69 protein-coding genes and 2 tRNA genes (2 of these 71 cut by a window edge) are annotated in these 52,359 nt (G+C 59.2%); 34 read left to right on the top strand and 37 right to left on the bottom strand.

Annotation, left to right across the window (positions count from 1 at the left end; all coding sequences use genetic code 11):
- On the top strand, positions 1-448 hold the 3' portion of the coding sequence (locus DXY03_RS01565; RefSeq protein ID WP_114988340.1) for a phosphate-starvation-inducible PsiE family protein. It extends 47 nt beyond the left edge of the window; the window shows 448 of its 495 coding nt (coding positions 48-495); its start codon lies off the left edge, out of view; the stop codon is at positions 446-448.
- 483 nt (positions 449-931) lie between these two features.
- On the opposite strand, the gene DXY03_RS01555 is transcribed toward DXY03_RS01565, so the two are convergent.
- Positions 932-1,453, bottom strand: coding sequence for a Nif11 domain/cupin domain-containing protein (locus DXY03_RS01555; RefSeq protein WP_115009243.1), 522 nt, complete (start codon positions 1,451-1,453; stop codon positions 932-934).
- Between the two features lie 90 nt (positions 1,454-1,543).
- On the opposite strand from DXY03_RS01555, the gene DXY03_RS01550 reads away from it, so the two are divergent.
- Positions 1,544-1,777 (top strand): DUF3136 domain-containing protein, encoded by a 234-nt coding sequence (locus DXY03_RS01550; RefSeq protein WP_115009242.1) that lies wholly within the window; start codon positions 1,544-1,546, stop codon positions 1,775-1,777.
- A 19-nt stretch (positions 1,778-1,796) separates the two neighbouring features.
- Positions 1,797-2,153, top strand: a complete 357-nt coding sequence (locus tag DXY03_RS01545) for a c-type cytochrome (RefSeq protein WP_115008829.1) — start codon at positions 1,797-1,799, stop codon at positions 2,151-2,153.
- Here DXY03_RS01545 and DXY03_RS01540 read toward each other — a convergent pair.
- Positions 2,129-2,398, bottom strand: a complete 270-nt coding sequence (locus tag DXY03_RS01540) for a YciI family protein (protein WP_115008828.1) — start codon at positions 2,396-2,398, stop codon at positions 2,129-2,131. The genes DXY03_RS01545 and DXY03_RS01540 overlap by 25 nt on opposite strands.
- Positions 2,399-2,496: 98 nt before the next feature.
- Between DXY03_RS01540 and DXY03_RS01535 the strand changes: the two genes are divergently transcribed.
- Complete coding sequence (locus tag DXY03_RS01535; RefSeq protein WP_115008827.1) at positions 2,497-2,868, top strand: AbrB family transcriptional regulator; 372 nt, start codon at positions 2,497-2,499, stop codon at positions 2,866-2,868.
- A gap of 73 nt (positions 2,869-2,941) precedes the next feature.
- On the opposite strand, the gene trpA is transcribed toward DXY03_RS01535, so the two are convergent.
- From trpA to DXY03_RS01520, 3 genes are read right to left on the bottom strand one after another with little or no spacing between them, the layout of a single operon-like run.
- A complete protein-coding gene (trpA, locus tag DXY03_RS01530) occupies positions 2,942-3,757 on the bottom strand; it encodes a tryptophan synthase subunit alpha (protein WP_115008826.1) in 816 nt (271 codons plus the stop codon).
- A 34-nt stretch (positions 3,758-3,791) separates the two neighbouring features.
- Positions 3,792-4,148, bottom strand: a complete 357-nt coding sequence (locus DXY03_RS01525) for a DUF3007 family protein (RefSeq protein ID WP_115008825.1) — start codon at positions 4,146-4,148, stop codon at positions 3,792-3,794.
- A 1-nt stretch (position 4,149) separates the two neighbouring features.
- A complete protein-coding gene (locus DXY03_RS01520) occupies positions 4,150-4,401 on the bottom strand; it encodes an NAD(P)H-quinone oxidoreductase subunit L (RefSeq protein ID WP_115008824.1) in 252 nt (83 codons plus the stop codon).
- A gap of 39 nt (positions 4,402-4,440) precedes the next feature.
- Here DXY03_RS01520 and DXY03_RS01515 point away from each other — a divergent pair.
- Positions 4,441-4,529 (top strand) — tRNA-Leu (locus DXY03_RS01515).
- 7 nt (positions 4,530-4,536) lie between these two features.
- Here DXY03_RS01515 and DXY03_RS01510 read toward each other — a convergent pair.
- From DXY03_RS01510 to DXY03_RS01500, 3 genes are read right to left on the bottom strand one after another with little or no spacing between them, the layout of a single operon-like run.
- On the bottom strand, positions 4,537-4,839 hold the full coding sequence (locus DXY03_RS01510) for a thioredoxin family protein (protein WP_025362365.1): 303 nt from the start codon (positions 4,837-4,839) through the stop codon (positions 4,537-4,539).
- Entirely contained in the window at positions 4,814-5,860 is a 1,047-nt protein-coding gene (gene pyrC / locus DXY03_RS01505; protein ID WP_115008823.1) for a dihydroorotase, read from the bottom strand. Before pyrC ends, DXY03_RS01510 begins: the two co-directional genes overlap by 26 nt.
- Positions 5,853-7,502, bottom strand: a complete 1,650-nt coding sequence (locus tag DXY03_RS01500) for a SulP family inorganic anion transporter (protein WP_115008822.1) — start codon at positions 7,500-7,502, stop codon at positions 5,853-5,855. Before DXY03_RS01500 ends, pyrC begins: the two co-directional genes overlap by 8 nt.
- Before the next feature lie 81 nt (positions 7,503-7,583).
- Between DXY03_RS01500 and DXY03_RS01495 the strand changes: the two genes are divergently transcribed.
- Positions 7,584-8,684, top strand: coding sequence for a calcium/sodium antiporter (locus tag DXY03_RS01495; protein ID WP_115008821.1), 1,101 nt, complete (start codon positions 7,584-7,586; stop codon positions 8,682-8,684).
- Positions 8,685-8,692: 8 nt separating this feature from the next.
- On the opposite strand, the gene DXY03_RS01490 is transcribed toward DXY03_RS01495, so the two are convergent.
- A complete protein-coding gene (locus tag DXY03_RS01490) occupies positions 8,693-9,316 on the bottom strand; it encodes an alternative oxidase (RefSeq protein WP_170951931.1) in 624 nt (207 codons plus the stop codon).
- Positions 9,317-9,415: 99 nt separating this feature from the next.
- Complete coding sequence (gorA, locus tag DXY03_RS01485; RefSeq protein ID WP_115008819.1) at positions 9,416-10,774, bottom strand: glutathione-disulfide reductase; 1,359 nt, start codon at positions 10,772-10,774, stop codon at positions 9,416-9,418.
- 115 nt (positions 10,775-10,889) lie between these two features.
- On the opposite strand from gorA, the gene DXY03_RS01480 reads away from it, so the two are divergent.
- From DXY03_RS01480 to DXY03_RS01470, 3 genes are read left to right on the top strand one after another with little or no spacing between them, the layout of a single operon-like run.
- Positions 10,890-11,135 carry a hypothetical protein gene (locus DXY03_RS01480; protein ID WP_115008818.1) on the top strand — a complete coding sequence of 82 codons (246 nt, stop codon included), beginning with the start codon at positions 10,890-10,892 and terminating at the stop codon, positions 11,133-11,135.
- Entirely contained in the window at positions 11,110-12,342 is a 1,233-nt protein-coding gene (locus DXY03_RS01475) for a glutathione S-transferase family protein (protein ID WP_115008817.1), read from the top strand. Before DXY03_RS01480 ends, DXY03_RS01475 begins: the two co-directional genes overlap by 26 nt.
- A gap of 23 nt (positions 12,343-12,365) precedes the next feature.
- The gene (locus DXY03_RS01470; RefSeq protein ID WP_115008816.1) at positions 12,366-13,034 is read left to right on the top strand and encodes a ParB-like protein; all 669 of its coding nucleotides are present in this window, start codon (positions 12,366-12,368) and stop codon (positions 13,032-13,034) included.
- Here DXY03_RS01470 and dnaA read toward each other — a convergent pair whose 3' ends face one another.
- A complete protein-coding gene (dnaA, locus tag DXY03_RS01465) occupies positions 13,035-14,432 on the bottom strand; it encodes a chromosomal replication initiator protein DnaA (RefSeq protein WP_115009241.1) in 1,398 nt (465 codons plus the stop codon).
- Between the two features lie 83 nt (positions 14,433-14,515).
- On the opposite strand from dnaA, the gene DXY03_RS01460 reads away from it, so the two are divergent.
- The 3 genes from DXY03_RS01460 to DXY03_RS01450 are packed head-to-tail and all read left to right on the top strand — an operon-like array spanning position 14,516 to position 16,963.
- Positions 14,516-15,643 (top strand): trypsin-like peptidase domain-containing protein, encoded by a 1,128-nt coding sequence (locus DXY03_RS01460; RefSeq protein WP_244272284.1) that lies wholly within the window; start codon positions 14,516-14,518, stop codon positions 15,641-15,643.
- A gap of 1 nt (position 15,644) precedes the next feature.
- Positions 15,645-16,286 carry a TIGR04282 family arsenosugar biosynthesis glycosyltransferase gene (locus tag DXY03_RS01455; RefSeq protein WP_115008814.1) on the top strand — a complete coding sequence of 214 codons (642 nt, stop codon included), beginning with the start codon at positions 15,645-15,647 and terminating at the stop codon, positions 16,284-16,286.
- Positions 16,274-16,963 carry a TIGR04283 family arsenosugar biosynthesis glycosyltransferase gene (locus DXY03_RS01450; RefSeq protein ID WP_115008813.1) on the top strand — a complete coding sequence of 230 codons (690 nt, stop codon included), beginning with the start codon at positions 16,274-16,276 and terminating at the stop codon, positions 16,961-16,963. Before DXY03_RS01455 ends, DXY03_RS01450 begins: the two co-directional genes overlap by 13 nt.
- A 9-nt stretch (positions 16,964-16,972) precedes the next feature.
- Here DXY03_RS01450 and DXY03_RS01445 read toward each other — a convergent pair whose 3' ends face one another.
- Genes DXY03_RS01445 through hisG form a run of 3 tightly spaced genes read right to left on the bottom strand, consistent with a single transcriptional unit; the run spans position 16,973 to position 19,901 of the window.
- On the bottom strand, positions 16,973-17,458 hold the full coding sequence (locus tag DXY03_RS01445; protein ID WP_115009240.1) for a GNAT family N-acetyltransferase: 486 nt from the start codon (positions 17,456-17,458) through the stop codon (positions 16,973-16,975).
- A 14-nt stretch (positions 17,459-17,472) separates the two neighbouring features.
- A complete protein-coding gene (locus DXY03_RS01440; protein ID WP_115008812.1) occupies positions 17,473-19,251 on the bottom strand; it encodes an ABC transporter ATP-binding protein in 1,779 nt (592 codons plus the stop codon).
- Positions 19,251-19,901 (bottom strand): ATP phosphoribosyltransferase, encoded by a 651-nt coding sequence (gene hisG / locus DXY03_RS01435; protein ID WP_115008811.1) that lies wholly within the window; start codon positions 19,899-19,901, stop codon positions 19,251-19,253. Before hisG ends, DXY03_RS01440 begins: the two co-directional genes overlap by 1 nt.
- Before the next feature lie 40 nt (positions 19,902-19,941).
- On the opposite strand from hisG, the gene gloB reads away from it, so the two are divergent.
- The 5 genes from gloB to DXY03_RS01415 all read left to right on the top strand — a co-directional run bounded on the left by gloB (position 19,942) and on the right by DXY03_RS01415 (position 22,163).
- A complete protein-coding gene (gene gloB, locus DXY03_RS01430; RefSeq protein ID WP_115008810.1) occupies positions 19,942-20,691 on the top strand; it encodes a hydroxyacylglutathione hydrolase in 750 nt (249 codons plus the stop codon).
- 64 nt (positions 20,692-20,755) lie between these two features.
- The gene (locus DXY03_RS01425; RefSeq protein ID WP_115009239.1) at positions 20,756-21,148 is read left to right on the top strand and encodes a RidA family protein; all 393 of its coding nucleotides are present in this window, start codon (positions 20,756-20,758) and stop codon (positions 21,146-21,148) included.
- A 45-nt stretch (positions 21,149-21,193) separates the two neighbouring features.
- Positions 21,194-21,421, top strand: a complete 228-nt coding sequence (locus tag DXY03_RS01420; RefSeq protein WP_006850228.1) for a DUF3136 domain-containing protein — start codon at positions 21,194-21,196, stop codon at positions 21,419-21,421.
- Positions 21,422-21,695: 274 nt separating this feature from the next.
- Positions 21,696-21,869 carry a hypothetical protein gene (locus DXY03_RS12000; protein WP_170951930.1) on the top strand — a complete coding sequence of 58 codons (174 nt, stop codon included), beginning with the start codon at positions 21,696-21,698 and terminating at the stop codon, positions 21,867-21,869.
- Between the two features lie 51 nt (positions 21,870-21,920).
- Positions 21,921-22,163, top strand: coding sequence for a hypothetical protein (locus DXY03_RS01415; protein WP_115008809.1), 243 nt, complete (start codon positions 21,921-21,923; stop codon positions 22,161-22,163).
- 361 nt (positions 22,164-22,524) lie between these two features.
- Here DXY03_RS01415 and DXY03_RS01410 read toward each other — a convergent pair whose 3' ends face one another.
- Positions 22,525-22,707, bottom strand: a complete 183-nt coding sequence (locus tag DXY03_RS01410; RefSeq protein WP_115008808.1) for a hypothetical protein — start codon at positions 22,705-22,707, stop codon at positions 22,525-22,527.
- Positions 22,708-23,095: 388 nt separating this feature from the next.
- Here DXY03_RS01410 and DXY03_RS01405 point away from each other — a divergent pair, with 388 nt between their 5' ends.
- The 3 genes from DXY03_RS01405 to DXY03_RS01400 all read left to right on the top strand — a co-directional run bounded on the left by DXY03_RS01405 (position 23,096) and on the right by DXY03_RS01400 (position 24,900).
- Positions 23,096-24,376 carry a tyrosine-type recombinase/integrase gene (locus tag DXY03_RS01405; protein ID WP_136987612.1) on the top strand — a complete coding sequence of 427 codons (1,281 nt, stop codon included), beginning with the start codon at positions 23,096-23,098 and terminating at the stop codon, positions 24,374-24,376.
- Positions 24,377-24,459: 83 nt separating this feature from the next.
- Entirely contained in the window at positions 24,460-24,693 is a 234-nt protein-coding gene (locus tag DXY03_RS11780; protein ID WP_136987611.1) for a hypothetical protein, read from the top strand.
- A gap of 3 nt (positions 24,694-24,696) precedes the next feature.
- Complete coding sequence (locus DXY03_RS01400) at positions 24,697-24,900, top strand: hypothetical protein (protein WP_115008806.1); 204 nt, start codon at positions 24,697-24,699, stop codon at positions 24,898-24,900.
- A gap of 106 nt (positions 24,901-25,006) precedes the next feature.
- On the opposite strand, the gene DXY03_RS01390 is transcribed toward DXY03_RS01400, so the two are convergent.
- Positions 25,007-25,492, bottom strand: a complete 486-nt coding sequence (locus DXY03_RS01390; protein ID WP_115008805.1) for a hypothetical protein — start codon at positions 25,490-25,492, stop codon at positions 25,007-25,009.
- 593 nt (positions 25,493-26,085) lie between these two features.
- On the opposite strand from DXY03_RS01390, the gene DXY03_RS12670 reads away from it, so the two are divergent.
- Positions 26,086-26,220, top strand: a complete 135-nt coding sequence (locus DXY03_RS12670) for a hypothetical protein (protein WP_256377224.1) — start codon at positions 26,086-26,088, stop codon at positions 26,218-26,220.
- 94 nt (positions 26,221-26,314) lie between these two features.
- Here DXY03_RS12670 and DXY03_RS12535 read toward each other — a convergent pair whose 3' ends face one another.
- Positions 26,315-26,560, bottom strand: a complete 246-nt coding sequence (locus tag DXY03_RS12535; protein ID WP_115008804.1) for a hypothetical protein — start codon at positions 26,558-26,560, stop codon at positions 26,315-26,317.
- Between the two features lie 1,189 nt (positions 26,561-27,749).
- Between DXY03_RS12535 and DXY03_RS01375 the strand changes: the two genes are divergently transcribed.
- Together DXY03_RS01375 and DXY03_RS01360 are read left to right on the top strand one after the other, a co-directional pair.
- On the top strand, positions 27,750-27,851 hold the full coding sequence (locus DXY03_RS01375; protein ID WP_115008803.1) for a DUF4278 domain-containing protein: 102 nt from the start codon (positions 27,750-27,752) through the stop codon (positions 27,849-27,851).
- Between the two features lie 1,929 nt (positions 27,852-29,780).
- Positions 29,781-30,131, top strand: a complete 351-nt coding sequence (locus DXY03_RS01360; RefSeq protein ID WP_244272185.1) for a hypothetical protein — start codon at positions 29,781-29,783, stop codon at positions 30,129-30,131.
- A gap of 757 nt (positions 30,132-30,888) precedes the next feature.
- On the opposite strand, the gene DXY03_RS01350 is transcribed toward DXY03_RS01360, so the two are convergent.
- Entirely contained in the window at positions 30,889-31,206 is a 318-nt protein-coding gene (locus tag DXY03_RS01350) for a DUF3303 domain-containing protein (protein WP_011364204.1), read from the bottom strand.
- A gap of 113 nt (positions 31,207-31,319) precedes the next feature.
- Here DXY03_RS01350 and DXY03_RS11995 point away from each other — a divergent pair, with 113 nt between their 5' ends.
- Complete coding sequence (locus DXY03_RS11995) at positions 31,320-31,466, top strand: hypothetical protein (RefSeq protein ID WP_170951910.1); 147 nt, start codon at positions 31,320-31,322, stop codon at positions 31,464-31,466.
- 2 nt (positions 31,467-31,468) lie between these two features.
- Here the strand turns inward: DXY03_RS11995 and DXY03_RS01345 are convergent, their stop codons facing one another.
- Positions 31,469-31,807, bottom strand: coding sequence for a hypothetical protein (locus DXY03_RS01345; protein WP_136987610.1), 339 nt, complete (start codon positions 31,805-31,807; stop codon positions 31,469-31,471).
- Positions 31,808-31,947: 140 nt separating this feature from the next.
- The gene (locus tag DXY03_RS12435) at positions 31,948-32,190 is read right to left on the bottom strand and encodes a hypothetical protein (RefSeq protein ID WP_206749711.1); all 243 of its coding nucleotides are present in this window, start codon (positions 32,188-32,190) and stop codon (positions 31,948-31,950) included.
- Between the two features lie 114 nt (positions 32,191-32,304).
- Here DXY03_RS12435 and DXY03_RS01340 point away from each other — a divergent pair, with 114 nt between their 5' ends.
- Positions 32,305-32,661 (top strand): hypothetical protein, encoded by a 357-nt coding sequence (locus tag DXY03_RS01340; protein WP_115008799.1) that lies wholly within the window; start codon positions 32,305-32,307, stop codon positions 32,659-32,661.
- A 1,018-nt stretch (positions 32,662-33,679) separates the two neighbouring features.
- A complete protein-coding gene (locus DXY03_RS01325; protein WP_371637626.1) occupies positions 33,680-33,967 on the top strand; it encodes a DUF1651 domain-containing protein in 288 nt (95 codons plus the stop codon).
- 1,484 nt (positions 33,968-35,451) lie between these two features.
- Here the strand turns inward: DXY03_RS01325 and DXY03_RS01315 are convergent.
- Complete coding sequence (locus DXY03_RS01315) at positions 35,452-35,901, bottom strand: hypothetical protein (RefSeq protein WP_115008795.1); 450 nt, start codon at positions 35,899-35,901, stop codon at positions 35,452-35,454.
- 20 nt (positions 35,902-35,921) lie between these two features.
- Between DXY03_RS01315 and DXY03_RS01310 the strand changes: the two genes are divergently transcribed.
- Positions 35,922-36,122 carry a hypothetical protein gene (locus tag DXY03_RS01310; protein WP_115008794.1) on the top strand — a complete coding sequence of 67 codons (201 nt, stop codon included), beginning with the start codon at positions 35,922-35,924 and terminating at the stop codon, positions 36,120-36,122.
- A gap of 2 nt (positions 36,123-36,124) precedes the next feature.
- Here DXY03_RS01310 and DXY03_RS11990 read toward each other — a convergent pair whose 3' ends face one another.
- Entirely contained in the window at positions 36,125-36,301 is a 177-nt protein-coding gene (locus DXY03_RS11990; RefSeq protein WP_170951929.1) for a hypothetical protein, read from the bottom strand.
- Positions 36,302-36,331: 30 nt separating this feature from the next.
- On the opposite strand from DXY03_RS11990, the gene DXY03_RS11775 reads away from it, so the two are divergent.
- Positions 36,332-36,688 carry a hypothetical protein gene (locus DXY03_RS11775; protein ID WP_136987609.1) on the top strand — a complete coding sequence of 119 codons (357 nt, stop codon included), beginning with the start codon at positions 36,332-36,334 and terminating at the stop codon, positions 36,686-36,688.
- On the opposite strand, the gene DXY03_RS11770 is transcribed toward DXY03_RS11775, so the two are convergent.
- Complete coding sequence (locus tag DXY03_RS11770) at positions 36,689-37,537, bottom strand: hypothetical protein (RefSeq protein WP_136987608.1); 849 nt, start codon at positions 37,535-37,537, stop codon at positions 36,689-36,691.
- 352 nt (positions 37,538-37,889) lie between these two features.
- Between DXY03_RS11770 and DXY03_RS01300 the strand changes: the two genes are divergently transcribed.
- Together DXY03_RS01300 and DXY03_RS01295 are read left to right on the top strand one after the other, a co-directional pair.
- Complete coding sequence (locus DXY03_RS01300) at positions 37,890-38,393, top strand: hypothetical protein (RefSeq protein WP_136987607.1); 504 nt, start codon at positions 37,890-37,892, stop codon at positions 38,391-38,393.
- A 19-nt stretch (positions 38,394-38,412) separates the two neighbouring features.
- On the top strand, positions 38,413-38,916 hold the full coding sequence (locus tag DXY03_RS01295) for a hypothetical protein (protein WP_115008791.1): 504 nt from the start codon (positions 38,413-38,415) through the stop codon (positions 38,914-38,916).
- A 320-nt stretch (positions 38,917-39,236) separates the two neighbouring features.
- Here DXY03_RS01295 and DXY03_RS01290 read toward each other — a convergent pair whose 3' ends face one another.
- From DXY03_RS01290 to ftsH, 11 genes are all read right to left on the bottom strand, one after another.
- Positions 39,237-40,667 carry a DUF3987 domain-containing protein gene (locus tag DXY03_RS01290; RefSeq protein ID WP_170951928.1) on the bottom strand — a complete coding sequence of 477 codons (1,431 nt, stop codon included), beginning with the start codon at positions 40,665-40,667 and terminating at the stop codon, positions 39,237-39,239.
- Positions 40,660-41,730, bottom strand: coding sequence for a hypothetical protein (locus DXY03_RS11985; RefSeq protein ID WP_170951927.1), 1,071 nt, complete (start codon positions 41,728-41,730; stop codon positions 40,660-40,662). The genes DXY03_RS01290 and DXY03_RS11985 overlap by 8 nt, the downstream gene beginning before the upstream one ends.
- 2 nt (positions 41,731-41,732) lie before the next feature.
- Positions 41,733-41,981 carry a hypothetical protein gene (locus DXY03_RS01280; protein ID WP_115008788.1) on the bottom strand — a complete coding sequence of 83 codons (249 nt, stop codon included), beginning with the start codon at positions 41,979-41,981 and terminating at the stop codon, positions 41,733-41,735.
- Entirely contained in the window at positions 41,981-42,229 is a 249-nt protein-coding gene (locus DXY03_RS01275; RefSeq protein ID WP_115008787.1) for a hypothetical protein, read from the bottom strand. Before DXY03_RS01275 ends, DXY03_RS01280 begins: the two co-directional genes overlap by 1 nt.
- Before the next feature lie 256 nt (positions 42,230-42,485).
- Positions 42,486-43,820, bottom strand: a complete 1,335-nt coding sequence (locus tag DXY03_RS01270) for a hypothetical protein (RefSeq protein ID WP_115008786.1) — start codon at positions 43,818-43,820, stop codon at positions 42,486-42,488.
- 146 nt (positions 43,821-43,966) lie between these two features.
- Positions 43,967-44,039, bottom strand: a tRNA-Ala gene (locus DXY03_RS01265).
- 60 nt (positions 44,040-44,099) lie between these two features.
- Positions 44,100-44,723 carry a transcriptional repressor LexA gene (lexA, locus tag DXY03_RS01260; protein ID WP_115009236.1) on the bottom strand — a complete coding sequence of 208 codons (624 nt, stop codon included), beginning with the start codon at positions 44,721-44,723 and terminating at the stop codon, positions 44,100-44,102.
- A gap of 67 nt (positions 44,724-44,790) precedes the next feature.
- On the bottom strand, positions 44,791-45,015 hold the full coding sequence (locus tag DXY03_RS01255; RefSeq protein WP_011363914.1) for a hypothetical protein: 225 nt from the start codon (positions 45,013-45,015) through the stop codon (positions 44,791-44,793).
- An 11-nt stretch (positions 45,016-45,026) separates the two neighbouring features.
- Positions 45,027-45,350, bottom strand: coding sequence for a hypothetical protein (locus DXY03_RS01250; RefSeq protein ID WP_115008785.1), 324 nt, complete (start codon positions 45,348-45,350; stop codon positions 45,027-45,029).
- On the bottom strand, positions 45,347-46,303 hold the full coding sequence (gene argF, locus DXY03_RS01245; RefSeq protein ID WP_115008784.1) for an ornithine carbamoyltransferase: 957 nt from the start codon (positions 46,301-46,303) through the stop codon (positions 45,347-45,349). Before argF ends, DXY03_RS01250 begins: the two co-directional genes overlap by 4 nt.
- A gap of 45 nt (positions 46,304-46,348) precedes the next feature.
- Positions 46,349-48,223: an ATP-dependent zinc metalloprotease FtsH gene (gene ftsH, locus DXY03_RS01240; protein ID WP_006851758.1), complete on the bottom strand. Its 1,875-nt coding sequence runs from the start codon at positions 48,221-48,223 to the stop codon at positions 46,349-46,351.
- 84 nt (positions 48,224-48,307) lie between these two features.
- Between ftsH and DXY03_RS01235 the strand changes: the two genes are divergently transcribed.
- A complete protein-coding gene (locus DXY03_RS01235; protein ID WP_115008783.1) occupies positions 48,308-48,964 on the top strand; it encodes an SOS response-associated peptidase in 657 nt (218 codons plus the stop codon).
- A gap of 48 nt (positions 48,965-49,012) precedes the next feature.
- Entirely contained in the window at positions 49,013-49,741 is a 729-nt protein-coding gene (locus DXY03_RS01230; protein ID WP_115008782.1) for a potassium channel family protein, read from the top strand.
- Positions 49,742-49,743: 2 nt separating this feature from the next.
- Here DXY03_RS01230 and ribD read toward each other — a convergent pair whose 3' ends face one another.
- Together ribD and DXY03_RS01220 are read right to left on the bottom strand one after the other, a co-directional pair.
- Complete coding sequence (ribD, locus tag DXY03_RS01225) at positions 49,744-50,808, bottom strand: bifunctional diaminohydroxyphosphoribosylaminopyrimidine deaminase/5-amino-6-(5-phosphoribosylamino)uracil reductase RibD (RefSeq protein WP_115008781.1); 1,065 nt, start codon at positions 50,806-50,808, stop codon at positions 49,744-49,746.
- Complete coding sequence (locus tag DXY03_RS01220; RefSeq protein ID WP_115008780.1) at positions 50,808-51,296, bottom strand: DUF3122 domain-containing protein; 489 nt, start codon at positions 51,294-51,296, stop codon at positions 50,808-50,810. Before DXY03_RS01220 ends, ribD begins: the two co-directional genes overlap by 1 nt.
- A 71-nt stretch (positions 51,297-51,367) precedes the next feature.
- Here DXY03_RS01220 and DXY03_RS01215 point away from each other — a divergent pair, with 71 nt between their 5' ends.
- A complete protein-coding gene (locus DXY03_RS01215) occupies positions 51,368-51,769 on the top strand; it encodes a hypothetical protein (protein WP_136987606.1) in 402 nt (133 codons plus the stop codon).
- Positions 51,766-52,347, top strand: coding sequence for a helix-turn-helix transcriptional regulator (locus DXY03_RS01210; protein WP_115008778.1), 582 nt, complete (start codon positions 51,766-51,768; stop codon positions 52,345-52,347). The genes DXY03_RS01215 and DXY03_RS01210 overlap by 4 nt, the downstream gene beginning before the upstream one ends.
- Here the strand turns inward: DXY03_RS01210 and DXY03_RS01205 are convergent.
- A protein-coding gene (locus tag DXY03_RS01205; protein ID WP_115008777.1) for a GH116 family glycosyl hydrolase crosses the window boundary here: on the bottom strand, positions 52,266-52,359 show its end. The gene runs 2,405 nt beyond the window's last position; 94 of the gene's 2,499 nt are visible here — the last part of the coding sequence; its start codon lies off the right edge, out of view; its stop codon occupies positions 52,266-52,268. The genes DXY03_RS01210 and DXY03_RS01205 overlap by 82 nt on opposite strands.

Below are 52,359 nucleotides of genomic sequence, written 5' to 3'. Positions count from 1 at the left end.
TGCAGGTGAGCGCGAGGTCGCCCGACTGCTCACCCTGATCACGGCCGTGGTGATCAGCGCCGCCATCATCCAGCTGATTGTTTCCTTGGGCTCCAAGTTGCTGACTGGGTCAGCGGCGACATGGTTGGGCGATGACCTGATCAAGATCCTTGGCGATCTGCTCACCGTGTTGATCGCGTTGGAGGTGCTGCAGAACATCACCAGTTACCTGAGGCGCCACGTGGTGCAGATCGAACTGGTTCTGGTCACCGCGCTGACGGCTGTGGCTCGAAAGGTGATCGTGCTGCCCTCCGGTGCTGAAAACAAACCCCAGCTGCTGGTGGGCCTCGGGATCGCAGTCGTCTCACTTTCAGCGGCTTACTGGTTGGTGAAGCGTGCGAATGCCACGCCCTCCCGCAAACGACTGGGCCGCGGAGGATCAGCCAACAAGCTTGATTTCCAGGACTGAGGCTTCACGAACAAAAGGAAGGCCGCCCTTCCCGATGGAAAGACGGCCTAACTCGCTCGTTTGCGCATGGCAATCGACCTCAACTTCAGTGTCTGATGCCTTGGAAAATCTCCTCCAGCAATGGAACTGAGACAGGAAGGTCGAAGCGTCTGGCTCAAGGCACCCTGGGGCCATCGGGTCCAGGTGTGAAGCGGCTCTCCTGCGGGGCACCTACGAACGATGCAGAGGGGAGTCGACTGGCTTGACGCTCTTCGTTGTCGCGCCAGACGAATCGCTTACGAATGGGTGGAAACTGTTGGAGCAGGGGCCAGAAAGTCAGTCTGCTTCTGGGGTTTGCTCAGGTGGAGTGTCGGCCGTCATGGGCTCCTCCGATCTCGATGCACTCACTCTCGTCAGCGATGCCACCGACGGCAATCAGCTGTCGTGCTCATTGCCTTTTGGGGGCTGCACGACCCATCGTGGAGGTGGCGTGCCTCGCCGGGCTTAAGCAGCATCCCAGTGCAAGGCGAGCCACAGGGTTCCTGGATCGGGATCAGTGCGCTCCACCCGGTGGCGTTGATGGGGCGAAAGCAGCAGATGATCCCCTGGACTGAGATCCACAATCCGATCGGGGTTTTGCAGCGCAACACAGGCACTCCCGCGCAACACAAGCACCCACTCGTGATCGGACTGATCCATCCATTCGTCACGGGGGGGGCTGAAGCCGTTGGAGGCGATCAACAGCAGTCTCCATGTTTCGGCAGACGCCACCACCTGGGTTGATTCCTCACCCGGTGGAGGGCACGGGGTCGCCAACAGGTTGGCCTCTCCCCCCGGCCGATGGTCACGCTCACCCCAGCGCCGACCGATGTCGAACCCCCAGGATCGGGCCAACTGAACAACCTGGTTGTGGTTCGCACAAGCCGCCAGCTGTTCGCGGCTGCTGGAGTCGTTCCGCACACGCTCCGCAAGGGCCTGAAGTTGGGAGATCTTGCTGAGGAAACGGATCAGATCCTGTTCCGCCACGGAGACCACCGCACAGCTTCAACAGTGATCCTGACAACAGACCAATCAGGGGATAAACGCAAAAGTCAGAAGATCCTGACCTTCTGTTTCATGTCGTCTGCAACCAAGGCACTCACCATCGGAGATCTGGAGGCTGGATTCTCGACCTACTGCCAGGCCCTGCGTCGCCTTGTGGCCGATGGACGCGACCTCAACGCCATTCGCCGGACGGTCTGCTGGGACTACCTCAACCGATTGCACACCTCGCTTCCGAAGGATTACCGCTCTCCCGATGAACTGATCCAGCGGTTCCAGAAGGAGGCATCGCCTGCTCAAGCAGACTGATCCAAGCCACATCATCCCTGTGCTGAGCCACCTCCTGCGCTGCTGCATTGGTGCGTTTCTTGTTCTGCTGCTGAGCCTTGGTTCAGCCGGCGCTTCGCTGGCTGCCGGGTCTGACGCCAGCCACGGCGCCCTGTTGTTCGAACAGCACTGCGCGGGATGCCACATCAACGGTGGCAACATCATTCGCCGGGGCAAAAACCTGAAGCTGAAGACCCTCGAGCGTGAGCAGATCGCAACGGTGGACGCCATCGCAGCCATCGCCCGGGAAGGGCGAGGCCAGATGAGTGGTTACGCCGATGTTCTCGGGAGCGATGGAGATCAGCTCGTGGCTGAATGGGTGCTCACGCAGGCTCAGAACGCCTGGACCCAGGGATAAACCTCGAGCGCCGTCCAGATCCCCTGCTTCCAATAGATGTCGTCCTCAACCAGCCTGCGGACGTCGTCGATGCTGTCGGCCTCGAAGATCCCGAAAACATGGGTGCTTCCCTCGGTGGGTCCGAGCGTGACCAGCGTTCCCTGCTCTTTCAGACTTTGGAGACGAGCAAGGTGCTCATCCCGATAGGGAGCACGCTTCTGAAGAGCATCCGCGCAGTAAGTGCCCCACAAAACGAAACGTGCCATAGCGAAGGATGAAATAACAGCGAACTTTTCAGTAGAAAATGATGGCATAGCCGCTTGAACCATGGCTATGTTGTAAAGGTTGATATCTCTCGAAAGCGATGCTCACTGGGAGCGAACTTCTCAATAAAGTCAAAGACCTGGGTGACATCAGCAAGTCTGACCTTGTTCGTGCCTGTGGCTATGTCTCCATGAAAAAAGATGGTGGTGAACGTCTGAATTTCACCGCTTTTTATGAAGCACTGCTGGAGGCCAAAGGCGTCAGTCTTGGCGTGGGTGGAGTTGGCGGCGTGGGCAAAGGCGGCCGCAAACTCAGCTATGTGGCCACTGTGCAAGGCAACGGCAATCTTCTCATCGGCAAGGCCTATACAGCGCTGCTCGACCTGAAACCTGGAGATGAATTTGAAATCAAACTTGGTCGCAAACAGATTCGTCTTACACCGGTGGGTGCCACCGACGAAGACTACGAGTGATTCAACATTAAAAAGCAATGAAAAACCCCGGCCAATGCCGGGGTTTTTCATTGCTTGAGCGGGATGGCAGCTCCTAGGGCTGATCGGCAGCGGCACGCAACTCAGCGCAAAAACGACCAGCTTCCTGAGCTATGTCACCGGGCGACGCTGCCGCCATCCGTTTCACAAGTGCACTGCCCACAATCGCTCCATCGGCACCCCAACCCCGAACCTGACGCACCTGCTCGGCACCGGAGATCCCAAAACCAACCGCAACAGGAACCGGTGAGGTTTGTTTGAGTTGCTGCACCAAACCTTCAACCCTGCTTTCCATCTGAGCTCGCTCACCGGTGACACCGGTGACACTCACCAGGTAGGTGAAACCTCGGCTGCATGTAGCAATCCGACCCATCCGATCCTGGGGAGTGGTGGGTGCAACCAAGAGCACCAAATCCAAGCCATGACGCTCTGCGATTGTCGACAGCCGCTCCGCTTCCTCAAGGGGTAGATCAGGGACCACCAAACCCGCCGCACCAGCCTCCGCTGCAGACTGGCAAAACGCCTCCATCCCCACATTGAGCAGTGGATTGGAATACGTGAACAGGATCACGGGAATCTGCAGCTGGCCTTTCAACGAGCGCAACATGTCCAGAACACCCTTTGGCGTGGTTCCGGCGGCAAGGGCCCGGGACGCAGCAGCCTGAATGACCGGCCCATCAGCGAGGGGGTCGCTGTAAGGCATTCCCAGTTCGACCATGTCAGCCCCTGCACGTTGCAGGCTGAGCAGCACATCAGCTGTGACAGAGAGATCCGGATCGCCGGCCATCAGGAATGGCATCAAGGCGAGGCGACCGTCCTGCTTCAGCTGCTCAAAGCGCTGGGCGATGGAAGAGGACTGCTGATTGGGCATCTCGGTCAACCGACCAGGAACAAACTTCGGAAGCCTATGAGTCGACGGGGGCATCGCCGTCCGCGGGAACCGAGGCATCCGCTCCAATCTTGCGCAACAGCGCCTGTTGCTCCTCCTCGGGAAGAGCATCAAAACGGGCTTGAAGCGCCTCAGCTTCCTGTTTGTCGTAGACCTCGCGGTAGCGACGCCGCTGATCCATGTAGGTCATCTGGCCGGTGACCACACGGAACAGGTAAGAGCTTGTCCACACCACCACAATCACAACCAGCAGGGCCTCCGCAGCAATCCCTGCCGAAAACCCCTCAAAGCCTGCAGCCTGAAAGCCGACTTGCCCAAGCCCGCCCAGCAGGAGGACTGCAAGTCCGATCAGAAGAACCTTGCCACGCGTCAATTCAGACGTCTCCTTGCCCGCTCAGCCGGAAATTGAGGAAGGGGGCAAACAGGATCATCCCCGGGAAAAAGAGGAAGACCAGGCCATAGATCCCCAGACGCTCCAGCTTGCCCATGCGATGCCAACGCTGGTTCATCCACGCGTACAGGGCGAGGGGAACCACAACGAGATACAGGCCGCCCAGAACGGTGTAGGCCAACAGAACCAACAACGTGTCCTGTGGGACTTGAGAAAGCAGGGACGAAAGGTCCAAGGCCTGAGGACATCTAGGGGAAATCTAAGATGTCCGGGCGGGGGCATGGCGGAATCGGTAGACGCACGCGACTTAAAATCGCTTGGGCCGAAAGGCCTGTGGGGGTTCAAGTCCCCCTGCCCCCACCACCTGAGCTCAGGACGGCAGCAACTCAGCCAGCTTGGTGCGGAAATCTCCCTTGGGCATGCCGCCCTTTAGTTCTCCCTCGATCGAAAAATCTCCATCGGGATCGTTCACAAGGAGGTAGGTGGGCCAGCCCATCCCCTCCTTGTTGGGGTACTGCTTGAGCAGGATCTTCCGGTATTTCCGATACATCTCCGTGTCCTGCAGCATCACGGAGATGAAGCTGCAGCCGAGTTCCTCGGCCACTTTGCCGTCGTAGTGACTCATGCGGTGACAGGTGCCGCAGTCTTCAGAGCTGAACTTGATCAGGTGCATCGGCAACGGCCCAGGACAGGATCTCTCCAGCATGGAAAGGAACCAGTCCATTCACAAGTTCCGGCACGATATGGTCACGGCGTTGCAACGTGATGCGACGCGTGTTGGCTGGACGGTTGTAGAAGGCCGGCCCATTCAGGCTGGTGAAGGCTTCGAGATGCTCCAGAGCACCCTCCTCATCAAAAACCTGGGCATAGCTCTCCAGGGCGAAGGGCGCATTGAAGATGCCGGCGCATCCGCAGGCACTTTCCTTGGATGCCCGTTCATGCGGTGCCGTGTCGGTGCCGAGAAAGAAGCGTGGGTCACCGCTGGTGGCCGCCCGGCGCAGGGCCTGACGGTGGCATTCCCGCTTGGCCACGGGGAGGCAATAAAAATCACTGCGCAACCCGCCGGCAAACATCGCGTTGCGGTTGATGTGCAGATGGTGGGGGGTGATGGTGGCGGCGAGATGACGATCCGCTGAGCTGACGTATTGCACCGCTTGTTCGGTGGTGATGTGCTCGAACACAACCTTCAGCTCGGGATGGCGGTCCCGCAGTGGTGCCAGATGGCGTTCGATGAACACCGCCTCTCGGTCGAAGATATCGATCTCGCTGTCCGTGACTTCACCATGGATCAGCAAGGGCATGCCGATCCGGGCCATCGTTTCCAGCACGGGATCGATCTGCAGCAGATCCGTCACCCCTGCGGCGGAATTGGTGGTGGCGTTGGCGGGATAAAGCTTGGCGGCAGCAAAAACGCCCTCTCGAAATCCTGTCTCCAACTCGGCAGGAGCGATCGAATCTGTGAGGTACGCCGTCATCAGCGGCGTGAACTCCAGATCAGCGGGGCACGCCGCCTGAATACGGTCGCGGTATTCCCGTGCAGCAGCCACTGTGGTAACTGGGGGACGCAGGTTGGGCATCACGATGGCCCGCTGAAAACGGCGGGCGGTATGGGCCACAACCTGGTGCAGCATCTCCCCGTCGCGGAGATGCACATGCCAATCATCTGGGGCGATGATCGAGATCTGATCAGACATTCAGCTGCAAACCGTTCACGGCAAGACGCAAGGCATCGAGGCGATCGCCAGTGATGTGGCTTTGGGGGAGCCGATCCAACAGCTTCAGCTTCTGCAGGCGCTTCTCCGTGCTGCCCGTTGCACCGACCAGGAACACCTGACGACTCTCTTCAATCGCTTCCTTGACGGCATTCTCGAGGGCGATCGCAGCGGTGACCCCCAGGTGGGACACTTCGGAGAGGTCGAAGACCACCGCCTGACAATTGCCGATGGCGTTGTGCTCACGCGAGATGGCCTTGGCCACGCCGAAGATCATGGGCCCCGCGAGCTGGAACAACAGAACCTTGCCGGAGGCCTGATCCAGCAACACCTGCTCTTCATCAGTCAACTCCACATCGTCATCGGCGGTGCTGATCGTTTTCACTTTCCTGGACTGCAACGCGCTCATCCGATCAATGGTGAGCACGTTGGCCACGAAAACTCCGATGCCCACTGCAGTGATGAGATCCACCAGCACCGTGAGCGCAATCACGCCGTAGGTGATCACCGCAGCTTTCACCGAGAGGTGGTGGGCCCGTTGGAGGAAATCCCAATCAATGATGTCGATGCCCACCTTCAGGGCGATGCCCGCCAGCACAGCGAGGGGAATCGTGGACGCAAGGGGCGCGGCAGCCAGAACGACCACCATCAGAATCAGCGCGCGGACAATGCCCGACAGGGCTGAGCGTCCGCCGGCCTGAATGTTCACGACGGTGCCCATCGTGGCTCCCGCCCCAGGCAGTCCGCCAAAGACGCCCGACGCGATGTTGGCCAGTCCCTGACCCACCAATTCCTTGTTGGAATTGTGCTCCGTGCGGGTGAGGCTGTCAGCCACAACGGAGGTGAGCAGCGCATCGATGCAGCCGAGCATGCCCAGCACTGCGGCATCCACGAACATCAAACGCAGCTGGCCGCCCGAAAAGGTGGGCACATGCAGGCTGGGGAGCTCAGCATTGAACGGAGGAATGGTCTTGAGACCGGCGTCCTGGAACAGGGTCATCGACAGCACCGTTCCCAGCACCAGCGCCAGAAGCTGCGGCGGGCAGAAACGCTTCACGCTGGCTGGGGTGAACCAGAGGATCGCAACGGTGATCAACGCCAGCGCCAGCTCCATCGGCTGAATTCCGGCAATCAAACCCGGCAGGTTGGACAGGGTTCCCATCACCCCGCCCGATGCGGTCTGCCCCAGGAAAGCGGGCAGCTGGAGAATCACCAGGATGGCTCCAATCCCCGACATGAAGCCAGAGATCACGGTGTATGGCATCTGGGTGACGTATCGACCCAGACGGAAGACGCCAAAAAGGATCTGAAACAGACCCGCAAGGATGACCACGGTGAATGCCATGGCCATGGCCGTTTCCTTGTCCGGAGCTGTGGCGGTGAAGCTCAGGATCACCGACGTGAACACCACGGTCATGGGACCGGTGGGTTCAGAGATCAAGGTGGGCGTTCCGCCGAAGAGAGACGCCACCAAGCCGATGATCACGGCGCCCCAAAGCCCAGGGGCAGGGTCACCCGTTGCGGCGACCCCGAAGGCCAGGGCCATCGGCAGAGCAATCACCGCGGCGGTCACGCCACCAAAGGCGTCACCCCGGAGGTTGCTGGTGCTGATCCGGTTCAACAAGGTTTCTTATCTATTACCCAGGTAAGTGACCTTAGGTTGATTCGCTTCAAAGCAGAATCCCCGTACAGCTGAGCTCGCCCCATGCCTGAATTTCTGCAGGCCTCGATCCAAGTGCTCCTGGGCATCGGACTGCTGTTCGGTGGCGGGGAACTGTTCGTTCAGGGGTCCGTCGCCATGGCGGTGATCTTCGGGATTCCCCAGCTCGTGATCGGCCTCACGGTGGTGTCTCTGGGCACCAGCGCCCCGGAACTGTTCGTGAGCCTGAGCTCGGTGCTGCAGGGAGCTGACGCCCTCGCCGTGAGCAATGTGGTGGGCAGCAACATCTTCAACGTGATGGTGGTGCTGGGCAGCAGCGCCCTCGTGCTGCCCTTGCGGGTTGAAAGCCGCCTGGTGAGGCGGGATGTGCCTCTGATGATTGCTATCTCAGCGGCGGTCTGGGGCATGGCCTCCGCAGGACGGGTCACCTGGCAAGCGGGCCTGGCCTTGCTGTTGGGGCTGGTGATCAACACCATCTGGGAGATCCGCACCGCCCGTGAACAACCGGACGACAGCGGCAGCGCTGAACCCGAAATCAGTGACGAAGCAAACAAAGGTGGATTGATCCCAGCTTCGGTGCGATTGATCGCCGGCATCAGCGTTCTCTCGATCGGATCCAGGGTTCTGGTGAATGGCGCGGTCAGCGCCGCAACCCTTCTGGGGGTTAGTGAGGCAGTGATCGGTCTCACGATCGTTTCCGCTGGAACGTCGATGCCCGAATTGATCACGTCCCTGGTGGCCGCCCTGCGCGGGCGCACCGATCTGGCGATCGGCAACGTGGTGGGCAGCTGCCTGTTGAACCTGATGCTGGTGCTGGGCGGCGGAGCCATAGCGGCAGCTGGCAACGGGCTTGAAGTCAGCCCGGAACTGATTCAGGACGACTTGCCGGTAATGCTGCTCACCAGCCTGGCCTGTATGCCAATTTTTTGGACGAAAGGTCGAATATCCCGCTTGGAAGGAGGGCTACTTCTCGGCCTCTATGTTCTGTATCTGGTCGACAATGTTTTGCCCCGAACGGCTATGGCCACCTGGGCCGATGAATTTCGCCTTGTGATGCTCTGCGCTGTAATTCCAATCGTAATGATTGTGATTTTCACCCAGGTAGTTTTTTATTGGCGGGACAACCAGAAAAGTCCAACCACTTAAATCAATGACTAAAAAGCTATTGCCTTTTGGCTATTAGCAGCCACGTGGTCCAACTCGTCTCTGGCAATTAATTCGATTACATCTCGAAGAGTTTTTGGCTCACACTCATCACGGGCAGCCCACATATTTCCCTCTTTTCTCCAATAGGCTGTTGCAATGGGAGTTACGGGCTGCTGCAACCATTCTTCTGGCTGCTCCAGAAGCATGCGCCGGTAAGTTTTGACAGCTTCGGCCTCAACAGCTTCTCCAAGCAAAGAGGCCAACTCGTGATCCAACAAGGTAGTAAAAGCAAATACCCAATAAACAAGGACAGCTACATGCCTTGCCACAAAGCGATCTACCCATAAAGACAATCCACCAAGATCACGAGAAAAAATGTCTTCATGCGTCTGCTCATTACTATCCTGCCGACGTGCCAACTCCAGAGTTTTACGAATAGCACCGCTCTGATCGAGGCCAATCGTCTCAAGGTAATGACAAGCACTTTCCTCAGCTGTATAGGCCGTGCGAGCAATAATCTCTAAAGATGCTGCCCGGCGAGCGTCAGCTGCAGGCCAAAAAAGGCTGAGCAACTGCTCCCCTGATTCAATCAAAAAATGAGCAAAATCAGCCTTATGACCTCGAGTCTGCATGAATGATTCCACGTCATATATATCGATCTAATCGTGGTCTAGTTCGCCATATATGCATTGTCTTGCACCTTTCATACTGTCGAAAGGATTGCCGGATCACTACATCGTCACAAACTCCTCTGAAACAGAGGGGTGCAGTGCCATGGTGCGATCGAAATCGGCCTTGGTGGCGCCCATCCCCACGGCAATCGCCGCCATCTGAATGATCTCCGCGGCATGCTCGCCCACCATGTGGCAGCCCAACACCCGATCGGTGGCCTTCTCCACCACCAACTTGAGCAGACAACGGGGGCCGGAGGAGGGCAGGGCCCGCGCCATGGACCGGAAGCGGGCGCGATGCACAACAACACCATCCACGCCGTAGCGTTCGATGGCCTGTTCTTCCGATAGGCCCACGGTCGCCAGCTCTGGATCGCTGAACACGGCACTGGCCACCAGATCGTGGTTCACCTGCCGCTGACGCGACCCGAAGACGCTGTCGGCGAAGGCACGACCTTCATCAATGGCCACAGGAGTGAGGTTGACCCGATCGGTGACATCACCGACGGCATGGATGTGGGGAACCGAGGTGCAGGAGTTGGCATCGACCTTGATGCGGCCGTTCTCGGTCGCTACGCCGGCAGCATCCAGCCCAAGATCCGCAAGCCAGGGGCGACGCCCGGTGGCCATCAACACACCGCCGCAAGCCAAAGACTCACCATTGCCCAGCCGCGCCGTCAGCGCCCCGGGCTCTCCCTCCACGGCCACCACCGTTTGCTCCAACAGCACCTCGATGCCCTGCTCACACATGCCACCCAGCACGGCATCGGCCAACTCAGCATCAAAACCGCGCAACAAGCGCGGACCACGCACAACCTGGGTGACCGCCACACCAAGGCCCCGCAGGATGCAGGCGAACTCGCAGGCAATGAATCCTGCGCCCACCACCACCACGGCTGAGGGGACATCCCTCAGCAGGAACATGTCGTCGCTGACCCAGGTGTGTTCAACCCCAGGAATCTCCGGCCGGGCCGGCCTGCCACCAACCGCCACCAGAAAGCGCGGGGCCGAGAGTTCCTCTCGCACGGGCCCACCGCGTTGATCGGAAATGCCAATGCGATCTGCTGCCGTGAAGCGTCCCCAACCGGAGATCAACTGAACGCCGGCCTTCTCCAGAAATCCGAGATGGAGGGCATTGAGCCGATCCACCTCGGCGCGCACCCGACGCAGGAGATCAGGCACATCCGAACGCACCGAACCGATCTCAAGGCCGTAGGCCGAGGCATCCGCCAATTGATGACGGGCCTGGGCGCCGTAAACCAAAAGCTTTTTGGGAACACAGCCGCGGATCACGCAGGTGCCGCCGACGCGATCGCCCTCCACGATGGCGACGCGGACTCCATGACGGGCCGCGCGTTTCGCAGCGGCCAGACCACCCGAGCCTGCTCCGAGCACAACCAGATCCAGATCAGCGCCCATAACAGAAGGGTGCTCGAGACGACGGGCGTCATCGTAAAGATGGCGTTATGGTCCGTGGAAGGGGGCCATAAAGGCCCAAGACGAGTCGGTCGTATTTCAACCGCGTCCTTAAACCATGAACCGTTCTTCCAAGCGCCGCAGGCAGCCGCCTGAACCTGAGCTGCGCCTCAAACGATCGCAACGCCGCGAGATCGTGATGATGATCACCAGCGACGACATGAAACTGCGGCTGAAGCAGTTGGCTGATCAGGGCCGCCAGCAGGACTGTCTGGCGCTGATGCACGAACTGGGCGACTGGCAGTCCTATGGACGGGCAACGCTTGAGCCGATCCTGCATGCCCCTTTCATCGGAATCAGCTGAACCCCTGAGCTGGTCGGGCCTGGCCAGCCTGGCGATGCCGGAACCGAATCGGATTGAAGGGCCGACCAGTGCCCAGGCCACGTTGCGCCTGTTCGGACAGCCTGAATCCAACGTGATGGTCACGCTGTACCGCGACCACCACGCCTGGTGCCCCTACTGCCAAAAAATCTGGCTCTGGCTGGAGTTCAAGCGCATCCCCTACCGGATCCGCAAAGTCACCATGCGTTGCTACGGCCAGAAGGAGCCGTGGTTTCTGGAGAAAGTGCCCTCAGGGATGTTGCCGGCCCTGGAGCTCAACGGGCGGCTGATCACCGAAAGCGACGACATCCTGCTGGCCCTCGAACAGCAGTTCGGCCCCCTGGGCATGGCGATGACAGCGCCGGAAGCTCTGGAGCTGCGCCGTCTTGAACGGCTGCTGTTTCAGGCCTGGTGCATCTGGCTGTGTTCACCACGGCTGAGTCCAAGGCAACAGGTTCTGGCCCGAGAGCAGTTTCAAGACATCGCCCGACGCTTCGAACGGGAGCTGAACCGGGAGGAAGGACCGTGGCTGCGGGGCCCGGAGCCGCAGACCGTGGATCTGATCTTCGTTCCCTACGTGGAACGGATGAATGCCTCGCTGGCTTACTACAAGGGATACCGGCTGAGGGCTGAGCATCCAGCCATTGACCGCTGGTTCCGTGCCCTGGAGCAACTGGAGACCTACCGCGGCACCCAAAGCGACTTCCACACCCATGCCCATGACCTGCCGCCCCAGATGGGCGGCTGCTGGCCCGACGATGGAGCGGAAGCGAAGCGCCTGGCCGAACGGATCGACCAAGGTGATGGCCTCGGCGAGGACGAAGCCTGCTGGGATGCGGACCATCAAGCCGATCAGGCCGTGATCGCCCTGAGCCGGGTGCTGCGTCACCAGCAACGGCTGCGCGAGGTGAACCCCATGGGTGCTGCAGCCTTTGACCAGCCCCTGCGCTGTGCCCTCACCCGGTTGGTTCGCAACACCCCCTGCCCGCCTCCAGCGGGGAGTGCCGCCGGGCTGCGCTATCTGCGCGATCGCATTTCGGTGCCAAGGGATATGCCGCTCCCGGCCGCTCGACTGCTGCGTCAAGCCCTTGAAGCCACCGCCCAGCTGGATGGCCCTGAGCAGGCCAAGCCCTTGCCGGTGAGGGATCGCTTTGATCAGGATCCCCGACCCTTCTTAGTTGGGTCATAGTGCGGGGGCGCCAACGCTGAGTCGTGCCCCTGCGGCTGCCCACTTACCAACCGATCCCAGCCCCCGATCGGGGATCCGATCTGATTGAGGTGTCAGCGGCACAGCTGCAGCCGACCCAGTGGTGTGTGGGACTGGCGGAGATCTGGTCGCGCGAGAAGGATTTCGCCCAGGACACCCGTCAGCAGCGTCTTGACTACCTGCGCGGCAAACCGGTCCCTTTGATCCGATCTGCCGATGGCGCCATGTGGATGCTGGACCGGCACCACCGGCTGCGAGGCCTGATCGGCATTGATCCAGGTGCCACCACCTGGGGTTACGTGGTGGAGGAGCTGCCAACAGCCGACAGAAACGCTGTGCTGGCCTATCTTCACAACCAGGGCTGGCTCTACCTCTACGACGGACGAGGCAACGGCCCGCGCCCGGCCGAGCAGCTGCCCACGAGCCTGCTGGGACTGGACGACGATCCCTACAGGAGCCTCGTGTGGAAGCTGAAGCAGGAGGGGTGGATCAAGCCTCAGCCCCTGATCCCGTATCACGAGTTTCGTTGGGGTGCCTGGCTGCGCAGCCGGCCCCTGCCCCCCTTCAGCTCCAGGCGCCTGGAGCCGGCACTCGCAGCAGCCCGCCAGCTGGTGTGCTCAGCCGCTGCACAGGACATGCCGGGCTGGAAAGGTGACAAGAAAACCTGCCGCTGATCAGCGCTTCTTGCGGGAATCGATCTGCAGCAGATCCTTCACCTTCTGCACCTGACCGGCGAGCTGGGGGTCGGAGGCCAGTTTTTTCTCCACCTGCTCGATCGCGTACATCACCGTGGTGTGGTCTTTTCCGCCGAAGTTGTCGCCGATCCTCGGCAGGCTGAGGTCGGTGCCCTGGCGCATGAGATACATCCCCACCTGACGGGCCTGGCTCACGGCGCGGCGACGGGTGCTGCTGCACATCTCCTCGGCCGTGACATCAAACACTTCAGACACCTTGTCGATCACCTGTTGCGGCGTGACCTTCACCCCCTGCCCCGTGGGGTCGAGCATCGGTGCCACGGATTCCACGGTCATCGGCAGACCTGTGATGGAGGCGAAGGCCACAGCCCGGGTCAGGGCCCCTTCCAACTCGCGGATGTTCGAGGTGAAGCGACCGGCGATGTACTGGATCAGATCACGGGGCAGCGACATGCGCTCCTGTTCCGCTTTCTTCTGAAGAATCGCCATGCGTGTCTCCAGGTCAGGCGACTGAATGTCTGCGATCAGGCCCATCTGGAACCGGGAGATCAGGCGCTGCTGCAACCGTGGAATCTGGCTGGGGGGACGATCACTGGCGATCACCACCTGACGGCCTGCCTCGTGCAGGGCATTGAAGGTGTGGAAGAACTCCTCCTGGGTGTACTCCTTGCCCTCGATGAATTGAATGTCGTCCACCAGGATCAGATCGGCGGCGCGGTAGCGATCGCGGAAGGCCTGCATGCCGTCCTTGCGGATGGCCTGGATCAGGTCATTGGTGAAGGTTTCGGTGGAGACATAGGCCACCCGAGCCCCGGGGTCGATTTCCAGCCGGTAATGGCCAATGGCTTGCATCAGGTGGGTTTTGCCCAGGCCCACACCGCCGCAGATGAACAGGGGGTTGAACTCCCGGCCCGGTGCTTCGGCCACAGCCAAAGCCGCCGCATGGGCCATCCGGCTGTTGGGGCCGACCACAAAACGGCCGAACACGTAGCGGGGATTGAGCCCGGGGAGGTAGCGGCGTGGGGAGCCGTTCCGCGCTGGAGCCGATGCCGACTCCTGGGCCGCTGGAGGCGGCGCCGCATCTGCAGCGGCTGAGGCCTCATCGGTGGCATCCGGCAGCGGCAAGGCGGTTTCCGCCAGCACCGTCACCTGGACGGGCTGACCGCTGATGCTGCTGGCCATCTCGGCGATCGTGGGCAGCAGCTGCTCGCGCAGACGAACGCTGGCAAAGGGATTCGGGGCCAGAAGCTTCAGCTCTCCATTGGCAAAGCCGCTGCAACCCGTGGGGCGAATGAAGGTCTCGAAGGTGGGCTTGCTCAGCTTCGCCTGCAACCCATCCCGCACCTTGATCCAGAGCTCTTCGCCCGTCTGCGCCAAAACCGCCAATCGCCCGAGCGCTGAATCTACGCATGCCGATCCGCTCAGGCCGTCTTAAATGCATCAGCACACATCTCGTCGTGATGCCCAACGCCCAGCATTGGCTCGCCATCGCCCTGGCCGGGAGCGCACTCTCCGGTTGCAGCCTGGTGAGAGACCAGCTGGGTCTGACCCCCAAGCCAGCGATGACGGCGCCACCGGTGGTGCACGATCAGCCCCGCAGCGCGCCTCTGCAACCGGGGGACAACGTGATCGTGAAGGCGGTGGATCGCGTCGGTCCGGCGGTGGTGCGCATCGATGTGGTGAAGGAGATCTCCAACCCCTTCGGAGGGATTTTTGGGATGGGTCCCTCCAGCCAGCGGCAGCAGGGCCAGGGCTCCGGCTTCATCACCCGGGCCAGCGGCCTGATCTTCACCAATGAGCACGTGGTGCGTGGTGCCGATCAGGTGGCGGTAACCCTGCCGAACGGACGCAATTTCAAGGGCAAGGTTCTCGGCACCGACCCCCTCACCGACGTGGCGGTGGTGAAAGTGGTGGCCGACAACCTACCGGTGGCGGCCCTGGGCAACTCCGACCAGCTCAAGCCGGGGGAATGGGCCATTGCCATCGGCAATCCCTTCGGCCTGAACAACACCGTGACGGCCGGCATCATCAGCGCCGTCGGCCGCCTCAATGCGATCGGTGACGGCCAGCGTGTTCCCTACATCCAGACCGATGCAGCGGTGAACCCCGGCAACAGCGGCGGCCCGTTGATCAATGCCGCCGGTCAGGTGATCGGCATCAACACAGCGATCCGCACGGCCCCAGGTGGCGGCTTGAGTTTTGCGGTTCCGATCAACCTGGCCAAGCGGATCGCGCAACAGATCGTCAGCACCGGCCAGGCATCCCATCCCTTCATCGGCGTGCAGCTGATGAACCTCACGCCGCAGCTGGCGCGGGAAATCAACGCCACCAACAGCGCCTGCACGGTGCCCGAGCTGAATGGCGTGTTGGTGAAGGAGGTGGTGAAAGGCACTCCGGCCGCTGCGGCCGGCATCCGCCAGTGCGATCTGATCCTCAAGGTGGAAGACAACCCCGTTCAAACCCCCACCGAAGTACAACTCGCCGTGGACCGCGGCCAGGTGGGGGAACCGATGCAGCTCACCCTTCAACGCAATGGGAAAGAGCTGATCGTGCAGGTGCGCCCGCGGGAACTGCCCCGCAACAACTGAGATGGTGCAGATCGTTGTGATGGCCCGCTGGCCATCACCGGGCCGATGCAAACGCCGCTTGAGCCGCGATCTCAACCATGAGCTGGGCCTGACCAACAGCAGCGAACGCGCCACAAGGATCCAACGGCGGCTCACGCAGCACACCGCTGCGGTGGTGCAGGACCTCGCCGGCGCCATGGAGATCGAGCCGGTGCTGGCGGTGAGCGGACTCGGCACCCGGGCAGCCGATCGCTGGGGGCAACAGCTGGGGCTGAGCCAAGTGCGGCTGCAGGGGAGGGGGCAACTCGGCACCCGATTGCGACGGCAATTGATGCACGGCCATCGCCACAACAGACCCTGCCTCGTGATCGGCACGGATCTGCCCGAACTCAATCCCGATGATTTGAGGCAGGCCGTTGAGCACTTAGAGCAGCATGACCTGGTGCTGGGGCCAGCCTCAGATGGGGGCTACTGGCTGCTGGGGATCGGTGCATCCCTGATCCGCAGCCCGCAGCACTGGCCGCTGATCGGCATTCCCTGGGGCGGCCCCACCGTGCTGGAGGCAACGCTGGAAGCGGCGCGCAGGCGGCAGCTCTCATCGGCCCTCGTGGCCCAAAGGAATGATCTGGATCACTGGAGCGATCTGAGGCCATGGCAGGGCTGAGCGTTGTGATTCCAACCCTGGAGGAAGCCAGCAGGCTGCCGCTGCTGCTGGCGGATCTGCAGCGATGGGCGGGGGAGTTGGAGGTGATCGTCTCGGATGGCGGCAGCAGGGATCACACCCGGGCGGTGGCTCAGCTGACCGGCGCCACCGTGCTCGACAGCCCCACCGCCGGGCGGGGTCCACAGCTGCGCTGGGGCGTTGGCCACAGCTCCCATGCCTGGGTGCTGGTGCTGCACGCCGACAGCCGCCTGCCGGACACCTGGCACCACAAGGTGGAGCAGATTCTGAGCAGCCCGGAGGGCCAACTCAGCGCCTGGTGCTTTGACTTCAAGGTGGAGGCGCATGGGCGGCCGATGCTGTGGCTGCTGGAGCGGATGGTGAACCTGCGCAGCCGTTGGCTGCAACGCCCTTACGGCGATCAGGGCCTGTTGATTCAGCGCCAGCTGTATGAGCGCGTGGGCGGCTACCGGCCCCTGGCGCTGATGGAAGACCTGGACCTGGTGGAACGCCTGAGCCAGGTCGCTCCCCTGCGTTCATTGAACTGTGCCCTGCTCACCAGCGGAGAGCGCTGGCAGAAGCGAAGCGTGCTGGTGCAGGCCTGGCGCAATGCCCGGCTGCGCTGGCTGTGGCGGCAGGGCCGATCAACGGAGCAGCTGTTGCGGCTCTACCGGCGCTGAAGGGTCCGATCAGTTGGCGTACCAGAAGGCACAGCGATGGCCCTGGGGCTCGAGATCCCAGCCCTGGCCCTGATAGAAGCTGACGACGCCCGGATCGGCGAACAGGCTGACCCGCTCGGTTCCCATCTGATCCAGGGCCTCGAGGATGTAAGCCATCATCTGCTTGCCCAGACCATTGCCCTGGTACAGGGGATGGACGGCCACGTCCCAGACGGTGGCTTCGAAAACACCATCCCCGGTGCAGCGCGCAAATCCCACCAGACGGGGCACCCGTGGGTCGTGCCGCCAGAGGCCAACTTTGAGCAGGCTGTGGCTGAGGGCTTTGCGCACCCGGCGAATCGGCCGGCGGCTCCAGCCCACCGCTTCCAGCAACTGCTCGAGTTCCACCAGATCGAAGGGGTACTCCTGGCTGAACACCAAGGTGATCTGGTCATTGGCGCAGGGGCAGAGACGCGCCCCCTGGCCGTACTGCTCCAACAGAGGATCAGCAGGCATGGGCAGAGGAGCGATCACAGTCGCGCCAACCCCCGCTCCTGCAGATCAGCCAGCTGGGCGTAGAGCCCGCCGCGGGCCCTGAGCTCGCGATGGGTTCCCTGCTCGATCAGTTCACCGCGGCGCAGCACAAGAATGCGGTCCGAGGCTTCCACCGTGGCCAGGCGATGGGCAATGACGATGGCGGTGCGCTTTTGCAGCAGGCGATCGAGATCAGCCTGCAGCGTCGCTTCCGTTGAAGGGTCCATGAAAGCGGTGGCTTCATCCATCACCAACACCGTTGGCTTGCGGATCGCCACCCGGGCCACCGCCAGCAGTTGACGCTCGCCTGAAGAGAGGTTGCCTCCCCGCTCGCGAAGCTCCGTCTCCAGGCCGTTGGGAAGCTTGGCCAACAGCTCGTTGAGACCAAGCTCAGCACAGACCTGAGCCAGCTCTCGATCACTCACCGACGCATTGAGCCGAAGGTTGTCGGCCACATTGCCGCTGAACAGGAACGTGTCTTGAAGCACGACGCCCAGCTCACGCCGGAGATCCGCCATCGGGATCGTGCGGATGTCCCGTCCATCGAGAAGGATGCGTCCCTGCTGGGGTTCATAGAGTCGGCAGAGCAGGCGGATGATCGTGCTTTTGCCCGACCCCGTGGGGCCCACCAGGGCGACATGTTCTCCGGGGGCGATGCGGAAGGACAGGTTGCGGAGGATGGGATCGTCCGGCCGATAGGCAAAGCTCACGTTCTCGAAGATCACCTCGCCGCCACCGCCACTGACGTGGGGGAGAACCCCTTTGGCCTCAGCGATCTCGAGGGGCTCCTCCATCAACTCGCCGATGCGTTCGACCGCCGTGAGCCCACCCTGGATCTGGGTGAAACGCTCCGCCAGCTGACGCAGCGGATCAAACAGGCGTTGGGAGGCCAGGATGAAGGTGGTAAGGGTGCCAAGACCCATGGCGCCATTGGTCACCATCAAGCCGCCAAGGGCCAGAACCAGGGCAATGGCGGCCAGAGCCACCCATTCCAGGAAGGCTGAAATGCTGCTGTCGAAAAAGATCGTTCCGTTCACAGCGCTGCGGTAGTGCATGCCGGTGCGCAGGAAGCGGGCGCTGTTGACCGTTTCACGGCCATACATCTGAACCACCTCGAGGCCCTGGAGGTTCTCCTGGAAATCGGCATTGAGCTGGGAAAGCTCTTCACGCACGCGGTAATTGGCCTTGCGGTAACGGCGCTGCAGCCAAAGCACGGCCAGGGTGACGGGCACCTGCGTGAACAACAGCAGCAGCCCCAGCCTCCACTCGATGAACAACATCGTTGAGGCCAGCACCAGCAGGCTCACCAGATCATTGAGCACGCCCACGGCACCACTGCCGAACACCTCAGCCAGGGCATCCACATCGCTGGTGAGCCGTGTGAGCAACTTGCCCACCGGCATGCGGTCGTGAAACCGCAGTGACAGCGACAACGCATGTTCAAACAGGTCGTCGCGGATGCGGGCGGTGAGCCGTTGTCCGACGGCCAGGATGCTGAATTGCTGCACCCCCTGCAGGCCGAGCCGCAGCAGCACGGAAACGAAGTAGAGCCCGATGATCACGCGGATCGAGGCAGAGAGGCTCATCCCCGAAAGGAAGGGAAGACTGGGCTCTCCGCGCAGGACGCTGACGGCCTGACCGAGCAGAACGGGTTGCAGTGCTCCGGCAAAGGCCAAGGGCAGCAGCAGCAGCAGGGCCACCAGCAGCCGCCGGCGATCCCGCACGAGATAACGACCGAGACGACGGACCCGGCGCCAGTCGGCGACGGCCCCCATCAGCTGGAGCTCCCGACGGGTGTTGCTGCGCGGATCGCATCAACGATGGAGGCCAAGTGGCCGTGATCGAGGCGAACCGACAGGGGGTGCCCCACCAGTCGAGCTGTGGAGTGGAACAGGTCTTCAATGGCGATCAGGCCGTTCTCACGCAGGGTGCGACCGGTGGCAACCAGGTCGACAATCGCTTCCGACATTCCCGTGATGGGCCCCAGCTCCACCGAGCCATTGAGGTGAACCAACTCAACGGGAAGGTCGAGCGCATCGAAATATTCCCGGGCGCAGTGGGTGAATTTGCTGGCGACGCGGCAGTGGGCGGGCAGATCAGCGGCCCGGGTGTAACCACTTCTCTCCTGAACCGCCACGGCCATGCGGCAGCCGCCAAAGCCCAGGTCCACCAGTTGAGCAACGGGGAGTTGATGCTCTTTGAGCACGTCGTAACCCACCACCCCCAGCTGAGCCTGGCCGTAGGCCACATAGGTGGGCACATCGCCGTTGCGAACCAGAAGGGCCCGGGCGCGCCCGCAAGGGGTGGGCACCATCAACTGACGGTTGTTCTTGTCCAGAACAGCGGAGAAATCAAGACCAGCCGCCGCAAAGCGGGCCACCGAATCTTTGAGCAGCGCTCCTTTGGCCAACGCGACGGTGATCATGGGTCCAGCGCTGACCGGTTAACCAGGCAGGACTTTAACGATGCATTCCTCACTTCATGCCCTGCCGGTGCTCCAGGACAACGTGATCTGGATCTGGGTGAGGGGCGCGGAGGCCGCGGTGATCGACCCTGCCGTGGCGCCGCCGGTGCGCGAGTGGCTGGATGAACGGCAGTTGCGCCTGGCCGCCGTGCTGCAGACCCATCACCACGCCGACCACATCGGCGGCACACCGGAATTGCTGAAACGCTGGCCCCAGGCTGCGGTGATTGCCTCCGCTGAGGACCGGGAGCGGATTCCGTTCCAAACGATGCCGGTGCGGGATGGGGACCGGATCACTGTTCTTGCCCATGAGGTGGAGGTGCTGGATGTAGCGGCCCACACCCGGGCCCACATCGCCTTTTTCATCCCGAACCCGGAGGGCGGCGAGATCGGGCCCCTGTTGTTCTGCGGGGACACCCTGTTCAGCGGGGGCTGTGGCCGACTGTTTGAAGGCAGCGCTGAACAGATGCATCAGGCCCTGCAGAAACTGGCGGAACTGCCCGAGGCCACAAGGGTTTGTTGTGCCCACGAGTACACCGAGGCCAACCTGCAATGGGCCGTGGAGCAACGCCCCAGCGACGCCGTTCTGGCTGAGCGCTACCTGGAGGTGCGGAGGCTCCGTGCCCAAGGAGAACTCAGCCTGCCCAGCAGCATCGCCATGGAACGCCGCACCAACCTGTTCATGCAGGCCGGTTCAGCCGCGGAGTTGGCCGTGCTGCGCCAGCACAAGGACCAGTGGCGGCCGGCATGAGCGATGGCGGAGCAGGGGATCACCAACGGCGATGATCGTGATGACTGCTGTTGAGAACCAACCCATGAGCGCCAAGGCCATCACCACTCAAGACGCCCCTGCACCGGTTGGGCCTTACAACCAGGCAGTGCTGGCCGGCGAGTGGCTCTATTGCTCCGGGCAGATTCCATTGGATCCAGCCACCGGCGCGATGGTGGGGAACGGTGATGTGGCGGCGGAAACACATCAGGTGCTGAAAAACCTCTGTGCAGTGCTGAAAGAAGCTGGCGCCACCCCGGCTCAGGTGGTGCGCACCACGGTGTTCCTGGCGGACCTGGGCGATTTCGCAACCGTGAATGGCATCTATGCCGAGGTGTTCGGCGAGGGGGTCAGCCCAGCGCGCGCCTGCGTTCAGGTGGCAGCCCTCCCCAAGGGAGCACGGGTGGAAATCGACTGCGTCGCCTGGCTCGGCAGCTGAGCCTGGCCCGCGGGGGCATAGGTTGGAACTGGCTTCAGTGGTCCTATGCCTCAGGCAAAACTCACCATCGGTGAATTAGAGGCGGGATATCCGATGTATTGCAAGGCGCTGCGGCGTCTCCTCCAGCAGGGAAAAACCGTTCAAGACATTGAGCGCACTGTCTGCTGGGGGCATCTGGAAACGCTGAACCGCTGCCTGCCCACCCGCTACAAATCGCCCTCCTACCTGCTGGCACTGATCCGCCGCGACCTGGAGAACCCAAAAGAGGATTGAGACGAGTTGTCTCAGCGTTTTTCCAGCGTTCTCGTGGTCAACGCTTCAATTTGAACTGAAAAGAAGCGTTAAATCAGGCTGAGAATCAAGGGCCTGGCATGAGCCGCTGTATTTTTCGCAAGCCCAAAAGGCGACTCAAGCTGAGTCAGGGACTGGGCGTGGTCACGGTGATGCTGGGAGCGGCCCTTTGCCTGGAACTGCAGAGCGAGCTGAATCCCAAGCCCTCGACGATGCAGGGGACACCCCTGCTGGGAGTACGCGGGACAATGCAGGGATGGAGATCGAACAGCTCGAGCAGATTGCCGCAGTGATCGTGACGGCTGGGCTGGTGGCCGGAAATTTCCTGATGTTCACCCCCTGGCGCAATGGGGAGGATCCCAGGCAGCGGCAACCGCAGAGCCTGATGCCCCAGAACGAGTCTGTTGTTTCTGATCGCCCGAAGCCGTAAGCCATGCAGACATCCCAACGCCTGGATTCGTGATCTCCTTAGGGTGACTTGATGCACCCACTCGAGCTGTTCGATCGTTTTCGTCGCTGGTTTGGCTGGGTCGCGCCAGGACGACAGCTGTGGGAACGCAAGCCTGAGCAAGTGGCCCCGGATCGCTCTGATGACTGGCTCTTGGAGCCGCCGAGCCTGGACGAGGCCCGTTTGCTCTTTCCTCAGCTGGATGAAGAGCGGGCCTTGCTTCGTTACCAGCAACTCCGCCTTGAAATGCGAGAGCGTGACGGCCGCGGATTTTGATCAGCCACCCCACGGTGCCGCCGGTGCCCTGAGTCAATGCGCGAGTCAGCTCATGTATCGGGCTGAACAGTTGAGCCATAACTGAAGTTCTACGGGACGGGGCAAGTCCAGCTACAGCAAGGTGAATGCGTCAGCCGGGTTGCGATTGGAAACAGCACCCGGCTTTCTTATGCCGCCACGGTGCAGCCCGATCTAGCTCGCTTCTGGAGCCCAAAGCTTGCAGCGGGTCTGGCTACTCCTTGTCTTTCCTCAGCTTCTCGAAAGCTGCCATCACGTTGGCAGTGGCTACCGCCTGCGACTCTCCAGTGACCCGCATCCGCCTCTCAACCAATTTCTCCACGAGCTTCTGGGTGGAGTCCATTCAGCGATGAACCAGGAATGCCAGGACGTAGCCGATCAGCAGACCTTTGCCGAAGGTGATCCACAGCATTTGGTATTTGCTCAGACCAAAGCGTTGTCTGATCCGCTTGATAAACGTCTTATGCCACAGCAGGACAGAGCAGGTCTGCTTCGCCTTCTTTGACTTCTTGGATTTCTTGCCCATCCATCCATCCTGCCCTCAACCAACCTCAGATGCCCAGCCGAGCTCCTTTGGCCAGGTGGGCGCCCAGAGCTTGCACCACTTCATCTTTTTGTACCAACACGGGGCATCGAGCGGGATCATCGCCGCGCATTGGCAACAAAAAAACCAACCAAAGGCTGGGCTTCTCTTGAATGGAGCCAAGGAGACTCGAACTCCTGACCCCCTGCATGCACTGCGTCTAAGCCCTTCGCCAAAAACCAAGTCCTAGACAAGCAAAGGCCATTGCAAAACAGGGGTTTCAAGGAATGCAAGCTTGACCTGCACCAGCAAGCCATTGCAAGTAAAGGCAGAAATCACACCTAGAAATCACACCAACCCGCGGCATACTGAGCACCTGACTGGCAAGCAGGTGCTCATGGTCAAAACAGCTCCTTGGCTCAAGGACCTGCGGGGCACCATCAAGCGCACCTACGGACCTGGCTGGGTGTTGGAGGAACGTTCTGGCTTTTTCAAAATCCAGCGTCGTGAGGCAGGCAACGCCAGGGAAGGCAAGCGCCCCACCATCACCACCAAGATTCGTTTTGCTCCCAGCAGCAGCACTGAGGTGCTCGTCCTCATCGGTGAGCTGAAGCGAAAAATGGCTGACCTGGGGCTAGGGCTCTATGCGGCCCACTCGCTGATCAGCAGTGCTGCAGAAGATGAGAACTCCGGCGGCACCAACTGGCCCGAGGTGGTCAAGCGATACGAAGCCAGCCGCGTCGGCACAGGACAGGTCAAAGCTGCAACATATGACCGCGAGGAACGCCGTCGCATCGAACGCACCATCGAGCTGATCAACGCCAAAGGACGCGAGGCAGCAAATGATGGTCCCGGTGTCATGCGGAACTACACCAGCCAGCACCTGGCAGACCTCAAGCTTGGTGGCGTCGGACGCAAGCGTGCGCTTCTTGATGTTTCACGCTTCCTGCGCTTCGCGGTGACCAAATGCGGCGCAGAACAAAGCTGGCTTCCTATTGAGGGCGCCGACCTCCAAGACCTCATCGGCCTGTCGGAGACGAGGAAAGAAGACAAAGTCCCGGTCAAACCAGAACAGCTATTCGGGCTGATCGACAGCCTTTACGAGAAGCCGGAGCTACGCCTCGCCGTCACCTTGGTGGGCCTGTTCGGTCTACGACCAGCCGAACTCAAAGCAATGCGCGTGGAGGACGGCAAGCTCAAAATCGGCAACGTCAAACGCAACCGGGCTACAGCAAAGGCTCCTAAACCCGATCGCGTTGCCTATCCACTGGAGATTTCAGAACTCGCAGGTGCATCAGGTCAGGCTCTGGCTCAACTCAGCAGCGGGCTGGTCAAGCTGCCGGTTGGGATCCTGAACGCCCAAGACTTCAAAACCTGCGGGCACACCTTCAGGCAATACCTCGATCGCCATCCCTATTGGGCTGCGCTGGTGAAGGCCAACCCTGGGCTCTCCCCGTACAGCCTGCGGCACGGCTACGCCTACCGAGGAGCCCTAGCCGGCATACCTCTCAGACAGCTCGCCGCATCAATGGGCCACGATTTGCGCACCCACATGAAGCACTACGGCCAATGGACTGATGAGGCTGGCCTCGATGTTGCCTTTGGTGCCGCCAACGCCAAGCTCACCGCGTCACCGACCCAGCGTCAGCAGCAGATGCAGCAACAGCAGTAGTCAGCTAATTGGAGCGATAGGTATAAGCAGTTACCTCAAAAGTCTAGGATTCAAGAGAATTTCAGGCTAATTCACGCATTTACATGTCGACCTTAATTGCAGCTACAGCATTAATTCTGGGAGTTTCTGGTGACATCAAATACCCAGCAATCTGCAAGGACACCTATTTAAGCGACGTGCAGATCAAAAATGTAGCAAAGACCGAGAGGGCTTTATCTCGCAAGCCTGGCTGTATGAAAATAGGCGAAGAAGTTATCAGCGAAGGAGATAGAACTGGTGAGACCTTTTCGATTTTCACTTGCTGCACTTCTCTTTGATTGATGGAGCTGGAGATTAATGGGCGCCCCATCAGCGTTCGCTTTAAAAGCGACGCGGTCGTGGCACAGAGAGTCGCGGCTCATATCCTGCGCCGCATAAAAGAAGACGATTGGCTTCCTTTTCAGTCCAAAAATGATGCGCTGCAGTCATGGCAAAAGCTTGGGGGCATTCGCGTTCAGGTATTGAGGGCCTACGACCTGATCTGATCAGCGCACTGGCGGGGGGCAGCGTCTCCAGCCCGTCTTCTGCATCGCCTGCCAAGCCTCAACAGCGTTGTACCGCAGTAGCCCTACCTTTCTCTATCTCAGTCGATTAGGGAACACAGCGATTGCTAAGAGCTGTGATAATGATCTCTTCTGCATCTGGTTGGCCTTGGATCACAAAGGCTTCCTGCTCCAAAGCAAAGTTGATGGGCTTGTAATGCGTACGGAGTAAATATTGGATCCGACTGTTGACCACTGGGTCAACTCTGCGTTGAACACCGATTAACGAGAGATCGCCATTGGGGCAACTCTGAGCGGCATGGACAGCCTCATGAAGAAATACCGATCTTGCAATGCCCAGCTCACGAACTAAGGGGGAGATCTCAAGTCGTCTTTCAGAAGGAATAAATCGCCCATAGGCTTTACCTGGTGGCTGTCGCTCCTCGATGGAGAAGCCATGGCGTAGAAGGGCGCGATACAGATCATTGAGGTCGGCAGCAGAAGCCGACGTTGGTAGCAGCATGAATAACGCAACTGCTTTTAAAAGACGCAGAAAAGGAATTGACAAGCAACGCTGCTGCTCGGAGTACAGCACCCGTTCACCACCAGCCTTTTCTGGCGCCTCGTGGAAGCTGCGGTCCTTGTTGGGTATACCCCAGTTCTAAGCCAGACTAGGTGGCATACCGAGCCTTGTGTAATGAAACGGCTAATGCTGCTGCTCACCCCTCTGCTGGTCTCGGCAAACCCTGTTAGCGCTTGGGAGAGATTTGTTCCAGATGAAGGTTACAAAAACTGTGTCGATACAGCTCTAAGAGAGTGGTTGGACCAAGAGAAGTGGAGATCCTTGAACAGAGTTGAGAAGAGCGCCTACAAGTCCTTGGCTCACCAACGTTGCAATTCGTCAGTGCCGGAGCAATTCCTAACTGACATGGGGAAATAGGCAAGGTTTCTTGCATTGCAGGTGAGCCTTCAAAGCCAAAGCGCGACGCAGGTGTTAACTGTCCTCAGCCAGCTCAATCACGTTGCGTAGCGTCATCCACTGCAGCTCCGTCCAAGGTGGTGCCCCCCATTGCGGCAGGTCCAACACCTGAAGAAGAAGTGCAAGCTGTGGGAACCGACGTGGCAGAAGGAAGTGGGCTGGTCTCCCGAAGCGACTGACGCCAGACTGAGAAAAGAAATCAGCTTTGTATGGACGACCGCTTAAAGGTCGCTATCAGCGCGGTGCTCATTGCGGCAATGTTTGTAACCGCAGCTGGCGGGAACTGGTTGACGTTCCTTTTCTTCGCCGCCATGGCGGTCATTGTGACTTGGGAAACCAGCTAATCAGGCGCCATCCACGGGGTTAATGCTGACCTTGTAATGCATATAGCTTCTAAGATCTGAACCGCTACTTTCGTAGAAAACAAAGTTGATCCAATCAAAAGATCCCTAGTGTTTTCTTCTTGCAATAGCCAGCGCCAATATTCATCCAGCCCGACTTGCAAGCTTTGCCGTTCGTAGGTGCTACCTCGTAATAAATGGGAGAGACGCAATTCGTGTCGAGGGTGTTCAGGTAACCCAGAGGACATTGGTCATGACCTGAAGCCTTAGGGATCTCCTTTTGAGCCCACGCTGAAGGGGTTGCTGAAGCGATTACAAGCAGTGCGAAGAGAGCTTCTTTCATGTCCAGATCATCTGAGCAACCTTTTTATAGCCATGCCTGCAGAGGGAGCTCCAAGTGGTCAGTGGCTGAATCAGAGAGCTGCTCAAGGGGGCTACCCCCTGACCCACCGCCACAGTCGAGACGACGTGGCACAAGGTAATGGGCTGGGCTCCCGAAACAGGCTAATTGCGTGACGTCAGCCCCCTCTATCGGTGGGGCTGACTTCCAACAGCCGTTACCGAATCAAAGATGCGGGACTACGGAACCGCGAGGAGAAACATGTTCGCCCCGAGCGATGCGGTATCCGCTTAAACAAGTTCGCCGCTATACAGGCGCTTGTTGCAAATGCACTAACTCTTTTCAGAGATTTGAAGAGCGCAGAAAACTCCCCATGGCAATCGCTCGTGCCAAGGGAGCTATTTCTGCCAGCTACCAGGTCGCTCTCCCGGTGCTGCCAAGACGAATCTCTGGTGTCACGCAGTGGTGGTCTTGGACACCAAATATGGGAGCTATCGCCGGACTTTGCAGCGACTTTTCGGACAGGTTTTAGTTTCCAGAAAATCTTCCGTGAACCTCTGTTCAGTGGTATCGCGGACCACCGACGAGACGCCTACCAGCCCGTGCCCAAAAGCCATCAGGCGTCGATCATGCAACTTGCCGTTCCAGCTTGAGGAGATGTCGGCGCCCGGCTGCCGCAGCCAGCTTTTCCTCTTCTATTTCAGCCCGCAGAAACCTTTTTCTCTGGGCTGACTCGTAACCACTCAGATCTGTCTGTTTTTTGGAATGTGGCTTGGGCTTCGGTTTGTCCAAACCCATCAGCAGCGGGTGGATTCCTCTTCGGCTCATTGAACTGGCTTGATATGTGGTTCTCGCGTAGTGGTCTGCCTGACCCAGCCGCGTGGAATCAATATCTCGACATTGGACAAGGATTGCGGTGTAGGCGACGACATTTGCACTCAAACGTCGATAACGGTTGGCTTCACCTGATCCAACGCCACGGGCAAGACATCACGACATAGGTAGGGGAGGTGAATGCATGGAGCGGAGCTTCAACCAAAAACTCGCTGTGTATCCGCCCGAACGACAAAGGGGTTGACGCCTCCCCTATTAATGGGCTGTAGCAACCGCTACCAACAACGTTCACCTCGCTTCTGCGAGGCGCAGATCACCAGGCCAAGGAACGGGGACCTGGATTTCTGAGGAACCTCAAATGACCCTGACCTATCGCGGCCAGAAGTACGACCAGCAGAAAGTGGCTGGCGCTTCCGCTAAGCCTGCTCTGACCTACCGCGGCGTTTCTTACGCCAAGTGATCAAGGCTTAATCAGAAGATCCCAGCCCCTGCCTTCGGCGGGGGCTTCTTTTTGCCTCGCGTTATCCACAAACCAAGTGGCCCCCTGCCTGCAGCCTCGAGCCTCGAAATGCCTCGCAAGCACTACTACTAGTGCTTCAAGCCATAAAAAAACCCGCTGTGACGTGCACATCGGGCCAGGTGATGGGGGAACTGACAATATGGCCCAGCTCTTAGCCACTGCCTAGCCCCACATTTGGTGTCTTAAGAGTCGGTACAGAACTTCACCGCACTATGTCCGGAATATGGATTTGTTGGCACTTCTGAGTCCAACGAGGCTAGTTTTGTCCAGTCCGGTCGGGTGATGGGGATCAACCGAAAGGATTAGCGACCTCGGAGACACCTCCGGGGTTTCTTTTTGGGAAATGGCCTCCAACCAAAAATCTGGCTAAGGGTTGAGTTCAACCATCCCGATCTAAATGACCTCTGGATATCCAGAAACAACGGAGCAGGATCCATCGGCGCCAATCCAGCCTGGGGATCAACGCGAACGACTCGCAAAGTTCGTTAGCGAATTGTGGGCACAACGCCGACACGTTGTTGAGACTCGTCGCCGCATCGAAAAGAGATTCGCGGATGAGAACGACTGGTTTGTCCGCAAAGACACTGAACTCGTGGACTGAACTCCCGTCTGGCTACTTAGAAGCGTCCCCTTAAGTATCGCTTGTAGGAGCGGCTTTTTCTTTTTCTGTAGAGGCGTTGATAACGGCCACCGCAGGGCTTTCAGCGAAACGGTCAATAGTGTCCTGATGTTGTCGGACATGTCCGGGCTGTGTTAGCACGAAGTTAAGTAAACCAACTTTGCCGTGTATTGCATCCATCGTGAAGAAGGTCCCGATCGTTGGATTCAGGACCTGTGCTTCAAGACAGAGCTAAGAGCTTTTGTCCGAGCAAGAACGATGTCGAAGGTTAAAGGCTGCAACTACAGAGTTGTCCATCAGGCAACTAACGACGTGGTTGCTGTCATCGAGAAGGGCAAAGCCTCAGCTGTTTAAAGCTACAACGGGAATCCAAAGCTCCCGTTGAAATTGCTTGCAAACGGACGCAGACTCACCAAGCTCTGTATCCACGTTGATACAAAGCATGTTTTGCGTTGAGCGAAACGTCGGCACCGACTTTTGGGTTCAGGAACAGTGCTTTAAGACTGAGTTCCAAGCCTTCAGCAATGCCCGCACCAAATCGCTGAACTTCTTCGGGCTCTATCGAGTCATCTACGAAAGTCCAGGCAGCTCCGGTGAGGTGCTGAGGATTTCAAAAGGGAAAGCGATCCTGGCTGAAGATGACCGACTCGTTGGATAAGTGCTGGTGCCTAAACAGCGGAAATTCCGTGGTTTGGGCTAGCGCATCAAAGGCATTGCTAGAGCAAGGGTCCAGGCAAAAACTGTGTACAACGTCGTCAAGCAAGAAGCTCCCGACCGTTGGGTCAAGGAGCTCTACTTCCAAACGGAATTCAGGGCTTACCTGTGTGCCCGCACAAAGTCGAAGGCGCTGATGTGCACTTACATGGTGGTTGACGCGACCACTAACGAAGTGACCTCGATCGTTCGTCACGGCAGGCCCCTCATCGCATGAGTGATGCTGACAGCGCCATCTGCCTGATCAGGGTTACCACATTTAGCGCCACACTGTTGTCGTGGAAGCTCTTCTACTGCTGTTGATGGCAATGACCTTCCTGCTGCTGAGGAGGATCGTTAGAAGGTCTTATGCACGCTCCTACAAGCTTCCGCCTCAACAGGTTGATCTCGATGAACTCCGAAGGAAAGCCGGGTCATAAGGTCTATGAGAGGGCGAGCGGCAATCACCAGGAATCACGCAGCAAGCGTCAGGTGCAGATGCCGAAACAACAAATGAAGGCATGAAACGACTACTACTACTCTTGATCTCACTGGTCTTGGCAGATCCAGCCATTGCCTTTGATGGGGGTTGGTATGACAAAGAGGAAAAGCCAGAACTTTCTACTGATAAATCAGAGACACTCGCAAAGTATTCAGAGTTTCACCAATCCTGTATGGACATCCAAATGACCATGTGGGGAGAGGCTGCAGAATTAATGGAAGATCTGGCTACAGCACACTGCTACTGCGAATACACCAAGCTTGAAGACTTGGAAAGTATTACTTGGGCAGACAAGAATGCTGCTGAGATTGAATGCGCCAACCAAGGCACAATCAGTAAAAAAGAAGCTTTCATCTGGGGGGCTCTTCCACTGCATCGTCAACGCTTAGAAGAAGAGCAGAAATAGTCCTAAACCCCTGCAGCTTGATCGTTAACGCCTAAGGAAAACGCTGTCTACTCGCCACTGGCATAAGCCCTGCAGAGTCTTCTGCAACCCATCAACGTCAAGCAAACGCTGCCCACTGGGCATCTGAATGTGCACATGTGCATCCAGCCAGCCGTCATTCATCAGCTTGTACAGCTGTGAACGACTTTTATACCCAAGGTGCCTGGCAGCGGCACTCACACTCATGAGTTGCATTGCTCTGTCTCCCGATGTCTCTAAATGTCCAATGTTTTGACAACCAATGTCTAGAGGATCAATGCGCCTTCGGATGACCCACGTTGATTTGGCTCAAAAGGACCCTGTTCGCGCCAATAGCGCCGTGACTGAGGACTGCTCAATGAGTCATCCGCAGGGTTAGGCACCTTCGGGGAGTCGTCATCAATAAGCTGCACTGTTGACACTGATAGTTATTACTAAGTCTATGTCTATTGAAATGACTGATTGACCAGAGCTAGTGGTGAGTTGTCGTTGTAAATAAGACATGACATCAGAAGTAACAGCACTACAAATGGCGCTGCCTCTGTTCAACACCAAGATCACAAGTCACAGGTGCAAGCACTGCGGAGGTAGTGGTTACAAGAAGAGCAGATATGACGGCTACATGCACGTCTGCAGCTACTGCAGCGGAACGGGCAGAAAGCTTGTCCTGACTCGGAAGTACGACATAGAAAAAGGGCCAGCCTGACGCCGACCCTAAGTTCATTGTCCTTTCAAAAGATCAGGACATTTTGGCGAAGAGCTTCTTGTGGTAATCAACCACGTCCTGACAGCCGATAACAGGAGTGAAGTCCATTTCAATGCCGAACTGAGCACGCCATGGTGCGAAGTGCTCAAAGATTTGAGCATCACTTTCAGCTTTGAAGAGGATCGTCACTCGGCCTGCGCCAGGAGCGTGCACGCGGAACAACATTTCAAAGCCATCAAAGTTATCCAGCTTTGCCATTTCGCCTGAATCCCACAGCTCACAGAAGCTCTTGTAGGCAGCCAGTTGGCCTTCAATCTCAGGAAAAACGCAATCTGCGAGATACATCTGCATGACAAGCCAAAACAAGAAGACAGCCACGTCGTAGCCACCACCGTTGCTCTCAACTCATCAGGTGCTCGCGTCGTGACAAAAGAGATACGCGATCGGGTCCTGCATCGCTGCGAATGGATCTTTTGGGCGGCACACCAACACAATGGTTCCGCATCACCAGAGCCATCGTTGCCGGTGTTGTCGCTGATATGGCCGAGGACCTCGACGACGCAGAGCTTTCCCTGGTCGAGGAGCACTTCATCTCAGCGGGGTTGCTGTGATGTCAGTCCTTCTTCTCTCCGTACAGATCCCTGTAGAAGTCCTTGGCCTTCAATCCATCAGCAACAGCTGGGATTTCATTCACCGAAGGGAGACACAGCATCGCCACTCGTGGCTCCTGCCTATACGAGCCGCCGTATTTGAAGTTGGCTTTCCAAGCGCCGGGAAGGCCAAGTGTCGAAGCATTGGGCGTTCTGATTTGAGCGACGTGATCTGCGGTCGCTTCGCAGTCTTCAAGCGAGTCGAAGTCCAGAACTGCAATCGGATTGGTATCGGATCTCGGAATGATCAACATGCGCGCCGGGCCTGCATGAGCAGCAGAAGAGAGTCCGATCGAGGCCACCAAGGCCAATGGAGCCAGTCCCTTCATCACCAATTAGTCGTTTCCATCCAGGTGTAGCCATGACCACGAAGCATGAGATCAGGCGACGCAGAGCTGTCGGTAGTCGAGGAGCACTTCATCTCAGCGGGGTTGCTGTGATGTCAACGCGATTGTTCAAACCATTCCTGAAGATCGCCAGACAAGCAGATCGTCAAGTCGGCACTGCTGGGCGAATTCGTTACGTACCACCATTCATCAGCACCAGAAGTTCCTGAGAGGTAAACCCATGTGTCCCCTCGACGACTGCACTCACCCGCCACATAGACCCATTTGTCAGCACCGCTGGTTCCAGACAAATAAACCCATTTGTCAGCACCACTGGTTCCAGTGATGTAGACGCTCATATCTACGTATTGAGCGTTTATTGGCCGCGGGAAAAGTGAAGTGGACAACAGAAGTACAACCGCAGCAAGCCATCTGCTCTTCATCGCCAGTTACTCACTACTTCTTAGATAGCCATGACCACTCAGACCGAAAACAAGATCCGCATCCGTAAGGCAGCCGGATGGATCCTGCAGGGGCACTCCGTCAGCCACGTTGTGGCCAGGCTGGCCGAATTCGAGGGGGTCAGCAGACGTACGGCCCGGCGGATCGCAGGCAAGGCAATGGATCTAGTCCACAAGGACCTTGAGGCAACGAACGTAGAGAACCCTCAAATGGCCACGGTTTTGATCCACAACCTGCAGGAGTGCATGGCCCGCGGGATGGAATCGAACAACATCGGTGCCGCTGTTGCCGCTGCTCGTGAGCTGAGCGCGATGTTGGGCATCGGGGTGCACAACCGGCGCACGCCGCACCACCAATACCGGAGGTAGTGGCGGCCCGTCAGGTAGCAGGCTGGAGAGATCGAGTTGATTTGCTCAGATGGCTCGGTCGGCATTTGTCGCGTTGCTGTCCCTGTTTTTTGCTGGAGCGCCTGCAATGGCGAGATGCAGCTTTCGGGACCACCCCCCCTCCGTGCAATCACCGCGGGGCGATGGCAGGCATCAGATATGGATGCAGCATCCAGTCCAGTGAAGGCTGGTACGAGATCAAGATGAATGGGTCGAGCTTCACGGCCAAACAGCTCTGCAAGCACTACCCGCCGCCTGGCTATTGCAGCTGCTCTGACTACGCGATGTATTGATCCAGATCACGCCGCCACTGTGCCTCCCATATCGACTTCGGTCACGGATGCCCAGTGTTCACACTGTCGGGTCAGATGCTCACCGTGCTGGAGCAGGCCCCGGCGGAGCGTGCAGCCGAGCAGCGTGTGGCAGTGGCCATCAACGCCCCAGGAAAAGTGCTGGCACGTCATGCAAACCCGTGCTCCCCTGAAGGGGACGAGATCTCGCTCGTCTACCCAGGCCCATTCCTCCATCGTTCATCTGCAAATACAGATGTACTAACTGGGGTCTGTTGAGGGATGCCAGGTCGTTGTGCCAGTCCCACTCCGATCTCACTGGCAGGCTGAGTCTCACGACTGCTGGACTGTCCTTGGTCACTGTCTCTTAGACCGCTACGCAGCACTGCCACGCATCAGTTCCGACACGTTGGGCATTGGGTCTGACTTGCCATCGGCCAGAGAGATGGCGTTCCTTCCTGAAGGGAAGACGACCTGTCCCCAGAAGCGCATCAGTAGTGATTTAGGAGATTCACTTCTCCCCTGCCAGTAGGGGGGTGTCGATGATCCACTGTGGAGAAGACCTTGGTCCGAGGACCCAACGAGAGAACTCAACAACCAAATCGCGGAACTTCAAGCCCGAGTCGCCTTCCCGCAGCACTGGAGCAGCGGTGAGCAGCAGCAGCACATCGAAAAGCTCCGTCAGCTCACCTACGAAAAAAGCCGTCTGACTGATCGATCAGACTCCTCTCCTATGGAGCAAGCTCATCACTGAAGAACTCTCCTACAAGTCAGTTGGTGCATGGCTTGCCAACGAATCACAGCAGCTTTACTACCAATTCACCGCATCCAAGGATGGCTCTCAAGGCGAGTCGATTGTCATGCGCAGCTTCCATTGGCGACCACCTGACGACCCGATCCCTCAGGGGAGTCAACTGATGACACGACAAGAGGCGCTGGAGAAATGGAATGCACTCAAATCCATGGGTTGGAGGAGATGCGCCGGTCCCCTGCGATAGGTCAGTGAATGAGCGAGCCGAGTCCGTATAGGCATTCGGCAAATGGAGCAAAACCAGCGGTAGTCCAGAGTGCTGTGATGAAACAGCCGAACACTCAGCAACTCCGGGCTCTACGGCTGTCTGCACTCGCGAGAGACAACAAGGTTGTCAATGCCATTCGCTGCTCGATCACTCAGGCCCCTGATGCTCTGGTTAAGGAGTTGATGGATGTTCATGGGTGGCCTGCGCATGAAGCTCTCTGTGCAGTTCAGCAGCTTCAGCAAGATGTCCTCGAGGACACGACGAAACAGGTATCTGCGTGAAGCAATCGCTCGCGGCGGCCAAGATTTGGTTGGGTGATTGCAGTCCTATTCACCTCTTGCCATCGCTTGAAGTGAGGGCTCACTGGCATTCGATGCACACACGATTCGTATGTCTACGTTGCGAGTGTCGTCCTCTTCAGGGACATGGGATTCGACGGAGTAGACAAGACAGACCGTTTCATCATTGCCGCCAGGCGACGTGCCGAAGCTGCATTACATGAAACGTCTCCAAAGCTGACAGCACTTGAGAAAGCGATGTGGCTCAAGTTGAAGCGAGGTGAACGCCCCCGCAAAAACAACAAGGCGTCCTAGGGAACTGCTCACCTGCACTTCAACAAAGGAGGAGGCCGCCCCTCCCGGGTGGAAGAGACGGCCTAGCTCGCTCGCTTGTGCATCTTTAAACCCGTGATGTGATCAGGGGTTGAGAGGCCAGCCCACCTACGACAGGAATGGGGTGACCTCTCCTATTGCTCGCTTCCGACACCCCTGTAGTGGCAGAACAGGGGCCATGCCGTATGCCATTGCTGGCGTCGGGCGAAGTGTCGGGCTTTCAGGTTCCTGGGGCCATTACGTCCAGGTGTTGGGCTGGCTTCCTTCAGGGCACCTACGAACGGTGCAGAGGAGAGTCGACTGTTCTGACGCACTTCAGTGTCTTCACAGACGAGTAGCCCACGGTTGGGTGGAAACTGTTGGAGCAGGGACCTAAAAGGCAGGCAACTTCTACGGATTGCTCAGGTGGAGTGTCGGCCGTCATTGGCGCCTCCGATCTCGATGTACTAACTCTCGTCAGCGGGCACGCACAAGGCAATCAGCCTTAACGCTCATTGCCTTTCAGGCCCGAACCATCCGATGTTGGTTTCGATTTGCTTGTCCAGGGAGACATGGTCATAGATCTTTTGGGCGGCACACCAACACACCAGAAATCACACCAAGCAACGGATCGCTCCACTACTCGACTAACCCCAGAAACAAGAAAGCCCAGTCATTGATTGGGCTTCAAAGAATGGAGCCAAGGAGACTCGAACTCCTGACCCCCTGCATGCCATAGAGGCACTTTGGACGCCAAAAACCTCTGCAAACACTGGGCTGGCGCTTAATTAATACAATCTATGTGCGCAGAAAGGTGCGCAGAATTGTCCTACTTCAAGGCACCTATCAGGCTGAGATCACAGTCAAAATTGATCAACGTCGATTTGATCCTTGCTGATCTGCGACCTGAACAACTCTGCGGCAGTAAGCGATGAACTCCTCAGGGGGCATATCCCCCTTGGCGTCATTTGTCTGCCAGCTGACGATTTCAAAGTCAGGGACCGGTTCTGCTGTGATGTGATCAATCGTCGGCAGCAGGGAGAAGCGCCTCTTGTATTCAGCGCCCTCGGCCTTCGCGTCGTCGTTGTTGTACGTGCCAAGCAGCTTTGGATCGAGCTTGGACCCGTCGTATGGGTCAGAGCCGTTGCAGCGGTGAAATGCCTCGTTAATGGCTTCTATCGCTTGCTTGACGGTGTATTGACCACCACGCCTCTTGTCGCGCCTGGTGACTGCCACAGCCTTCCGCTGGATCAGTTCGCTGTACTTGCCATCGCTTACCCCAACCCAGCCAGGAGCACTCCAACTCACGCCACCACCTGTCATCCACTGCCCCCTTGATAGCCATGACCAACCTGCTCGATCACATCCCCCAGACCCCTCTCCTCGAAGGCATTCAGGACTGGCCCAAGAGCTGTAGCCGGGAGGAATGGTTCCGCATCACCAGAGACATCGTCGCCGGTGTTGTCGCTGATATGGCTGAGGACCTCAACGACACAGAGCTGTCGATGGTCAAGCAGCACCTCATCTCAGCGGGGTTGCTGTGATGTCACCACCGTCCTTGCCAGTTGCATTCAGGGTTCATCAGCCAAACCTTCACCGGCATCGATCCTTCTTCTTGTCCTGCAATCTGCGTGTAGCTGCCTCTTCCTGCCCAAGCAGCAGGAATCGAGGCAATGGCAATCGCCAAGGCAAAGGTCGCAGCGGGTTGCAGGTAGTCCTTCACGAGATCGGAGTCACTTTCCCGTAGATAGCCATGACCACCCAGACCGAGAACAAGATCCGCATCCGTAAGGCAGCTGGATGGATCCTTCAGGGGCACTCCGTCAGTCACGTTGTGGCCAGGCTGGCCGAAACCGAGGGGGTCAGCAGGCGTACAGCCCGGCGGATCGCAGGCAAGGCAATGGATCTCGTCCACAAGGACCTTGAGGCAACGAACGTAGAAAACCCTCAAATGGCCACGGTTTTGATCCATAACCTGCAGGAGTGCATGGCCCGCGGGATGGAATCGAACAACATCGGTGCCGCTGTTGCCGCTGCTCGTGAACTGAGCGCCATGTTGGGCATCGGGGTGCACAACCGTCGGCCGCGGAACCACTACTACCGGCGCTGATTACTTACAGAATTTCTTCCTCACGATCATGATTGCACCGCCGGGTGATCCAGGCTCTGGGGGCATCCAAACTCCTGGAACTGATCGATCTATTTGTACATATGTTGATGCGATATTTCTTTTGCAACTGGCTCTAAGCCACTCATACCTTGCCACATCTTGATTTTTTTTACTCATGTCGCCTTTTAAGGTTCTATAAAAGAATGCGAATGTCACTACATCTCCTGTCTTTTCTACGCCATCGTTGTAATAACTCTGTCCGTCTGGCTTGTCATAGTTGTTTATCCACTCACCGCTAGCCATGTCCGGTGAAATAGTGGGTATTGGGGCGTCCCATAGGTAGGCAGTTTCTGATGTGTATCCCCAATCTGCCTTCGCAGCTGTCCTCTTGCAGTACAGCTTCGCTACGGACTCGATTCCGGATCCTCGGGGAATGACCGCCCAGGGCTGATTCTGCGCCAAGACACCATTCAGCCTGCTATAAAAATCTTTGTTTTTGCAATTCATATCTACTCTTCCTTCGGCTTGGACTCCATTGTCAAGCGTGAATTTTGCTTGAAACCTGAAGGAATTTTCATTCAGGGGTTCGTACGTCGAAGTCCTTATCCAAAGAGATGCAACTCCGTTCTCATTGAAACCTACAGGTATCCAAGTATTTTTACCTGATTCATCTTTAATTTGAGATCGATCTACTGGCTCACGTGGCTCACGATCGTTGTCCCTCATACCACGCGGAGATCTCATTTGCGCTAACAAAGATGTCTCTGCATTTGATGCCTGGCTTGCATCAGCAAACACGATGCTCAGCCCAACTGCGCTGAAGGCGAGGAGGGATACAACGGGCTTCATACAGGGATTGCCGCTACTCCTGATTCTTAGCGAGTCTGTGCCAGTCCAGCCTCGATCTCACTGGCAGGTTGAGTCTCAAGATTGCTGGACTCGATCTGGACGCGACGAAGGTTGTCTCGTCGCATCCCATTCCCGTCTCAGTCGCCGGGACCCCAGGCCCCGCAGGACCCGAGTCTCACCAGATCAGCTGGACTGTCCTGCGTCACTGTGATCTGAGCAAGAACGCAGACCTAGGGCTGGTGACTCAGTTCTTCTCAAGGGTCTGAACCGCTGCCATGCTTGGTGCAGCATCACTTATTGGATGAGAAGGCCCCTTGTTGCTTTGCTAAGCGGCTTTGCACTCGCGAGTGCCATGACCCCGACAGCCGTTCGTGCCTGGATCAACACAGAGGAAGACCTGCTTACCGGCAAGTCGAACTCCACTCTCTTCATAGATTCGATCAACAACGTGTCCAACTCGATCGGACAACCAGAGGAAGCGACCATCCTGATTCGCTGCAAAGGAGGGAAGCTTCAGGACATCTACGTCAAGACTCCGACTTACAACGCCGATAACAGACGGGTAAAACTCCGTTGGGATGATGGTGAGGTGAAGGGCAGGTGGTGGGAGGAGTCATCCAGCGGCACCGCCTTATTCGCACCGAGGCCGGTCGAATTCTTCAAGAAGTTGACAACGCACGACAGGCTCGTATGGGCCTGGAATCCCTATCAAAAAGCCGAGCAGGTCGTTGCTTTCAATCTTGCATCCGAAAGAGATGACCTGAACAAGATGGTCACCCTTTGCGGAGTGACTTTTAAACCTGACAAACCCAAAGGCTCCTCACAATCCGTCAAATCCTCCGGACGAGGACGCTAATAAGCGACATCATGAACTCATGAAAAACATTTTTAAAAACACCTCAGCACTGTTCTCCCTTCTTTGCTTGGGCAGCATGACTCCTGTTCACGCTGATGCCATGTATCTAACCTGCACTATCGATGAATATCGCTCTCTCAAGTATGGAGAGCCGAAAATCATTAACGGAAAGGTAGTCTCAGTTCCTATTGATGGCGCAGCTTGGAGTGATTGGGAGCCTACGCAGAAAGGGCCAAGAGTTCTTAAGTTCACTCTCAATGAAAGCGATCAGACAGGATCACTCTTTGATGAGCAATTAAGCAAGAGCTATAAATTACCAATGGTAACCTTCCAGCCGGAATCAATTCTGGCCAAAAAGTCGGGCATCAAATTAAGTTCGTCTATTCCGGTAGGTAGCGACACTTATACAATCAGTCGAATAGATGGTTCTGCTATCTGGGACCAAAAAATAATCCCCGATCAATACACAATTCAGTACAGCGGCCAGTGCGCCAAATCACAGCCCAAGAAAACACTTTTCTGAGTTCTACTAACCCTGGAATCGTGGGGAGTATTCCTGAAACGCTGGTGATTGATCTCAGTGATTGACCACCTGTTGACCTTGAAGGGGGTCGGACACGTTGGACACGCTCAGACAGGAGTGGTGTCTGCTCAGATCTCCTGCAGTGCAGTGAGTCTGAACCGGTTCGGACAGATAGACACACCATCCCGCCGAGGCCCCGGCGGGTTCCCTGGAGCTTCAGGGAACTCAGAACCGTGTCCATCTGTCTGAATCGACCCGGAGCCAAGTCGTCGTGGGCGATAACAGCAGACAACCCCCATGTCTGCCGCTGTCCACCGTGTCTAAGGCCAGGGTTTCAGAGCCTTGAAGGCCGGGACCGAACCGGCCTGGAGACGTTCACCCAACCCCATCGACTCCAGCCCGGCGATGGCCTTCCTGAACCCCTTCGCACCACAATCACGGATGCGCTGGGTGCCCTTGTCCTTGGCGTCCTGCCAGGTGATCAGGTCGTGCTGCAGAACATCGTTTTCCCAGCTGAGGGAGTGGATGTGACGCATCAGCTCAGTGCCGATGCTCTCCGGGGGCTGGTGGAACTCCCGCGTCTCCGAAACAACCTGATCCACCATCGCGGTGGCCGCGCGCACGAGATCGAGACAGATCTCGGCAGCGGGGTCCTCACCCTTCGTCCACACCAAATGGAGGAGCACCGACAACCGAAGCGCATTGGCGCTGGTCTTCCCCAACATCGCGGAGATGACCGACGGCGTTGAAGGCTTGAGCGCCTCCACCTGGTGGGCGCGAAACCAGCCGTTGAGATGGCGGCGAGCCTCTGCGCTGAATCGATACCGACGGGGCGGCAGCTCGTACAACAGACGGGCGTAGGAGGCCAAGACCCTCTCGGCCCGCTCGAACGCCCCCTGCTCCTTGGCACTGATGGGATCGTCCTTCAGCTCCAGCGGTTTCAGGGGGCACTTCACCATCAGGACCCGGGCGAATTTGCCGCTGGCGTCTGAGCCGTTGATCAGCTCTCGCAACACCTCGTCCTGGACTCCACCGAACAGGGAGACATGACAAGAGGAATAGCTCCGCACCTCCCCCGTACCGGCCTTGCCAACGCGGAGAGAAGTGCAGCCATCACCGTCGTACGACTCTAAAAATTGAGCCTCAGCGGTCCCCCTGCCGCGCCTGGTGTCAGCCTCCAGCGCCCGCAGCATCCCGCTCAATTCAGCGCGGGTCAGCAGGACACCGAGGCCAGCCTGCTCATAGAACTGCAGCCACATCCCAAGCGCCTCCGGGGAGAACTCGTTCTGATGCAGCGGGCACCGGCGGGGAGGGTGCTTGTCGCGATCCTGTGGATCGGCGTCCTCCCACTCCTTCAACAGCCTGTCGAACCGCGCCTTCTCCTCGGCCTGGAGCTGGCGGGTCGGATCAGAGATAAGGGCCTTTTGAATTGGGCTCTTGGTCAGGCCGCTCGGTCCCACCAGCCCGACGTAGAGGTTGGCGGGGACCCAATAGCGACCATCCGGCGATACCTTGGTGCCGAGCTTGAGCAGGCCGCTGTAACCGCAGAGCAGCGTCAGCACGGAGGTCAACGCATCGGCAGGCAGTACCTCCGTCACCATCTCCACCGCCCTCGCCAGCTTGGATGGCAGGAGGTTGTCGAAGATGAATCGTTGGCGGCCCTGAGCGACCCGAATGCTCTTGGCGGCATCCCTGATCGCCTCGTCCGGGATGGTGGAGTGATGGTCCACCACCGATTGCAGATCAGCCATCAGCGGGCCTCCGGTAGCCGTGCTGCTGGGCTTGCCACCAGAACGTCCCAGCACTGATCTCATCACCTCCAGAGCGAAGGATCTGGGCGGGGTCCCAACCATTAGGGCTGTGGGCTTCGAGGAGTTCCCGAGCCACATCCATACCGTAACCAGCGTCTCGGCAGGCAGCCTTCAGGCCCCAGGCCATGTTCCGATCCACCGGGTAATTGCCGTGCCCCGGCACCCGTGGCGGGATGTGTTTCAACGCATCGGCGATGTCCTGCAGCGTTCGCGTCGGTTGCTTGCAATAAAGCGATTTCGGGATGTGACGCGGGCGTTCCGGAAGTGGGGGCAGCAGCTCCTCAAACAGCTCTGGAGTGAACCGGTCGCCGGTGATGTCCTGGAGCGTGCTCTTCCAACCAACCTTGCCGTCCTTGCGGATGTACCAGGCACCGGGCAATCGCATGCACCGGCTGGGGTCCTTCACCGCAGGATCGCTCCCGCAGTGATTGATCAGTCGCAGCATCAACGGCCGCCACCGAGCCACCTCGATCGGCTGCTCGAACACCCAGTAGACGTGAAGGCTCTTGCCCCCGGTGAACAGGCCGAAGGTGGGTGACGGCAGACCCAGCTGGGCAGGCAGATTCATCTGCTCCGCCAGGGTCCGATCGTCCCACTCGGCGAACAGACCAACGCAGTAATCGATGCTGTCGGCGGTGTCGCCCCCACCATTCGGGACGGCGTAGATGTTGCGGCCTTCGACTTGCCAGCCAGGAATCTGCTCGCAGTCTTCGGCGAGGTTGCCCTTCTTGGCTCCCTCGCCACGGCGGATGGCTCTGATGCGGGTGTCAGCTCCCGAGGGATCCTTCCCCAGGAGTTCGGCCCAGGTCAGCGCCTGGCCGATGTCGAAGATGAAATTCTGCGCACTGTTCTGCGCATACTGACGGCCCGTAGGCCACCAAAGCGCAGGCGTAGGAACGTCTCCGGGGCGTGTGACCCCCTGCCCAAACAGCAGGGGCTCGCTTAGCCTTTGGTCACTCCTTGGCAGGGCGTGACCGTGGGCCGTTCTTCGGTTCGCGGTCATTTTTATTGTTGCTCCGTTGAATCGATTTCCAGTTCGACGCGGCACCCGTTGGCCGCTTTGAATTTCACGGGGAGCTTGATGGCGGCGTTGATTTCCTCAGCCACCTCCTCCAAATAATCAGAGGCGTAAAACTCCTCGATTTCCAAACCACGTTCGATTTCACAGTCGCGGCGCAGGAGTTTCTCAGCTTCAGCCGAAAGAGTGACCTTCGCAGAAATTGTGGTCAGGTAAGAAACTTCGAAGCTCTGCATCAGCCCACCTCCGCGAGCTGTTTACGCTCAGCATCGATTGCGAGCATCAGCCGCCCACGCTCGTGAAACTTCTGACGGCAGGTGGTGATATTCCAGCTGATTGAGCTGGCACCAGTTGGTCCGAAGCACCAATCCTGACCAGCGATCAGGAAGCCACCGTTACGGTCGCGATAACGCTTCAGTGTGCGGGCGCTGTAGCCCAAGGCGGTTGTTGCTGCCGGGGTGGGCAGCCATTCATGTTCAGGCACAAGTAGATCAGCGAATTAATCCCTGCTGATCTCTTGCGGACGTTTTAGGCCCCCGGAATCGGTGCCTTACTCAGCTTTCCCATTTTGGAAAGTCGCCACCCCTCGCAGGAGAGATAGCCGCATTGAACCCCATTTCACCTAACGAGTTCGGAAGAACGCACATGGCCAGAATCTGGGTGGATGCGATCTTCGTAGTCAGTCCCGATTTACAGGTATAGGAGACAAGAGATGAAGCAAATTGCTCCGTGATTATCTTTTAGGCGGCTTCAGTTTGTAGGTCAAGGGGTGACAAGGTATCCCCCTGCAAAGTTGTCCTACCTGCTCCAGTAATCCGTTCGACAGCCTCAATCAAGCCAGCCTCATCAATCCACTGTCCATAACTGGCGTGGTGCTCTTGCGGGGTGTGCCCGAGCAGCGCAGCAGCATCCCTAATTGATAACGGGCGGTCATAGGACTTGTGCATTCGATAAGCACAACCGTGCCGCAGGCTGTACGGCGTCAAACCGGGATTGGCGACCTGCAGCCCCTGCCACCACTTGAAGCGTTCGAGCTGCTGCCGGATCTCATCCCCCACCGGCTTGAAGCCCTTCTCCTCAACCTCGTTAATGCGGTTCATCACGGCCTGAGGGAAGCGAATCATGCCGGTGCGCCACATCTTCACGAGTTCCTCTCCTTCGCCTTCTCGACCGGGAACGTCGAATGGCAACACCAGCCTGTTCTTCTGCTTCTTCCCGCGGGTGGCTTTGTTCCGCTTGCCACCGGGGCGAACCTTCAGATGGCCGTCCTCCCAGATCAGCTGGCTGACTTCATGGGGGCGGAGACCATAAATGCCAACAATCCCCACCAACAGCATCAGGCTGAGTCGGTCGGCATCCCTCAGCGCATCCAGCAGGTTGCCCAGGTCATTGGGCAGCACGGGCGGCGTCAGCTTGTCCTCAGTGGGCCTGTCGTCAGTGCCGATCAACTCCCGCACATCATCGTTGTCCAACGGCTTCCAGCGGGCGTCGTAGCCGTATTCCTTTATTGCGTAGCGCAGCAGCGCACGGACGTTGTTGAGTTGCACCACCCGGCCTGACCCACCGGGGCGGCAATGCTTGAAATGCTGCCGGGCATAAGCCTTCATCAAGTCCGCTCCGCTCTGGGGGCGTGGCTTCTTCTGCAGGGTCTTCAGCACCCGCTTCATATGGCAGTTCAGGTCGCGCATGGTGGTGGCGCGGTTCACCTGCCGTCGCCTGTCAATGAAGTCATCGATGACGGCCTCCCAGCCGCTGTCCTCGTCCTCCACCGAGCGGGTGATGGTGGGGGTGGCGCTGTCCTTGGCATCTAGCTTCTTTTTGGCCTCAGCCAGCGAGCAGTGGCGCTCGTCCACCAGCTGCTTGAGCTGGCAGACCTTCAGAAAAATGTCCCCGCTGCAGGCCGGGTTCCATGGCACCCCCAGCTGCACCGATTGCCGCGGGTTCTGGTGCTGCTTTCCATCATTGATGCGTCGGGTGAGCTGAGTGTCACCGTTGCGATCAGCGATACCCCAACCCAGTCCACACCTGTCTTTTATCTGCCCACGAAGGCGGGCGAACCACTTCTGCTGAGGCATGTGCGCAGAAAAATTCCTATGCGCAGAATCATGCGCAGAAATGGGCAGACATGGGACTACCCAGGTAGGACACGATGCGCAGAAGGGCACTAAAAAAGCGGCCTTTCGGCCGCCTAAAACCCTGTCTGGGACAGTGTTTTTAAGAATGGAGCCAAGGAGACTCGAACTCCTGACCCCCTGCATGCCATGCAGGTGCTCTACCAGCTGAGCTATGGCCCCATGTCGACGTGGTGGCTTCAGAGCCGCCGTCGTCGTGACACAGCTTACACCGCGGGAGCCTCAGACCTGACGCCAGACGGCAACCAAGCGACCCTGCACCTCCACCTGTTCGGCGGGGAGCTCAATCGGTTGATAAGCGGGGTTGGCAGCTTCCAGCACCACCGTCGCCCCCTGGCGATGAAAATGCTTGAGCGTGGTGCCGCTGCCGGCCACCAGAGCACTCACCACCGTGCCGTTGCGCAGCCTCTGCGGATCCTGCACCGGCTCCATCAACACCACATCCCCATCGGCAATGTGGGAGTCGACCATCGAGTCACCATTCACCGTCAGGGCAAACAGGCCGCGGGTTTCCAGCACCGGCACCAGGTCGAGATGCTCCTTAACATCATCAAAAGCCGTCACAAGGCCACCGGCGGCAACGGCGCCCAACACAGGAATCCCGGCGGCACCCACCATGTCTCCAAGGAGCTGCAAGGTGCGCGCCTGGCCTTCCTGCCAGGTGATCCATCCCTTCTGCTGAAGATGGCGCAACCGGCTCTGGATCGGCGCAGGAGAGCGCAGTCCCATCGCCTGCATCATCTGGCGAATCGAGGGGCTATGGCGATGAGTGCCGATGTAGTCCGCCAGCCAGTCGTAAAGCTCTTGCTGAGCAGTGGTGAGGGGCTCCTGGGGGGCACGGGTCACCGCAAGAAAAGGTTCGGGCAATACATTTGTACCGTTCCTTGCCGTGTGCCGCAAGCGCAGGCTCAGTTCAAACCAGCTTCCACACCGCAGCCTCGGGAATGCTCGGCGCCAGGTTCAGGTCTTTGGGCTCCTTGAACACCACACGCCATTCGGGAACCCGGCAGGAGACATAGCCAGGATGCTCAATCAGCAGCCCCGGCTGCTCGGTTGTGCTGGCCACCCAGCCCGACATCCAGTGCCCCTCCTCCGATAGGCCACCTTTGAACCAAACCCAGCAGCGTTCCTTACGCATCGCGATGCACTTCAGCGGTTTTTATACGACTCAAGCTGTTGCGGACAGGCCGCCATCAGATACCCCATCAACTGTCCGGTAATACGGGACTTTTCCTGATCATTCGGTGCGGTGGGAACATCCTCGTAACGCATCGAGGTGTCGCGCTCAAACATGGTTTTGAGCTCAGGATCCGGCAACGCGTAAAAAGCATCCACACCCATTTCACAGATTTTCTCGGCCGTCCAGCGGGCAATGGTGCCCTGCTGTTGTTTGTCGGTGGCCTGATCCGCTGACGCTGCCACCGCATGGGCAGTGACGATCAACGGCACCAACCAGCGGTGGATGACCGTCACAGACCACCCATCAACGCCGCCAACAGCGCCTGCTGCGCATGCAGGCGGTTTTCGGCCTGATCAAAGATGCGGCTTGCCTTGCCCTCCATCACCTCGGCGCTGATCTCCTCACCGCGGTGGGCCGGCAGGCAGTGCAGAACGATCGCATCGGCTGCCGCCTGCTCCATCAGGGCTTGATCCACGCAGAATCCCGCAAAGGCCTGTTCCCGCTGAGCCTGTTCGGCTTCCTGACCCATGGAGGCCCAAACGTCGGTGTAAACGGCCTGGGCACCCGCCACCGCCTCACGGGGGTCCGTCACCACCTCAATCGAGGCACCGTGCTGTGCCAGGGATTGGGCCTGCTCAAGCACACCCGGCAAGGGCTCGAAGCCCTCGGGGCAGCCGATCCGCACATTCACCCCCAGCAACGCGCCGCAGAGCATCAGGGAATGGGCAACGTTGTTGCCGTCGCCCACATAGGCCAGGGTCTGACCAGGAAGGGCGCCATGGGCTTCCTGCATGGTTAGGAAGTCGGCCAGGGCCTGACAGGGATGCTCCAGATCGGTGAGGGCATTGATCACCGGAACCGAGGCCCAGTGGGCGTAGTCCACCAGTTCCTGCTGAGCGAAGGTGCGAATCGCCAACACATCGCAGTAACGGCTCAGAACCCGGGCCGTGTCTTCCAGCGGCTCGCCGCGGCCCAGCTGGGTGACGGAAGGATTGAGATCCACCGTCTGGCCGCCGAGGCGTGCCATGGCCACCTGAAAACTCACACGGGTTCGGGTGGAGGCCTTGCTGAAGATCAGACCCAGCACACGGTTGCCGAGATCGATCCGACGATCACCGCTCTTCAGTTGTGCAGCCAGATCCAGCAACGCTGCTGTTTCCCCGGCGGAACAATCCGCAGAAGAAAGGAAGTCACGTCCGCACAGCGGAGAGAGGACAGCAGCAACGCCCGCAGAAGCGGTAGCCATCGCGACGGTTCAAAGGACTGTTATCGGGGATGAGGCCCGCTGCCGTCAAGCGGTCACACCGGACGGCAGCACACTCGCCTCGAGCATCTGCTTGAGGTCATCCCCTTCGATCACCTCTTTCTCGAGGATCTTCTGAGCGATCGTCTCGAGCAGCGCCATGTTCTCCCGCAGGATCGCGAGGGCGTCGTCATGGGCCTGGTCCACCAGCCCGCGCACCTCCTTATCAATGGCCTGAGCCGTGGCATCACTCACCGAGCGGCGTGGGTTGTTGCCTCCACCAAGGAAACGGCCACCGCCCTGCTTGTCGTAGGCCAAGGGCCCCAGGGTGTCGCTCATGCCATAAGTGCCCACCATCTGCTCAGCCAGATCGGTGGCCCGCTGCAGATCGTTGGCAGCACCCGTGGTGATCTTGCCGAAGACGATCTCCTCAGCCGAGCGACCGCCCAGAAGCGTGGCGATCTGGCCCTGGAGTTCCTCCTTAGAATTGAGGAAGCGCTCTTCGGTGGGCAGCTGCAGGGTGTAGCCCAGGGCGCTCATGCCACGGGGCACGATCGAGATCTTGGCCACCTTGCTGCCGCCAGGCATGAGATGGCCCACGATCGCGTGGCCCACCTCGTGATACGCCACCACCTTCTTTTCATCGTCCTGAAGAACGCGGCTCTTCTTCTCCAAACCAGCCACAACCCGCTCGATCGCTTCACCGAGATCCTGCTGCTCAACGCTGGTGCGCTGGGCACGCGCTGCGAGCAGGGCAGCTTCATTCACCAGGTTGGCGAGATCAGCGCCGGCAAAACCACTGGTGGCCTGGGCGACGCTGTCGAGGTCAACACCTGCAGCGAGCTTCACCTTCTTGGCGTAGATCTCGAGGATGGTCTTGCGGCCGGAGAGGTCCGGACGGTCCACCAGCACTTGCCGGTCGAAACGGCCGGGACGCAGCAGGGCTGCATCGAGCACCTCGGGCTGGTTGGTGGCCGCCAGAACGATCACCGGCTTGTCCTGAGCGGTGAAGCCATCCATCTCGGTGAGCAGCTGGTTGAGGGTCTGCTCCCGTTCGTCGTTGCCGCCGACAACGCCCATGGAGCCCGAACGGCTCTTGCCGATGGCGTCCAGTTCGTCGATGAAAATGATGCAGGGCGCTTTTTTCTTCGCTTCTTCAAACAGGTCGCGGACCCGGGCGGCACCAGCACCAACGAAGAGTTCCACGAACTCCGAGCCGGAAATGATGAAGAAGGGCACCTCGGCTTCGCCAGCCACGGCCTTGGACAGCAGGGTCTTACCGGTGCCTGGGGGGCCGACCAGCAGCACACCTTTTGGAATGCGCGCACCGATCTCGGCATAGCGCTCAGGACGCTTGAGGAAGTCGACGATCTCGGTGAGTTCCTGCTTCGCCTCATCCACGCCCGCCACATCGGCGAAGGTGATCCGCGACTCCTCATCGGGCACGTACACCTTGGCCTTGCTCTTGGTGAAGCTCAACGCCCCCTGAGCACCACCGCCCATCGAGCGGCGAGCAAAGAACTGCAGCACCAAAATGAAGATCAGGGGCGGCACCACCCAGCTGAGGATGGTGGTGAAGATGTTCGGCTTCTTCGGGGGAGCTGCCGCGAATTCAACGCCCTTGGTTTCGAGGCGTTGGGGCAGATCCATGTCGAAGATCGGCGTGGTGGCAAGCACCGGAGGCGTGCCCTCCTCGGGATCGCTCAGCTCGTAGCGAATCTGATCCTGCGTGATGAAGGCCCGCTTCACCGCACCGTCATTCACCTGGTCGATGAACAGGGAGTAGGGCACCCGCGGCACCTGCTGCATGCCATTGCTGGGGAGGAAGCTGCTGGCCAGCAGCAACACCCCGAAGCCAATCAGCACCAGATTGATGATCCCGAAGCGACGGTTCGGCTGGTTGTCGTCCTGGCGGATCGGCATGGATGGCCTGAGAGTTCCGACACGCTACGAGGGATCTCTGGCAATCAACGGGTGTGAGAACCGAACGGCGCCTAGCTTCTGCCCATGTGTGGTCGCTATTGCCTCGACACGCCTCGCGCGGAATTGCAGCTGCTGCTGCGCAGCTGGTTGCGGCCGGAGGACAGCGCCTGGCTGGAGCATTACCTCCCCCGCGAGCTGATCCGCCCCCACGAACCGGTGCTGGCTGTGCGGCGTGAGCATGGTGAAGACCGTCTGTCCCACATGCTCTGGGGCCTCCTGCCGGGCTGGGTCAAGGATCCGCTGCAGGCGCCGCGACCGATCAATGCCCGCGCCGAAACCATCGCGGAGAAAGCCTCCTTTCGCGGGCCATGGCGTCATCACCGCTGCCTTCTGCCCAGCAGCGGCTTTTTTGAAAAGGGTCATCTGATCCAGCGCAAAGACCGGCAGCTGTTCTGGCTGGCCGGTGTCTGGGACCGCTGGATCGGCCCCGATGGCAGTGAAGTGGAGACCTGCTGCGTGATCACGACGCAGCCCAACAGCCTGGTGGCCCCATTGCACGATCGGATGCCGGTGATCATTCCCGAGGGATTGGAGAGCATCTGGCTGGAACCGGGTGATGGAGCCCATCGACGCGCCCTCGAGCCGATGCTCACGCCAGCGCCAGCGGAGCCATGGGACTGCAGAGCACTCAAGCCAGCGGCCCCTGCCACCAAGCACCAGCAGCTCTCCTTGCTCGATTGAGCAAGGCTTGGCAGCCGCAGCTCACTGCCGAACCTGGGGGAAGCGACAGTGGCCAAGGTGCTGGTGGGACTGGTTCAGCGGCTCCTGCGGCGGGATGACACCCAGCTGAAGCTGCTGCTGCTCTGCACTGTGATTGCCACCGTGGGCTTCGCCTTTCCCCGCTTGGTGTGGGCGACCTACATCGGCTACAGCCTGATTGCCTTACTTCTCACCCAGGTGATGGTGGGGAGCAGCAACGCTCCGAACTGGAGTGATGTGCTGTATCGGGGTCTGGGGCTGATGGCCGTGGTGACCATGTGGCTCTGGCTGCTCACGCCCCTGGAGCTGATCTACAGCGGCATGCCGCTGGCCCTGAGTTGGAGCGTGCTGGTGGGGTGGAGCGTGATCCGCCTGGTGACACGCTTCGCCAGCACCAAGCGCGTCACCGAAGCGCTGCTGATGGGTGCCACGGCCGGGTACCTGCACATCGGCCTCGCCGCCGGCCTGGTGATGAGTGCTCTGGAAACCATCCAGCCGGGCAGCTTTCAACCCCTGGAGATGGCCAACGTCGGCGATTCGAGCGTTCTGGCCAGCGCCCGCCTGTTTTCGGCAATCAACTACTACGCCTTCGTTTGCCTCACCACCGTCGGCTTCGGGGACATCAGCCCGATGCTCCCCCTGTCACGGATCGTGAGTGTGGCCACCAGCGTTGCCGGACCGCTCTACCTCGCTGCCGTGATGGGAGTGCTCATCGGCCGCTTTGCCAGCAGCCTCGATCGGCAAAGCCGGGAGCGCTGAGCTCAGCTGCCGCTGCGCCAACGCAGCAACCAGTCGTTGCCCATGGGCTCGCTCTGATGCCACTGCCCCTGCAGCACCTGATCCATGGCGCTGAAGTTCAGATCTCCAAGGGGGGTGCGAGCCGCCATGCCCCCCATCAACTTCGGAGCCACCACCGCTGCAATCTCCTGCACGCAGCCCTGCCGGATCGCCGCGGCCGCCAGCTCAGGGCCGCACTCCCAAAGCACCTGGTTGCAACCGCGTTCCGCCAGGGCCTCCATCAGCTGCTGCGGTTCACAGGCCGAAAGCCCCAGTGCGTCAGGCCCGGATGGCAAACGCCGGAGGTCGGCATCGGGGCCATGGGCCACGAGGGTGGGTGCCACCGCGGTATCCCAGAGCTGGGCCTGATCCGGCAGATCCAAACTGCGGCTTAGCACCACCCGCAGCGGCTCCTGTGAACGCCGGCCCCTGCTGGTGAGCAGCGGATCATCGCCGCGAACCGTGCCGCCCCCAACCACCACGGCATCCATGCCACTGCGCAGCCGATGCACCCAGTCGCGGGCGGGTGGACCGCTGATCCATTGGCTGGCGCCGTTGGGCAAAGCAGTGCGGCCATCCAGGCTCATGGCCCACTTCAGAACCCCGAACGGGCGGCCGGTGCGAACGCGGTGCAGAAAGGCCCGGTTCTGCTGGCGGGCCTCCTCGCGCAACACACCACTGATCACCTCCAGCCCCGCCTGCCTCAGCTGCCGGATGCCGCCCCCATCCACCCGGGGATCGGGATCCTCCAGGGCGATCACAACGCGGCGAATTCCCGCACGCAGCACCGCCTCACTGCAGGGGGGCGTGCGGCCGTGGTGGCAGCAGGGTTCAAGGGTGACCACGAGGGTTCCGCCCCGGGCCGCATCCCCGGCTTGCCGCAAGGCACCCACCTCGGCATGGGCATCTCCGGCCCGGGCATGAAAGCCTTCGCCCACAAGGCGCCCTTCGCGATCAAGAACCACGGCCCCCACGAGAGGATTGGGGCTGGTGTGACCTTCAGCAAGGGCAGCCAAGGCCAGGGCCCGCCGCATCCAGAGCTCACACATCAGCTGAGGGGCAGCTCCTGCAGGGAGCGCCATTCACCAACGACGTAGGGAGGGATCGGCAACTCGGTGAAGACACCCGGCAACGCCAGACGCAGCGGTCGGTTGTTGCTGAGATCGTCCAGCAGAGGATCGAGGGCAAATTCAGCCGCTGCGTCGCGCCCATCGGTGGCCAGCACCGGATTGGCCAGGGTGATGTCGTCCAGCTGCCATTCGCGCCGACCCGCCAACACCTGGAGGCTCACCGGATGATCGAGCCGCATTTTTCCGGGATAGCCCACCACGCGCAGCACCACCGGCTGGCCCGGAGGGCCTTCGCGGTAGGCCACCGCCTGCCAGCTGTCGTAATCGAGGTCCCTGAGGCTCTCCAGCGAACGGACCATGGCGACGCCATCCTCGTTTTCATGCTGATGAACCTGGGCCCAGGCCAGACCTGGCGTGAGCAGCAGCAGCCCCAAAGCAGCCAACAAACAGCAGAGCAAACGGCGCATGGGCAGGAGGTGAGTGAGTGAATTCTCACAACAAACCTGCACAGAAGGCGATTCACGCCAACAATCAGCCCATGGAGGTTGTATTCCACTCTGCTCCGTGCTTCAGCAAGAGCCTGCAGGCGGTGGGCTTTGAGATGGATGTCGCCCAAGTAAGCCGGGGCCGACTCGAAGGGACGTTCCGGCTGGGTGGTTCACAGCAGCTGCCGGTTTTATCCATCCAGACCAATCAAGACCTGCTTCTTCAGGGCAACCGACGCCCTGGGATATTGCCCCTCAGCCTGAACACCACCGATCAGCTGCCGTTGGTTCGCGGGAAGGAAATACAACGCTGCTCACTGCATGGTTTTCATGCCGACCTGAGCGACGCTTTTGTTCAGCTTCCGGCAGGGGCCCACATCCAGGTTGCTTCATCTCCCAAACACGATTTGAACAGCTCGCCACCGCCACCGGTGATCACAAGACGCTCGAGGTGATCCAACGAGCCAACTGCGCCAACCTCCACCCCCAGCGGTTTGACGAGATCAGCGCCTTGATCCAGGCCCAGCTGATGGGAGGCGGCCAGGAGGATCTGGTGGAAGTGGCGGCGCTGGAGGCGTTGTCACCCCATCAGCTGCAGGGAACAGCCAGTGGTGAACTCGATGTGGGGGCGGGATTGATGAAAGATCTGGTGGCTTGGGGGTTCAAGAACACCGGCCAAGCGATCACGCTCAACGATCTCAGCGCCACGATCTTCGCCTCGCGTTCTTCAATCGTTCACCACTGCCGCCAGAGCTTCGGCACCGGCCCCATGGCGTTGCTGAAACAGATCCGACTCAGCCAGGTGCATCACGCCTTCAGCTCACCGGAGGTGCAGCAGGCCATTGGCGGCAGCACCGTGCATGAAATCTCCTGCCATTACGGCTTCCAGAGCCGCAATCACTTCGCCAGGGATTACCGCAACCAGTTCGGTGAATCCCCTAGCGCCACGCTTCAACGGGCATCCGCTCCTGGGATGAGCGTCCAATCGGTCTCCGTGGCCCAGAGCCCCCAGATGGCCATGGCCCTGAGGTAGTGACAGGCCCTG

It is taken from the genome of Synechococcus sp. N5, from assembly GCF_900473925.1.
GTDB lineage: Bacteria > Cyanobacteriota > Cyanobacteriia > PCC-6307 > Cyanobiaceae > Parasynechococcus.
This window is presented reverse-complemented; position numbering and strand designations above follow the sequence as displayed.

Excerpts from the sequence above, each read along its gene's own strand:
- DXY03_RS01550 (WP_115009242.1), top strand. The coding sequence starts at position 1,544 with ATGTCGTCTGCAACCAAGGCACTCACCATCGGAGATCTGGAGGCTGGA.
- DXY03_RS01540 (WP_115008828.1), bottom strand. The coding sequence starts at position 2,398 with ATGGCACGTTTCGTTTTGTGGGGCACTTACTGCGCGGATGCTCTTCAG.
- DXY03_RS01535 (WP_115008827.1), top strand. The coding sequence starts at position 2,497 with ATGCTCACTGGGAGCGAACTTCTCAATAAAGTCAAAGACCTGGGTGAC.
- trpA (WP_115008826.1), bottom strand. The coding sequence starts at position 3,757 with ATGCCCAATCAGCAGTCCTCTTCCATCGCCCAGCGCTTTGAGCAGCTG.
- DXY03_RS01510 (WP_025362365.1), bottom strand. The coding sequence starts at position 4,839 with ATGCACCTGATCAAGTTCAGCTCTGAAGACTGCGGCACCTGTCACCGC.
- pyrC (WP_115008823.1), bottom strand. The coding sequence starts at position 5,860 with ATGTCTGATCAGATCTCGATCATCGCCCCAGATGATTGGCATGTGCAT.
- DXY03_RS01495 (WP_115008821.1), top strand. The coding sequence starts at position 7,584 with ATGCCTGAATTTCTGCAGGCCTCGATCCAAGTGCTCCTGGGCATCGGA.
- DXY03_RS01490 (WP_170951931.1), bottom strand. The coding sequence starts at position 9,316 with ATGCAGACTCGAGGTCATAAGGCTGATTTTGCTCATTTTTTGATTGAA.
- gorA (WP_115008819.1), bottom strand. The coding sequence starts at position 10,774 with ATGGGCGCTGATCTGGATCTGGTTGTGCTCGGAGCAGGCTCGGGTGGT.
- DXY03_RS01480 (WP_115008818.1), top strand. The coding sequence starts at position 10,890 with ATGAACCGTTCTTCCAAGCGCCGCAGGCAGCCGCCTGAACCTGAGCTG.
- DXY03_RS01475 (WP_115008817.1), top strand. The coding sequence starts at position 11,110 with ATGCCCCTTTCATCGGAATCAGCTGAACCCCTGAGCTGGTCGGGCCTG.
- DXY03_RS01460 (WP_244272284.1), top strand. The coding sequence starts at position 14,516 with ATGCCCAACGCCCAGCATTGGCTCGCCATCGCCCTGGCCGGGAGCGCA.
- DXY03_RS01455 (WP_115008814.1), top strand. The coding sequence starts at position 15,645 with ATGGTGCAGATCGTTGTGATGGCCCGCTGGCCATCACCGGGCCGATGC.
- DXY03_RS01450 (WP_115008813.1), top strand. The coding sequence starts at position 16,274 with ATGGCAGGGCTGAGCGTTGTGATTCCAACCCTGGAGGAAGCCAGCAGG.
- DXY03_RS01445 (WP_115009240.1), bottom strand. The coding sequence starts at position 17,458 with ATGCCTGCTGATCCTCTGTTGGAGCAGTACGGCCAGGGGGCGCGTCTC.
- DXY03_RS01440 (WP_115008812.1), bottom strand. The coding sequence starts at position 19,251 with ATGGGGGCCGTCGCCGACTGGCGCCGGGTCCGTCGTCTCGGTCGTTAT.
- hisG (WP_115008811.1), bottom strand. The coding sequence starts at position 19,901 with ATGATCACCGTCGCGTTGGCCAAAGGAGCGCTGCTCAAAGATTCGGTG.
- gloB (WP_115008810.1), top strand. The coding sequence starts at position 19,942 with ATGCATTCCTCACTTCATGCCCTGCCGGTGCTCCAGGACAACGTGATC.
- DXY03_RS01425 (WP_115009239.1), top strand. The coding sequence starts at position 20,756 with ATGAGCGCCAAGGCCATCACCACTCAAGACGCCCCTGCACCGGTTGGG.
- DXY03_RS01420 (WP_006850228.1), top strand. The coding sequence starts at position 21,194 with ATGCCTCAGGCAAAACTCACCATCGGTGAATTAGAGGCGGGATATCCG.
- DXY03_RS12000 (WP_170951930.1), top strand. The coding sequence starts at position 21,696 with ATGGAGATCGAACAGCTCGAGCAGATTGCCGCAGTGATCGTGACGGCT.
- DXY03_RS01415 (WP_115008809.1), top strand. The coding sequence starts at position 21,921 with ATGCACCCACTCGAGCTGTTCGATCGTTTTCGTCGCTGGTTTGGCTGG.
- DXY03_RS01410 (WP_115008808.1), bottom strand. The coding sequence starts at position 22,707 with ATGGGCAAGAAATCCAAGAAGTCAAAGAAGGCGAAGCAGACCTGCTCT.
- DXY03_RS11780 (WP_136987611.1), top strand. The coding sequence starts at position 24,460 with ATGTCGACCTTAATTGCAGCTACAGCATTAATTCTGGGAGTTTCTGGT.
- DXY03_RS01400 (WP_115008806.1), top strand. The coding sequence starts at position 24,697 with ATGGAGCTGGAGATTAATGGGCGCCCCATCAGCGTTCGCTTTAAAAGC.
- DXY03_RS12670 (WP_256377224.1), top strand. The coding sequence starts at position 26,086 with ATGGACGACCGCTTAAAGGTCGCTATCAGCGCGGTGCTCATTGCGGCA.
- DXY03_RS12535 (WP_115008804.1), bottom strand. The coding sequence starts at position 26,560 with ATGAAAGAAGCTCTCTTCGCACTGCTTGTAATCGCTTCAGCAACCCCT.
- DXY03_RS01375 (WP_115008803.1), top strand. The coding sequence starts at position 27,750 with ATGACCCTGACCTATCGCGGCCAGAAGTACGACCAGCAGAAAGTGGCT.
- DXY03_RS01350 (WP_011364204.1), bottom strand. The coding sequence starts at position 31,206 with ATGCAGATGTATCTCGCAGATTGCGTTTTTCCTGAGATTGAAGGCCAA.
- DXY03_RS11995 (WP_170951910.1), top strand. The coding sequence starts at position 31,320 with ATGGATCTTTTGGGCGGCACACCAACACAATGGTTCCGCATCACCAGA.
- DXY03_RS12435 (WP_206749711.1), bottom strand. The coding sequence starts at position 32,190 with ATGAGCGTCTACATCACTGGAACCAGTGGTGCTGACAAATGGGTTTAT.
- DXY03_RS01340 (WP_115008799.1), top strand. The coding sequence starts at position 32,305 with ATGACCACTCAGACCGAAAACAAGATCCGCATCCGTAAGGCAGCCGGA.
- DXY03_RS01315 (WP_115008795.1), bottom strand. The coding sequence starts at position 35,901 with ATGACAGGTGGTGGCGTGAGTTGGAGTGCTCCTGGCTGGGTTGGGGTA.
- DXY03_RS01310 (WP_115008794.1), top strand. The coding sequence starts at position 35,922 with ATGACCAACCTGCTCGATCACATCCCCCAGACCCCTCTCCTCGAAGGC.
- DXY03_RS11775 (WP_136987609.1), top strand. The coding sequence starts at position 36,332 with ATGACCACCCAGACCGAGAACAAGATCCGCATCCGTAAGGCAGCTGGA.
- DXY03_RS11770 (WP_136987608.1), bottom strand. The coding sequence starts at position 37,537 with ATGAAGCCCGTTGTATCCCTCCTCGCCTTCAGCGCAGTTGGGCTGAGC.
- DXY03_RS01300 (WP_136987607.1), top strand. The coding sequence starts at position 37,890 with ATGACCCCGACAGCCGTTCGTGCCTGGATCAACACAGAGGAAGACCTG.
- DXY03_RS01295 (WP_115008791.1), top strand. The coding sequence starts at position 38,413 with ATGAAAAACATTTTTAAAAACACCTCAGCACTGTTCTCCCTTCTTTGC.
- DXY03_RS01290 (WP_170951928.1), bottom strand. The coding sequence starts at position 40,667 with ATGGCTGATCTGCAATCGGTGGTGGACCATCACTCCACCATCCCGGAC.
- DXY03_RS11985 (WP_170951927.1), bottom strand. The coding sequence starts at position 41,730 with ATGACCGCGAACCGAAGAACGGCCCACGGTCACGCCCTGCCAAGGAGT.
- DXY03_RS01280 (WP_115008788.1), bottom strand. The coding sequence starts at position 41,981 with ATGCAGAGCTTCGAAGTTTCTTACCTGACCACAATTTCTGCGAAGGTC.
- DXY03_RS01270 (WP_115008786.1), bottom strand. The coding sequence starts at position 43,820 with ATGCCTCAGCAGAAGTGGTTCGCCCGCCTTCGTGGGCAGATAAAAGAC.
- DXY03_RS01255 (WP_011363914.1), bottom strand. The coding sequence starts at position 45,015 with ATGCGTAAGGAACGCTGCTGGGTTTGGTTCAAAGGTGGCCTATCGGAG.
- argF (WP_115008784.1), bottom strand. The coding sequence starts at position 46,303 with ATGGCTACCGCTTCTGCGGGCGTTGCTGCTGTCCTCTCTCCGCTGTGC.
- ftsH (WP_006851758.1), bottom strand. The coding sequence starts at position 48,223 with ATGCCGATCCGCCAGGACGACAACCAGCCGAACCGTCGCTTCGGGATC.
- DXY03_RS01235 (WP_115008783.1), top strand. The coding sequence starts at position 48,308 with ATGTGTGGTCGCTATTGCCTCGACACGCCTCGCGCGGAATTGCAGCTG.
- ribD (WP_115008781.1), bottom strand. The coding sequence starts at position 50,808 with ATGTGTGAGCTCTGGATGCGGCGGGCCCTGGCCTTGGCTGCCCTTGCT.
- DXY03_RS01220 (WP_115008780.1), bottom strand. The coding sequence starts at position 51,296 with ATGCGCCGTTTGCTCTGCTGTTTGTTGGCTGCTTTGGGGCTGCTGCTG.
- DXY03_RS01215 (WP_136987606.1), top strand. The coding sequence starts at position 51,368 with ATGGAGGTTGTATTCCACTCTGCTCCGTGCTTCAGCAAGAGCCTGCAG.